We start from the raw sequence: 55600 nt of genomic DNA, 5'->3' as shown, positions 1-55600 counted from the left end.
GTTGGGGTCGGCGTTCAGCTGGTCCGCCGGCTCCGACGGCAGGGCGTCGATCACGTCCTGGATGGCGCGCACCCAGGCCGGGTTGTTGATCCGCGGCTTCATGGTGTCGACGTCGAACAGCCAGGCCTTGTCGTCCGGATGCTTGGCATAGGCCGAGGCGCGGCTGCCGAGGAAGTAGAAGCCGAAGCCGCCCCAGGCCTTGGGCGCGTCGAGATAGCCGTAGGCGTCCTGGCCGGCGACCTTCTTGCCCTTCAGGAACTTGGTCGCCGCCTGCACCTGCTGCCAGGTCTTCGGCACGCCCCAGTCGCCCTGGCCGCCGCCATCCTTCCAGGCCTTGGCCAGGTCGGCGTCGGAGAACACGTCGGTGCGGTAGTTGAAGGTATGGCAGTCGCCATCGATCGAGATGCGGTAGGTCTTGCCTTCCCAGGTGCCGACCGGCGCCTTCAGGTAGCCGACATAATCGTCCATCTCGATCTGGGCTTTGACCCAGTCCGGCATCTCCGAGGCCAGGCCCTTGCCGCAGACGTCGCCCTCGAACGGGGCACCCATCTCGACGATGTCGAAATCGACCGTACCGGTGGCGATGGCCTGCTGCAGCCGCGGGTTGTAGTCGGCCTGGGCCAGGTCGATCCAGGTGATCTCGGCGCCGGTATAGGCCTCCCACGGCTTCAGGAAGCCGCGGAACAGCAGGTTGTGCAGGTTCTGGTTGTTCAGCCCCATGAAGCTGAGCTTGATGCCCTTGAACTCGCCTTCCTTGACCGCGGCTTTGGTCGGGCCGAGACACAGCTCGCCGACCTTCTGCCAGTCGGCGTCGGTCGGCGACCCCTTGCCGACCCCCGGGATCTGCAGGATCTGGGCGCGCAGATCGCCCTGCGCCAGCGCGGTCGAGGAGAGGGGGCCGAACAGGCCGGTGGTGCCCAGGGCGGCGCCGAGCCCGGCCGCGCCCTTCAGAACCGTGCGCCGGCTGGCCTGTGCCGCGATGAGGCGGTCGTAATCCCGTAGCTTCACCGTGAGTCTCCCTGTGGTCTTTTCGTTGTTGCGGCCCTCGACCGGTCCGGAACCGCAACGGCCGCATCGCCCGATCGTTCCGACCCCAGGGTCGTGAAACGTTTCATGGCAACGTTGCCAACATTGCGATTTCGGCGGGTGCCGAAGACGATCCTGAGTATGATGCGGCGACGAAAAGGGTGCAAGGGAGCGGCCGGGAGCCGCACCGGCCCCGAAGCAGGGCCAAAGCAGGGAAGGACGCGGATGGTGGGCGTGGGCAATTTCCAGCGGGTGTTCGGCGACACCAAGCCGGTGATCGCGATGGTGCATTTCGGGGCCCTGCCGGGCGCGCCGCTCTACGACTCGGCGGCCGGGCTGGACGGGCTGCTCGACGGCGCGCGGCGGGACCTGCAGGCGCTGCAGGCGGCCGGCTTCGACGCCGTGATGTTCGGCAACGAGAACGACCGGCCCTATGAGTTCAAGGTCGACACGGCCTCGACCGCGACCATGGCCTATCTGATCGGCCGGCTGTGGTCGGAGATCACGGTGCCGTTCGGCGTCAATGTGCTGTGGGATCCGACCAGTTCGGTCGCGCTCGCCGCCGCCACCGGCGCCGCCTTCATCCGTGAGATCATGACCGGCACCTATGCCTCGGATATGGGGCCGTGGAATCCCGATGCGGGAGAGGCGATGCGCTATCGCAACCGGCTCGGCCGCGGCGACCTGGCGATGCTGTACAACATCTCGGCCGAATTCGCCTGGTCGCTGGACCGGCGCGACCTGGCCGACCGGGCGCGCAGCGCGGTGTTCTCCAGCATCCCCGACGCCATCCTGGTCTCCGGCACCATCACCGGCGAGGCGGCGGCGATGTCGGATCTCGAGGCGGTCAAGCGGGTGCTGCCGCACACTCCGGTCCTGGCCAACACCGGGGTCAAGCACGACACGGTCGCCGACGTGCTGCGGGTCGCGGACGGCTGCATCGTCGGTTCGTCGCTGAAGGTCGACGGCCACACCTGGAACGCGGTCGATCCCGACCGAGCGGCGGAGTTCATGCGCCTGGCCCGGGCGGCGCGGAAGGGTTGACGGCGATGGCGACGGACGACCTGCCGGGCACCGACCCGGTCAAGCAGCGCCTGCGCGGGCTGGTGGCGGAGCTGATGCTGATCCCCGGCCTCAGTGGCCATGAGGGACGGGTGCGGCGGCATCTCGCCGGGCTCCTGTCCGGCCTCGGCATCCCCTCGCGCTCCGACCGGCTCGGGAATCTGATCGCGACGATCGACGGCACGGTCGCGGGGCCCAGCGTGATGCTGTTCGCGCATATGGACCAGCTCGGTCTGATCGTCCGCAAGATCGAGCCGGGCGGGCTGGTGCGGGTGGAGCGGCTGGGCGGAGTGCCGGAGAAGGCGCTGGCCTCGCAGGCGGTGGTGTTCTGCGTCGGCGCCGGCCGCGACGTGCCGGGGGTGATCGCCAACAAGAGCCACCACGCCACCTCGCAGGAAGAGAAGTACCGGGTCCTGCCCTATCCGGAGATCTACATCGACGCCGGCTTCGACAGCGTCGCCGCCGTGCTGGCCGCCGGCATCGACATCGGCACGCCGGTGGTCTATGCGCCGAAGGTGGTCGAACTGGCCGGCGACTGCATCGCCGGCACCGCGGTGGACGACCGGGCCGGCTGCGCCGTGATCATCGAGGTCGCCCGGGCGCTGCTGGCGGCACCGCGCCGGCCAACGGTGCATCTGGTGTTCTCGGTGCAGGAGGAGTTCAACCTGCGCGGCGCGGTGACGGCGGCGCAGGTGCTGGCGCCGGACATCGCCATCCAGCTCGACATCATCCTGGCCACCGACACACCGGACATGGCGCAGCGCGGCGACGTCCGGCTCGGCGGCGGACCGGCGATGAGCCTGTACAGCTTCCACGGCCGCGGCACCCTGAACGGCACCATCCCGCATCCGGCGCTGGTCGCCCTGTTCGGCGAGACGGCGCGCGGCGAGGGCATCCCGCTGCAGAAGAGCGCCCATGTCGGGCTGCTGACCGACTCGTCCTACGTGCAGCTGGTCAATGCCGGCGTGGCCTCGATCGATCTCGGCTACCCGGCCCGCGGCACCCATTCCTCGCTCGAGATCTGCGACCTGTCCGACCTGGCCGGGCTGGCGCGCCTGCTGGCCGCCGGCCTCGGCCGCATCGACGAAAGCTTCAGCCTGGACCGCGACCGGTACGAGACATGACCCATTACCTCGGCATCGACATCGGGACCTTTGAATCCAAGGGCGTGCTGGTGGCGGCGGACGGCCGGATCGCCGCCATGGCCGCCAAGCCGCACAAGCTGATCGTGCCGCAGCCCGGCTGGGCCGAGCACCGGCCGAAAGAGGATTGGTGGGACGACGTCACCTTCCTCTGCCGCAAGCTCTTGGCCGACAGCGGCGTGCCGGCCGCGTCGATCCGGGCGGTCGGCCTCAGCGCCATCGGGCCGTGCATGCTGCCGGTCGATGCGGCGGGCGAGCCGCTGATGAACGCCGTGCTGTACGGCGTCGACACCCGCGCCCATCAGGAGATCGCGGACCTGACGGCGCAGATCGGCGAGGATGTGCTGCTGGAGCGCTGCGGCAACGCCCTGACCTCGCAGTCGGTCGGCCCCAAGATCCTCTGGCTGAAGCGAAACCGGCCGGAGATCTTCGCCCGCACCGCCAGGATCCTGACTTCGACCTCGTACCTGGTGCACAAGCTGACCAGGCGCTTCGTCATCGACCACTACACGGCGGCGAACTCCAGCCCGTTCTACCTGGCCGATGAGCTGGCCTGGAGCGATGCGCTGGCGCCCGGCATCGTCGATCTCGGGCAGATGCCGGACCTGGCCTGGAGCACCGACATCGTCGGCACCGTCACTCGGCAGGCTGCGGCGGAAACCGGGCTGGCCGAGGGCACGCCGGTGATCGCCGGCACCATCGACGCGGCGGCGGAGGCGGTCAGTGTCGGCGTGCTCGACGACGGCGACATGATGGTGATGTACGGCTCCACCATCTTCACCATCCTGCTCGGTGACACCCGCGTCCGCGACCCGCGGCTATGGTGGGCGCCCTGGCTGGTGCCGGGCCAGCATGCGGCGCTGGCGGGCCTCGCCACCAGCGGCACGCTCAGCCACTGGTTCCGCGACCAGTTCGCGCGCGAGCTCGATCCCGCCACGGCGATCCCGGCGCTGGTGGCGGAGGCGGAGCAGTCGCCGCCCGGCGCGCGCGGGCTGGTGCTGCTGCCGTATTTCTCAGGCGAACGCACGCCGATCCACGACCCGCAGGCCAAGGGCGTGCTGTTCGGCCTGAACCTGACCCACACCCGCGGCGACATCTGCCGGGCGGTGTTCGAAGGCATCGCCTGCGGCACCGCGCATATCGTCGAGACCTATCGCGAGGCGGGGCAGGTGCCGCGCGCCGTGTATTCGGTCGGCGGCGGCACCAAGAACCGGGTGTGGTCGCAGGCGACCTCGGACATCTCCGGCCATCCGCAGATCCTGCGGCAGAAGACCTTCGGCGCCAGCTACGGCGACGCCTTCCTGGCTGCGCTGGCGGTCGGCGACGTCCAGCCGGGCGATATCCGGACGTGGAACCCGACCGCGTCGGAGATCACGCCCGACCCGTTCCACGCCGAGGTGTACCGGCGGCAATTCGGCGTCTTCAAAGACCTGTATCCGGCGACACGGGAGTTGATGCGGCGGCTGGACGGGTGAGGGGAGTCGGGCTCGCGGAGGTTGGGTTCCGTTACCGACCCACCAATCCTGTCATCCTCGGGCTTGACCCGAGGATCCAGGGGCTTTCAGAGCAGCTCTCGGTGGCCCCTGGATTGCCGGGTCAAGCCCGGCAATGACAAAGAGGGATATCGGAAATGCTGGGTTCGCCCCTCGGCGAACCCAGCCTACATCCGGAGATTACGACCCGGCCTTGGCCTGCTGCTGCTGTTCCGGCAGCGGCTGCACCGGCATGCCGGGGTAGAAGATCTTCTGGGTGTTGCCGGTGATGACGCGGTCGCCTTCGGTCAGCCCCTTCTCGATGGCGACCAGCGGGCCGTCCGTCGGGCCCAGGGTCACCAGGCGCTGCTCCGCTTTGTTGTCTTTGCTGACGACATAGACGTAGCGCCCGAACTGGCTGGCGGCGACCGCCACCTGCGGCACCATCAGGGCGTCCGGCTGCGGCTTCAGATGGACGCGCACGCGGACATATTGGCCGGGCAGCAGGCCGAAATCACCGTTGCCGACGGTGGCGCGCGCCAGGATCGTCCCGGTCTGGTTGTCGACGGCGTTGTCCAGGAAGGTCAGCTCGCCGCGGTGCTTCGCTTCGGTCTCGCCCGGCAGCAGCACGTCGATCATGACCTTCCCCGCGGCCTGCGCGGCTCGGATCTTGCCCAGCTCGGTCTCGCTGGGGTTGAAGGTGACGTAGATCGGGTCGAGCTGCACCAGGGTGTTGAGGGCACCGCCGCCGACGCTGATCAGAGTTCCCACCGGCGCCTGGTTGCGGCCGAGCCGCCCTGCGAAGGGCGCCCGGATCTCGGTGTAGCCCAGGTTCAGCTCGGCCTGGCGCTGCGCCGCCTGGTCGCTGGCCAGGGTGGCCTGGGCCTGCTTCAGATTGCTCTCGCGCTGGTCGAAGGTGTCCTTGTTCAGCCAGCCGTTCTTGCTCAGCTCGCTGCCGCGGTCGTAGTTCGAGCGCAGATAGTCGATATTGGCCTGATCGCGCTGCAGCTGGGCGTTGGCCTGGTCCAGCGCGGCCTGGAAGTCGCGCTGGTCGATCTTGTACAGCAGGTCGCCCGGCTTGACGTCGGTGCCGTCGGTCGCCGGCTGCGCCTGGATATAGCCGGACACCTTGGCCTGCAGGCTGATGGCGGCGATCGATTCGGTGCGCGCCGAATAGTCGAGATAGATCGGCAGCGACCGCTTCAGCACCGCGGCCACCGGCACCGGCATGGCGGGGGGAGGCCCGGCGGCGGGCGCGGCTTCGGCATGCGCCGTGTCGCCGCCCAGCGCCAGCAGGGCCGGGGGCAGGCGGCCGGTCTGGTACAGGCCGGCGACGACGGCGGCGGCCACGACGATCGATCCCAGGACGACGGTACGGACGCGCATGGCGCGATTCTCCACTCTATTCGGCCGGGCCGGCCTTCGGCTCGAGCCGATGGCCGTCGGTGGCGTGGGGGCTGTCCGTGCCGCCGCGGCGCTCACGGAAGGACTCGATCACGGCATAGAACACGGGCACGAAGATCAGGGTCAGGATGGTGGCGGCCAGCATGCCGCCGAACACGGTGGTGCCGATCGACTGGCGGCTGGAGGCACCGGCGCCGGTGGCGATCATCAGCGGCACCACGCCCAGGATGAAGGCGAAGGCCGTCATCAGGATGGGCCGGAGACGCAGCCGCCCGGCTTCCGCCGCCGCCTCGACGATGCTGTGGCCCTCCTCGCGCAGGCGCTTGGCGAACTCCACGATCAGGATGGCGTTCTTGGCCGCCAGGCCGATCAGCATGACCAGGCCGATCTGCGAATAGACGTCGATCTGCATCTGCCGGGCCCACAGCGCCGCGAACGCCCCGAACAGGGCCAGCGGCACCGCCAGCAGCACCATGAACGGCATCGACCAGCTTTCGTACTGCGCCGCCAGGATCAGGAACACGAAGACGATGGCGAGGCCGAACACCAGGGCCGCCACCGATCCCGCCTGCAGTTCCTGGAAGGTGATGCCGGTCCATTCATAGGTGAAGTCGCGGGGCAGCGCCGTCGCGGCCGCCCGCTCCATCGCCGCGATCGCCTGGCCAGAGCTGAAGCCGGCAGCGGGGGCGCCGTTGATCTTGGCCGAGGTGTAGTTGTTGTAGTGCGGCACCGTGTCCGGGCCGGCGATCGGCTTCAGGTCGCCCAGCGTGCTCAACGGCACCATGCCGCCCGCCGAGTTTCGGACATACAGCCGGGAGATGTCAGTCGCCGATCCGCGGGCGTCCTTGTCCGCCTGGATGGTGACGCGGAAGGTGCGGCCGTACAGGTTGAAGTCGTTGACGTAGAGCGACCCCAGATAGATCTGCAGCGTGTTGAACACGTCGGGCAAGGTCAGCCCCAGCATCTTCGCCTTGTTGCGGTCCAGGTCGTAATTGTATTGCGGGGTCGTGGTGCTGAAGCTGCTGAACAGCTGGTGCGGATCAAGCTCCGGCTGCTTCCGCGCCTCGGCCAGAACCGCCTGGGTCGCCGCGTTCAAGGCCCCGGCGCCCTGGCCCGACAGATCCTCGATCTGGAATTCGAAGCCGCCGGTGGTGCTGATGCCCGGGATCGACGGCGGGTCGAAGGCCAGGGCGAAGGCTTCGGGGATCTGCATCAGCTCCGCGCCCACCTTCTGGGCCAGGGCCGACGCGCTCTGGTCCGGGCCGCGCTCGGACCAGGGCTTCAGGATGGCGAACTGGGCTGCGGAGTTCGACTGGGCGGCGCTGGTCAGGAAGTTCAGGCCGACGATCTCGCCGACCGTCTCGATCCCCGGCGTCGCTTCCAGGATGGCGCGGGTCTTCTTCGCCACCGCCTCGGTGCGCTCCAGCGATGCGCCGTCGGGCAGCTGGATGACGACGAAGAAATAGCCCTGGTCCTCGACCGGCAGGAAGGTCGATGGCAGGCGCGACGACACCCAATAGGTCAGGCCCAGCCCGGCCACGAACAGGATCATGACCAGCCAGCGGATCCGGATCAGGAAGCGCACCAGGGCGGCATAGCCGTGCGACAGCGCATTGAAGCCGGAGTTGAACCAGCGGAACAGGATGAAGGGGGTGTTGGCCCGGTGCCGCAGGAACGCGGCGCTCAGGGCCGGGCTCAGCGTCAGCGAGTTGAAGGCCGACAGGCCGACCGAGATGGCGACGGTCAGCGCGAACTGGTTGTACAGGCGGCCGGACACGCCGGGGATGAAGGCGACCGGGATGAACACCGCCATCAGCACCGCGGTGGTGGCGATGATCGGCCCGGTCACCTCGGTCATCGCCTTGCGCGTCGCCGCAAGGGGCGGCAGCCCGGCCTCCAGCTGCCGCTCGACGTTCTCGACCACGACGATGGCGTCATCGACCACCAGGCCGATCGCGAGCACCATGCCGAGCAGACTCAGCATATTTAGTGAAAAGCCCATCCCCTCCATGACCACCAGCGTCGCGATCAACGACACCGGGATGGCGATGACGGGAATCAGGGTGGTGCGCCAGTTCTGCAGGAAGATGAAGACCACCAGCACGACCAGCGCCAGCGCTTCGAGCAGCGTCTTCAGCACGTCTTCCATCGCCGCCGAGACGAAGCGCGTGGTGTCGTAGCGGATGCCGTATTCGATGCCCTTGGGGAAGCGCTGCTTCAGCTCCTCCATCTTGTTCTGGACGGCCTCCTGCAGCGCCAGCGCGTTCGATCCCGGCTGCTGGAACACGGCCACGACCACGGCCGGCCGGCCGCCGAAATAGCCCGAGGACGAGTATTGCAGGGCGCCCAGCTCGATCCGGGCGACATCGCGCAGCCGCACCACCGACCCGGTCGCCGGGTCGGCGCGAACCACGATCTCGCCGAACTGGGCCGGGTCGCTGAGGCGGCCGGCAGCGTTGACCTGCAGCTCGAAGGCGGTGCCCTCGGGGGCGGGCGACTGGCCGATCTTGCCGGCCGCGACCTGCACGTTCTGCTCGGCGACCGCGTTCTGCACGTCGACCGCGGTGACGCCCAGATTGGCCAGCTTGTCCGGGTCCAGCCAGATGCGCATGGAATAGCGCCGCTCGCCGAAGATCTGGACATTGCCGACGCCGGGCAGCCGCTTGATCGGGTCGACGATCTGCAGATAGGCGTAGTTGCTCAGCTCCACCGGGTCGACCGACCCGTCCGGCGACGTCAGGTCGACGATCAGGACGAAGTTCGGGTTCTGCTTCTGGATCGTGATGCCGCCCTGGTTCACGATCGCCGGCAGCGACGAGGCCGCTTGCGACACCCGGTTCTGCACGTCGACCGCGGCGATGCTCAGCGGATAGCCGACCTGGAAGGTGACGGTGATGTTCGAGGTGCCGTCGTTCGACGAGGTCGACGACATGTACATCATGCCCTCGACGCCGTTGATCTGCTGCTCCAGCGGCGTGGTCACGGTGTCGGCCACGACCTGGGCGCTGGCGCCCGGATAGGCGGCGCTGACCACGACCTGCGGCGGCGTGATGTCGGGGAACTGCGAGACCGGCAGCAGGAAGTACGAGATGCCGCCGGCCAGCACCATGATCACCGCGATCGCCGAGGCGAAGATCGGGCGCTGGATGAAGAAGCCGATCATGACCGGGTCGTGCCCCCGAATAGGCGGCCCTGCGCCGCGCCGCAATCGCGCGCACCGCAGGAATATGCCGAGGCCAACCCACAGGCCATGGTAAACCTCTTGGTTAAGTTATCTTGTGGTTGATTATCGTTCCGGCGGGCCGTCGTCAAGTGGAGCTTCGGCCCGGGCACCCGCCGGCTGAGTCGGACCTTGACCCGACCTGACTGGGGTGTTACCGGTAAGTAACAGAATACTTGATGCAGCGCAACAATACCGTCAAGGGCAATTCAGGTGCTATGACGACCATCACACCCCCGAGGCCGGAGGGGCTGCCAGCGCCCGCCGCCGAACTCCGGCCGCGCGACCGGATTCTCGGCACCGCCCGGGACCTGTTCCACAAGCACGGCTACCGCGGCGTCGGCGTCGACGCCATCGCCGAGGCGGCCGGCACCAACAAGATGACGTTGTACCGGCATTTCGGGTCGAAGGACGACCTGATCGTCGAATGCCTGCACGGCCTTGCCGAGGAAGCCGACGCCATCTGGGCGGGCATCGAGGAGAAATACCTCGGCGACCCGGTGGCGCAGCTGCATGCCTGGGTCCAGGTCGGGGCAGACTGCGCGATCGCGGATGCGCGCGGCTGCGACATGGTCAATGCCGCGGTCGAACTGACCGAGCCCGGCCATCCGGCCCGACGCGTGATCGAGGATTTCAAGACAGCCCAGCGCGACCGCCTGGTGCGGCTGTGCCGGGCGGCCGGCGCCACCCAGGCAGAGCTTCTGGCCGACACGCTGTGGCTGCTGCTGGAAGGCGCCCGGGTCAGCCGGCAGAGCGTCGGCGCCGAAGGGCCCAGCGCCCGCTTCATCCGCATGGCCGAGGCGATCATCGCCGCCTTCCTGCCGCGCGAGACCGCCGGCGCGTCCGGCCCTGTTTCGGCCTAGCCGGCAGCGATCGGCCCGTCCGGCGCCGCGGCCTGGCCGTTCAGCGCGCTCATCGCTGCCGCGACCCCGCCGGCGCGGTGCGGCACACCGGCCGCCGCCAGCCCCATCTCGACGCCGGCCAGGGCGCCCATCAGCACCAGCTCGTTGCAGGCGCCGAGATGGCCGATGCGGAATACCTTGCCCGCCAGCCGGCCGAGGCCGGAGCCGAGCGACATGTTGAAGCCCTCCAGCACCACCTTGCGGAAGCGGTCGGCGTCATGGCCCGGCGGCAGCAGCACCGCGGTCAGCACGGGCGAGTATTCGGCCGGCTCCAGGCACAGCACCTCCAGCCCCCAGGCGCGCACGGCCGCACGGGTCGCCGCCGCCAGGCGCCTGTGCCGCGCGAACACGGCATCCAGCCCTTCCTCCCGCAGCATGGCCAGCGCCTCGCGCAGCCCGTACAGCAGGTTGGTGGCCGGGGTGTAGGGGAAGAAGCCGCCGGCATTGGGCTTCAGCATCTCGCCCCAGTCCCAGTAGGAGCGGGGCATCCGGCTGGCCTTCGACGCGGCGATCGCCTTGTCGGAGATCGCGGTGAAGCCGAGGCCCGGCGGCAGCATCAAGCCCTTCTGCGAGCCGCTGACGGTGACGTCGACCTGCCATTCGTCATGGCGGTGGTCGACCGAGGCCAGCGACGAAATGGTGTCGACCAGGAACAGCGCGGGGTGGCCGGCGGCGTTGATGGCGCGGCGGATCTCGGCGATCCGGCTGGTGGCGCCGGTCGAGGTCTCGTTGTGCACCACCATCACCGCCTTGATGGCGTGCCCGCGATCCTCCGCCAGCTTCGCCTCGATCGCGCTGGGGTCGACGCCGCGGCGCCAGTCGCCCGGGATGAAGTCGACCTCGATGCCCCAGCGCGCCGCCATCTGCCGCCACAGCGTGGCGAAATGGCCGGTCTCGGCCATCAGCACGCGGTCGCCGGGCGACAGGGTGTTGACGATCGCCGCCTCCCAGGCGCCGGTGCCGGAGGATGGATAGATGATCACCGGGCCGGAGGACTTGAACACCGCCTTGCAGCCCTCCAGCACCTCCTGGCCGAGCCGGGCGAACTCCGCGCTGCGATGGTCGATGACCTGCCGGCCGATCGCCCGCAGGATGCGCTCCGGCACCGGGCTCGGACCCGGGATCTGCAGGAAATGCGGCCCGCTGCTGGTCATGACCCCTCCTGGAGGCTGTTGCCGCGCTGATGGGATAGGGTTTGGATACCACAATCGTGCGGAGTCGCGGCAAAGTCGGGCGGAAAGGGAGTCCGATGGCGGGTCTGGATCAGAAGCTGCGGGCCGAGATCGACGGCGACATCCTGTTCGACGCGTTCAGCCGCGGCCGCTACGCCACCGACGCCTCGCACTACCAGATCATGCCGGCCGGGGTGGTGGTGCCGCGCAGCATGGATGCGGCGGTGCGGGCCCTGGCCCTGGCGCGCGAGGCGGGGGTGCCGGTCACCGCCCGCGGCGGCGGCACCTCGCAATGCGGCCAGACCGTCAATCGCGGCCTGGTGGTCGACGGCTCGAAGCATCTCAACCGGATCCTGTCGCTCGATGTCGAGGCCCGGCGCTGCAGGGTCGAGCCCGGCATCGTGCTGGACGAGCTCAACCGCCGGCTCAGGCCGCACGGGCTGTGGTTCCCGGTCGACGTATCGACCGCCTCGCGCGCCACCATCGGCGGCATGGTCGGCAACAACTCCTGCGGCGGCCGCTCGCTGCGCTACGGCACCACCCGCGACAATGTCTTGTCGATCGACGCCGTCCTGGCCGACGGCAGCGCCATGCGGTTTGGCGAGGTCGCGGCCGACGGAATCGACGGCATCAACGACCCGCGGGCGCGGGCCCTGGCGCAGCGGCTGCTGGCGATCGGCGCGCGCGAGTCGGCCGAGGTCGCCGCCCGCTTCCCCAAGGTGCAGCGCCGCGTCGGCGGCTACAATCTCGACGCCCTCGACCCCGCCCGCGGCCGGGTCAACCTGGCCCATATCCTGGTCGGGTCGGAGGGCACGCTGGCCTATTCCACTGCGGTCGAGCTGACGCTGTGGCCGCTCTTGGGCCGCCGGGCCCTGGGCGTCTGCCATTTCGGCTCCTTCCACGCGGCGATGGACGCGGCCCAGCACCTGGTCAGGCTGAAGCCGATCGCGATCGAGCTGGTCGACGCCACCATGATCGCCCTGGCCGGCGAGATCGCGATGTTCCGGCCGACCCTCGACGCCATGCTGCGCGGCGAGCCGGAGGCGCTGCTGCTGGTCGAGTTCGCCGAGGACGAGGCGGAGAACGAGCGGCGGTTGCGGCAGCTCGGCGAGATGATGGGCGATCTCGGCTTCGCCTTCGACCACGACCGGGCGCGCTGGGGCGGGGTGGTCGAGGTGCTGGACCCGGCGCTGCAGGCGGCGATCGCCGACCTCCGCACCTCCGGCCTCAACATCATGATGTCGATGAAGGACCAGGCGAAGCCGATCTCCTTCGTCGAGGACTGCGCCGTGCCGCTGGAGCATCTGGCAGTGTACACCGCCAGGCTGACCGAGGTGTTCGAGAAGCACGGCACGCGCGGCACCTGGTATGCCCACGCCTCGGAGGGCTGCCTGCATGTCCGGCCGGTGCTGAACCTGCGGCTGGAGCAGGACCTCAAGGCGATGCGCGCCATCGCCGAGGAGGCCTTCGCCCTGGTCCGCGCTTATAAGGGCTCGCATTCCGGCGAGCATGGCGACGGCATCGTCCGCAGCGAGTTCCACGAGGCGATGTTCGGGTCGCGGCTGGTGCGCGCGTTCGAGAAGGTGAAGCAGGCCTTCGATCCGGAGGGCGCGCTGAACCCCGGCAAGATCGTGCAGCCGCCGCGCTTCGACGACCGTTCGCTGCTGCGTTATCCACCCGGATACGGTGCACAGGATTTCGCGCCGCGGCTCGACTGGTCGGCCTATCCCGGTGCCGCGGGCGGGCTGCTGGGCGCGGTCGAGATGTGCAACAACAACGGCGCCTGCCGGAAGCTGGAGGGCGGCGCGATGTGCCCGTCCTACCGCGTCACCCGCGACGAGCGGCACGTCACCCGCGGCCGCGCCAACAGCCTGCGCCTTGCGCTGACCGGCCAGATCGGCCGCGACGCCTTCGCCTCGGACGAGATGGCCGAGACGATGCGGCTCTGCGTGTCCTGCAAGGCCTGCAAACGGGAATGCCCGACCGGCGTCGACATGGCGCGGATGAAGATCGAGGTGCTGGCGGCACGCGCCGCCCGAAACGGCTTCTCGCTGCACGACCGGCTGGTCGCAAACCTGCCGCGCTACGCCCGCTTCGCGGCGATGGCCGCGCCCCTGCTCAACCTGCGCGACCGAATCCCGGTGCTGGCCCGGCTGTCGGAACGGCTGGCCGGATTCAGCGCCCGCCGCCGGCTGCCGGCGTGGCGGCGCGACCGCTTCAAGGCGCCGGCCGCCTTGGGCACTGAGGGCGGGAAAGAGGTCGTGCTCTGGGCCGACAGCTTCAACGCCGCCTTTGAGCGCGAGATTCTGGACGATGCGATCGCCGTGCTCACCGGCGCCGGCTACCGCATCCATCACCCCCGGCCGGCCGACGGCTCACGCCGACCGCTGTGCTGCGGCCGGACCTTCCTGTCGGTCGGCGATGTCGAAGCCGCCCGGGCCGAGATGAGCCGCAGCCTGGCGGCGCTGCGGCCGTTCCTGGAGCGCGGCGTGCCGGTGGTCGGGCTGGAGCCGAGCTGCCTGTTCACCTTTCGCGACGAGGCCGTGGCGCTGCTGCCGGGTGACGAATCGCGCCGCGCCGCCGCCCATGCCCTGCTGTTCGAGGAGTTCGTCGCCCGCGAGGCCGAGGCCGGCCGCTTCGCGCCGGCCCTGGCGCCGGTCGCCGCCAAAGCCTTGCTGCACGGCCATTGCCATCAGAAGGCCTTCGGCGCCATGGGCGCGGTCCAGGCGGCGCTCGGGCTGATCCCCGGCCTGGCGGTCGAGACCGTCGAATCGAGCTGCTGCGGCATGGCCGGCGCCTTCGGCTACCAGGCGGAGACGATCGACATCTCGCTGGCGATGGCCGAGCTGTCGCTGCTGCCGGCGGTGCGCCAGGCCGCCCCCGATACGGTCGTGGTGGCGGACGGCACCTCCTGCCGCCACCAGATCCGCGACGGCGCCGGGCGCGAGGCGTTGCATGTCGCCCGGCTCCTCGCCGCCAGCATGGCCGCGGCCGCCGGGCAGTCCTGAAAGCAGGCCCTGAAGCGGAGTGAGTTTGGATCGGATCGGGTTATCTCGATCGCGCCAAGGCGACAAGAAGACGCTCGACATCCTGTCAGACCCTGACCGGACCTCATTCATCCCGCTGTTAACACACTGTTTTCTTGTTTTAATTTTCGATCCTGTTCATGCTGTGTTCTATGGGCAAGGCGCAGACCGATTCGAACTTGGAAACCCCGGCCGCTCCGGCGGCAGAGGGGGATCTGCGCGTGCTGGCGGAGCTGGTCGAGCTCCAGATGTCGATCGCCCGGGCGACGCAGCAGGAGGCGCTGCACGTGCCACAGCCCGGCGCCGACTATTGCCAGCGGATCGCCACGGTCGCGCGCTCGGTGCGGCTGACCCTGCTGCTCAAGGACAAGCTGTCGCGGCAGGTCGACGAGCGTCGCAAGGCCGCGGCGAAGCGCGAGGCGGCGCAGGAGGACTTCCACGATCTGCGGGTGAAGCTGGCGATGCTGGCGGCGGCCTACGAGGTGTCGAAGGACAATGAGGAGATCGCTCGCCGCGTCGCCGAGATGCGCGAGCAGCTGGAGCGGCCGGAGGTGGTGGAGCTGATCGAAGCCAGCCGGACCCCGGTCGCGGTGGCGGCCTTGTGCCGGCGCTGGGGCTTGCCGGTGCGGGTGGAGCGCTGGCTGGAGATGGCCGACGAGGCCATGGAGCAGCTGGGCTTCATCCCGTCGAAGGATGGCGAGGACGATCCGCCTGCGGACCCGCCCAAGCCTCGCCCGACCTCCGGCCGCAAGCCCAGGCCGCCGGACACCGGGTAGGCTCCTGCGAACTCACCCACTTCACCAACTTTCAGCATCCGCAAGCGCAGCCTTCCACACTCCCCCTCCCCTTGCGGGAGGGGGTTGGGGGAAGGGTCTGCGCGCGTCCGCGCGCGAATGCGCAGAGGCCAGGCCGTCATGGCCGAAGCGTCAGGGTTCAGGCCGGCCTCGGCGGCGAAAACCCCCTCCCCCTAGCCCCCTCCCGCAAGGGGAGAGGGAGTGTGGAAAGGATGGATTGGCTCGAACGGCCGTATTCTGAAAAGGTCTCGCCAGCGCCAAAGAGGCTCGACATCCCGTCAGCCCATGTTCGAAAGCACCGACGCGACCCGACCTCACTTCATTCCGCTTCAGGCGGGCCGGTCCGGGTCGGTGTTCGGCTCCAGCGGGCCTTCGGCCTCCTCCTCTTCCGGCAGCATGTCGCCATGCACCGGCAGCGGCGTTCCGATCCAGACCGGGTCGACCAGATGGTCCCGGCGCGGGTTGCTGGTGTTGGGGTGGACCAGGATGCTCAGGCCCCCATGGTTCAGCATCAGCCAGGGCACCAGCGTCGCGAACAGCTCGGTGGCGAAGGAGACCTGGAACATCGCCTGGTCATGCGGCCCGACCCTGACCTCGTGCCAGCGGCCGAGGCGGACGCGGAAGCGTTCGCCGATCCAGCCGCGCAGCCGCTCGGCCCGGTCGCGGGTCGCCGCCGGGTCGAAATAGACATGGGCGTGGTAGCTGGCGATCTCCGCCACCGGCCGCGGCGCTTGCTTCGAGTCCATCGCTCGTCTCCCGCTCTTGTCGCCCGACCATAGCGCAGGACGAGAGGCGGCGGGGGCCTCACACCGCGCCGAGCCGCAGCAGGATCCGGGCCAGGGCGTCGAAATGCTCGTTCGGGACGGCCTCGCCGATCTTGCCCTCGGCATGCAGCTGCCTTGCTAACAGGGGGGCTGTCTCGACCGGCACATCGGCCATGCCGCCCTTGAACGACTTGCCGACCAGCATCGGCACCGAGGTCTCGCCAGGGACGAAGCGGATGCCGACGGTGATCTCGCCATCGGTGACGAACAGCGTCGGCGCGGAGGACCCGCCCTCGCCGCGGGCCAGGCCGCGATGCAGCTGCCGCCGGGTGCTGCGGATGAACGGGTCGCCCTCCTGCTCCTTGCGCTCGCGCTTCATCTCGCTGCGGGTCATCCGCTGGTCGCGCTGGAACAGCCAGCGCTGCAGCAGCATGTCGATCAGGGCGAAGACCAGCAGCACCGCGATGATGCCGATCAGCACCGGCTTCAGCGTCGCCACCAGCACCAGGCCGATGCAGTCGCGGCCGCATTGCGGCGTCACCAGCACCGCGCGCAGCGCCCCGAGGGCGAGCAGCCCGATCACCCCCAGCAGGGTGCAGGCCTTCACCACCGCTTTCACGAATTCCAGCAGGTTGCGCAGGCTGAACAGGCGCTGGAAGCCGCTGACGGGGTTGATCTTGTCGCCGCGCGGCACCAGCGGGTCGAAGGAGAAGGGGATGCCGCGCAGGAAGCCGACATTGGCGAGGATGCTGGCGACGACGATCACCAGCACCAGCGGGGCGACGATCTTGGCCGCCAGCGACAGCAGGGTCGGGATGATGGTGTAGCTCTGGTCGAACGGCTTGGCCGTCAGGGCGATCGGCTCGGTCAGGATGGCGCGGAACGCCTCCATGATCGCCGGCCCCTCGACTCCAAGATAGAGGAAGCCGGCAACGAGGGCGACCACCGTGACCAGGTCGCGGCTGTGCGCCACCTGGCCCTTGCCCCGGGCGTCCGCCAGCTTCTTGGCGCTGGCGGGAAGACTCTTGTCTTCGCTGGTCTGCTGGCTCACGGCAGCACCGTCCGGGCGAGGTCGAGCACGCCGCGCATCGAGCCCAGGCTGTCGTTGAAATAGGGCACCAGGAAGATGGCGTAGATCGGCAGCACCAGCACCAGCGCCGCCGACTTCACCGACAGCGACAGGTCGAAGACGTTGAGCTGCGGCGCCATCCGGCCGATCACGGCCAGCGCGATATCGGCCAGCAGCATCACGATCACCAGCGGCACGGCGAGCAGCAGGCCGAGCCGGACGACATGGTCGAGCAGGCCCAGCAGCAGCGTCGGCGTCTCACCGGTGAAGGGCGGCAGCAGCTCGGTCACCGGCCACAGGGCGTAGCTGGCGTAGAGCGCCTCGGCCAGCACGCCGAGGCCGTTGCCGGCGAAGAACAGGGCCAGCAGCACCAGCACGAACAGGGTGCCGACCGGCGAGGCCTGGCCCGAGGCGTTGGGGTCGAGCAGATAGGCGCCGTTGACGCCGCGCTGCATGTCGATCAGCTCGCCCGCCGTCTCCACCGCCCAGAAGGGCAGACCGAACAGCAGGCCGACCAGGAGGCCGATCACCGCTTCCTTGGCCACCAGCATCAGCATCTGGCCGGGCTGCAGCGGCGTCAGCACCCCCAGCTCCGACGTCACCTGCGACACCACCGGCAGGGCGATGGCGATGATCACCCCGTTGCGCAGGATGCCGGTGAGGCCCAGCCAGGAGAACATCGGCAGCACGGTGGCGAGGGCGACCGGGCGGGCGATGGCGATCGAGATCGCGGTCACGTAGGGCCCGATCAGCTCGGCCAGCAGCCGGAAGGATTCGATCATCGGGGCGGCCCGGCATCCGCCGGGATCGCGCCGCGTGTGATCGCCGGGAAGTCGGTGAAGATCCGGTCGGTGTAGCGCACCAGCGGGCTGGCCAGCATCGGGCCCAGCAGCACCAGGGCCAGCACCACCGCGATGACCTTGATCGCCATCGGCAGGGTCTGGTCCTGGATCTGGGTCACCGCCTGGAACAGGCCGACCAGCAGGCCGACCGCGGCGGCGATGCCGAGCGCCGGCAGCGACAGCAGCAGCGTCAGGGTCAGCGCCTCCTGCAGCAGATGCGAGATCACCGCCTGGTTCATGGGCGCGCCCTGTCCGGCAAGAGGGCCACCAGCTTCACGCTTCGCCGGGGTGGCTCCTTTCCAGTCCCCCCTCCCCTTGCGGGAGGGGGGTAGGGGGAGGGGTCTGCGCGCGTCCGCGCGCGAATGGGCAGAGAACGGAACTCGCTGTCCAAGCCGGTTTGCACCAATGCAGGCCGCATCGAGCGGAAAGAACCCCCTCCCCCTAGCCCCCTCCCGCGAGGGGAGGGGGGACTCAGAAAAAAGCGATGTGTGGATATGACCAGACCCATCGCCGCCTCAACTGCTGTAGCTCAGGATCAGGCCGTGCAGCAGGCGCGACCAGCCGTCGACCATGACGAACAGGAACAGCTTGAACGGCACCGAGATCGCCAGCGGCGACACCATCATCATGCCCATCGCCATCAGGATCGCCGAGACGATCAGGTCGATGACGATGAAGGGCAGGTACAGCAGGAAGCCGATCTCGAAGGCCCGGGTCAGCTCGGAGATGACGAAGGACGGGATCAGGATGACCATGTCGTTCGGCGTCGCCGCGGCGCTGGCCTCCTGCGGCCACACCCGGGCGGTGGCGGAGAGCAGGAAATCGCGCTCCGCCGGGTCGGTGAAGCGCAGTAGATAGGCGCGCACCGGCTCGATCGCCGACTGGATCACCGCCTGCCAGTCCTGGATGCTGCGCAGCCGCAGCGCCGGGTCGCTGACCCGGGCATAGATCTCGGCGATCACCGGACCGGTGATGTAGACCGTCAGCATCAGGGCGATGCCGTACAGCACCATGTTCGGCGGCGTCTGCTGGATGCCGAGCGCATTGCGCAGCAGCAGCATGACCACCGAGATCTTCAGGAAGGCGGTGAGTGTGACGACCAGGAACGGCACCAGGCTGACCAGCGTGACGATGCCGAGAAGGGGCAGGACATCCGGCGGCGCCTCATTCATCGCCGAACAGCCGCACCACGCGTATGCCCAGCTCGTTCTCGATCCGCACGATCTCGCCGCGGCCGATGCGCCGCCCGTTGGCGACGATGTCGACCGCCTCGCCCGGGTCGCGGCCGAGCGGGATGACCGCGCCCGGGGCCAGGCCCTGCACCGCGGCCAGCGGCAGCTCGCTGCGCCCCAGCTCGAACACCAGCGTCACCGGGAGCTGGTCCAGCCGTTCCGCCGGCGCCGCGGGATCGCTATCCGCCATCCATCCTCCTCCATCCTGCAGGGCCAGGGGCCGCCGCGGCCCCGCGACCGTGACCGTTTCGCGGTCGTGCTTCGCCGCATGCGACCAGCCCTCGCCATAGACCACCAGCGCTTCGCCGGCCCGGCAGGCGACATCGGGAAAGACGACGTCGCCAGGCTCGATGCCCTTGAGCTCGGCCAGGCTCAGCCGCACCGCGCCGATGCGGATGGCCAGCGGCACCGGCAGGCCGGCGCAGGGTGCGGGCAGGGCCGGCGCAGCGTCGATCAGGCGGCCCAAGGCCGGGCGGGCAGCTGCGTCGGCGGCGAGGTGCAGCGCCGTCTCGGCAAAGGCGTGACGGATGGCGACGGCGCAGCGGAAGGCGGGCACGAAGGCCGGCGCCGGGCCGATGCTCTCGATCACGATCGATACACCGGCCGCCGCTTCCAGCACCGGCAGCAACTCCGACAGCACGGCCTCCAGCAGCAGCGCCGCCAGCTCCGGCTCCAGCTCGGCGACCGGCAGCCCGGCGGCCTCCGCCAGTGCCTGCTCGACCAGCAGCGGCGGCACCAGCAGCGCCAGACGCCCGGGGCCGAGGCGCAGGGTGATCGCGGTGCCGTCGGCGTCGGGCGGAGATAGGGTCGGGGTGATGGCGAGCGGCGCCTCGATCTCCAACCCGCCGATCCGCACCGGGACAGGCACGCAGCGCCGGGCGACGGCATTGGCGTCGCCGGCCTGCTCGCGGGTCAGTCGCGGCGGATCGTAGGGAAGATCGGCGGGATCGGAGGGATCCGCCGCGTGGATCCGGGGCGCGGCGGCGGTCATGGCCGGCCGCCGGCTGGCGCAGGCGGAGTCAGGCTGGCCTCGTCCTCGGCGGCGACGTCGTCGCGGATCTCGGCCGCCTTGCGCCGGGCGAGGCCGCGGCGCTCGCCCAGCCGGTCCAGGCGGTCGGCATCCCGCCGCCGCTGCCGCCAGGCCTCGCGGGCCGCATCGGTGTCGGCCTCGGCCCGGCTGGTCTCGGCCCGGCGGTCCCGCACCGCGGCGTCCTGCCGCCGCGATCCGGCGGCGAGCTCCGACACCCGGTCGCCCAGCCGCTCCAGCGAATCGACCAGGACTGGCTTCTCCAGCGCCGCGGCATAGAGCCGGCTCTCCTGCGCGGTGCGGTGATCCTCATAGGCGGCACGGTCGACCTCGGCCTGCTGCTCCCGCGCCTCGGCGGCGGTCAGCGCGGCGCGCTCGCGGCCCAGGCCCTCGGCTGCCAGCTTTTCGCGGTCGCGCCGCAGCCTGCGGAGCTTGTCGAGGGCGTCGGGCTTGCTCATCGGCTCAGCCGCTCCAGCTGCTCGCGGGTCTGGGCGAAGGGCGTGGCCTCCTCGAAATCCTGCTGCAGGAAGCGCCGGATGTCACCGATCTTGGCCACCGCCTCGTCGGCCAGCGCATCGGCGCCGGCCCGGTACTCTCCGACCTGCAGCAGCAGCTCGATATCGGCGTGCTTGGCCATCAGCCGGCGCATCTGCACCGCGGCGCGGCGGTGGCCGGTGTCGATCACCGCATCCATCACCCGGCTGCGGCTGGCCAGCACGTCGATCGCCGGGAAATGCCCGGCGCTGGCCAAGGCCTGCGACAGCACGACGTGGCCGTCCAGCAGGCCGCGGGTCTCGTCGGCGATCGGGTCGGTCTCGGCGTCGCCCTCGACCAGCACGGTGTAGAAGCCGGTGATCGACCCCGTCGCCGCCGGCCCGGCCCGCTCCAGCAGGCGTGGCAGCATGGCGAAGAAGGAGGGCGGGAAGCCGCGCCGGGTCGGCGGCTCGCCGGCGGCCAGGCCGATCTCGCGCACGGCGCGGGCGAAGCGGGTGATGCTGTCCATCAGCAGGGCGACGCGCATGCCCTGGTCGCGGAAATACTCGGCGATGGCGGTGGCGACGAAGGCGGCTTTCACGCGCTCGATCGCCGGCCGGTCGGAGGTGGCGGTGACGATCACCGCCCGGCGCAGCGCCTGCGGTCCGAGATGGCGGTCGATGAACTCGCGCACCTCGCGGCCGCGCTCGCCGATCAGGCCGATGACGATGGCGTCGGCCTCGGCGCCCTTGACGATCTGCGCCAGCAGCGAGGATTTGCCGGTGCCGGGCGACCCGTAGATGCCGATCCGCTGGCCCTCGCCGCAGGTCAGCAGACCGTCGATCGCCCGGATGCCCAGCGGCATCGGCCGGCTGATCAGCGGGCGCAGCAGCGCTGGCGGCGCCTCGGCATGCAAAGGATAGGTGCTGTCGGTGTCGAGCGGCCCGCGCTCGGTGGTGTCCAGTGGCCGGCCCAGGCTGTCCAGCACCCGGCCCAGCAAGGCGGGGCCGACGCCCAGCCGCAGGGCGCGGCCGGTCGGGATCGCCTCGGTCCGGGTCGACAGGCCCTGCAGGCTGCCGATCGGCGTCAGCACCGCGGCGCCGTCGACCAGCCCGACCACCTCGGCCAGGATGCTGTGGCCGGTCTGCGGGTCGCGCAGCTCGCAGATCTCGCCCAGGCGGGCGTCGTTGATCTCGGCATGGACGGTGACGCCGATCGCCTTCACCACACGGCCCTTGACCGGGCGCGGATCGGCCTCCTCCAGCCGCCGGCGCAGCGCCTGCAGCGGGTCGGCCCGCAGCTGCAGGCCGGGGATCGGCCGGGGCAAGGCGTCCGGGCTCATGGCGCCGTCTCGCCCGGGCGGGTCCGCCGCAGCGCGTCGCGCAGGGCGCGCAGCTGGGCGTCGATGCCCAACTCGACATGGCCGTATCTGGTCACCATCACGCAGGTGTCGGCGGCCAGGCCGGGATCGGATTCGACCGTCACCCGGCGGCCGATATCGGCCAGCGCCGGGTCGGCCAGACGGCCGCGCAGCGCCTCGACCATGTCCGGAGCCACCCGCAGCGTCGCCGCATGGTCCAGCCGGGACTGGCGCAGCGCATGGTCGACCGCCTGCAGCAGCAGCTCGCGCCGGTCGAAGCGGCCGAGGATGCGCTCGATCGTGTCCTGCACCAGGTCGGCCAGGGTCTGGTCCAGCCCGGCGAGGTAACGGTCGATCTGCAGCCCGGTCGCGGCCACCAGCGCCGCGGCCTCCTCGCGGGCGGCGGTCAGCCCCTCGGCATGGCCGCGCTCGCGTTCGGCGGCGAAGGCGGCGTCGGCCTCGGCCCGCAGTCGCCCGGCATGGGCTTCGGCCTCGGCCAGGTATCGCCGCGCATCCCGCCACTGGCCGAGCGCCTCGGCCTTCATGACCGGGCCGCCGCGACGGAAGGCCGGGGCCTCAGCCATGGGGCACGACCGCCTGCGCCGCGGCCGCGAACAGGGCGGCGGCGTGAGGCCGCTCGGCCGGTGGCAGCCCGCCCTCCGGCCAGCGCTCCGGCGCCAGCCGCAGCCGCAACCTGTCGCCGACCGCCGGGCCGGCCTCGCCGCACCAAGCCGCGAGGCACAGCAGGCCGGCGCGGTTGATCGCCGCCTCGACCGGCAGCGCGTCCAGCCCGGTCAGCACCGGGGCCGGTCCCTTGTGGCCGAGGCCAAAGGCATAGGCGTCGGTGCCGATCAGGCCGGTGACGCGGCGGATCTCGGCGCCGAGGACGATGGTGCGCAGCCGCGCCGCCAGCGCCGCGGCGCCGGCATGGCGGATCGCGCGGTCGAGATCGGCCGGCGTCAGGCCGGCGATGCGGGCGGTATCGCCCCGCCATGCCGTGGCGTCGCAGGGTGCGAGGTCGAGGCGCCGGCGCAGCAGCTCCGACAGGCGCGGCCGCAGCCGCGTGGTATCGAGCAGCAGCCTGGCCGCCGCCTCCGGCAGGCCCGGGAAGGCCCGGCCGAGCTGCGCCGGGTGGGCATGCAGCGTCACCGCCCGGTCGAAGCGCCGGAGGGCCAGCCGGTCCGCGATCGCGTTGCTCATTCAGCTGCCGCCGGAGTGGTGCCGTCGCGGCGGCGCCAGATCCTCCAGCCGACGGTGCCGGCGGTGGCGACCACGGCCAGGGCGACCAGCGCCAGCAACCCCTGCAGCCAGGGCGCGCTGGAACGGTGCACCCAGAAGCCGGCGACATTGGTCAGCGGGTCGGTGATCGGCGGCATTGCCGACTCCGGATCGGTCGGCAGGAACACGACCGAGACGTTCTCGTACAGCAGGCCCTTGATGCCGTTCGCCACCAGCATCTTGATCTCGGGCGTCAGCTTCGACAGGTCGACATCGGCGCGGTGGCGGATGACCACCGAGGCGGAAGAGGGGCTGGAGGCCGCCTTCAGCCCCTCATTGTCCGGCAGCACGACATGGACGCGGGCGGAATAGACGCCGTCGATCTCCGAGATCGTGCTCGAAAGCTCCTGGCTCAGCGCATAGATCAGCCGCGCCTGCTCCTCCACCGGCGACGAGACCAGCCCCTCGCCCTTGAACAGGTCCGGGATCTTGGCGTAGCGCTCGCGCGGATAGCCGTTGCGGCGCAGCACGTCGACGGCGTCGGCGAAGCGGTCCTCCTCGACCGAAACGACAAGGCCGCGGTCCTTGCTGATCTCGCGCTCGGCCGGGATGCCCTGGTGCAGCAGGATCGCGACCATCTCATTGGCCTCGCGCTCCTGCAGGCCGCTGTACAGTTCGACCTTGCAGGCGGCGAGCAGCAGCAGCGCGGCGAACGCGAGGGGCTTAACCCAGGGGTTGCGCAATTCCGGTCGACCTTTCTGAGATCCTGTCGGACACCCGACGGGACGGGAGCGGCAAATCAGCCGCGCAGCAGGGTTTCCGGAACGTTGCCCAACTGCTTGGAGGCGGTGGTGACCAGCGTGGTCCGCAGCACGCCGTTGTTGAACTCCCGCGTCGCCAGCCGCATCTCGCGCATCTCCGCCCGGAAGTCGACCTCCGCACCCTGCTGCGCTGGCCGCGCCGCGGCGGGACCCGGCTGCAGGCCCTGCTTGGTCGTGGCGCCCGGGGCGGTCGCCGAGGCCTGCAGCGTCGTGGCGGGCTGCGGCTCGGTGAGCTTGCTGCCGAGGGACAATGTGTCCTTGTGGAACTGCTGCAGCGAGTTGAGCAGCTGGTCGCCCATCGCCGCCGGGTTCGCCAGCAGCCTGGCCTTCAAGCTCGGCGCATAGTCGGCGACCGATTTGTGCGCCGGCTGCAGCGGCAGGGCGTAGTCGAAGACATTGGCCGCCTTCTGATCCAGCGGCAGGGCGACGGGCGTGACCGCTGCCTTGGGTTCGATCAGCGCCGGCGCCTGGAGAACGGAGGGCGAGATGACAACCATGGGATCAGCCTCGGCTCATGAAACGGGTCTGGGCTACTGGGCAGAACCGCGGCCGGGTCATGATCCGGGCTTCCCGGTGCGGCCGCGCACGATCGTGGTCTGGAACTGGAAGGCCTGCTGCAGCGCCTGCATGGTCTCCTTGACCAGGGCGACGTAGCGGGGCGGCCCCGACACCAGCGCGACATTGGCGCTGGCCAAAGGCCGCGGCGGGAAGCGGGGGTCGTCGAGCTGCAGGCTGGCCAGCGACGCCTGCAGCTCCTCGAATCGGATCGCGCCGAGGGGCAGCATCTCCGACACCGCCTCCTCGACCGTGGTCACGTACAGCACCTGGCCGTCATAGTACCATTGCAGGCCGAAGCTGGCGGCGAGCTGGTCCAGCAGCTTCTGCGGCGTCAGCTCCGGCAGCCGGCCGCGCACCCGGCCGGAGACCTTGTCGCTGACCTTGACCGGGATATCGAGGTTGCTGCCGAAGGCGCCCAGCACGTCGCGCACGTCCTGGTCCAGGACGACATAGGGGTAGGGCTTGTCCGGCCAGGGCAAGGCGCGGCGGGCCTGGCCCGCGGCGAGATCGGCCGGGGCCGGCGTCACGACGACGGTCGGCACAGGGGGGGCTGGTGCGGTCACGACGGCCGGGGGGGCGGGCTGCTGCGCCGTCACCGGTCCGGTCAAAAGGGGGAGGAGGGCGGCGACCGCGAGCACGACGGAGCGCCGCCGACACTTGTCGGACAATACTCCTGTCAGCTCTCTGGTCCTGATCGCCATCCCCACCTGCATCAAGACGTCCCGCCGATATGGCCAGCATCGCCGACCCGGCTAGTTCTTATAACGCCGCATGGCCGGAGGTGCAAAAGCCAATCCAAACACCCGTCCTGCTGAAACGGCCGGCGCATCGCCCTGACGTTGGGCAGACCTAAACGCTTAGACCGGCAGCGGGGTTCCCGGTCTTTTGTTAAAGTTTTGTTGAACAGTCTTGGAGTTGAGATCCGAATGCACTGAGACATTGAAGTGCTTGACCTGACGGCAGTTTGCCGCATAGTCGAGTAGTAGTTTGAGGGGTGGGCGGGCTTTGGTGTCGAACCGACATTCTGGTCGTGTTGGCCAAGGCAGCGGGACTAGGATTGTTGGCCCGGAAGCCGGCGTGGGGTCGGCGACTCGGTGTGCCAGATCAGGCCGTTGGGCCCGCACTTCATCCGTGTTTCGGCTGTATCAATCTTGAGCGTTGCACAAGGAGGAGCGTGTTATGGCGTCGACTTCCGGAAGCGATCCGATCGCTGACATGAAGGCCCAGATGGCCGAGATCCGTAAGCAGAACACCCAGGACTCGATCGATACCGCCTGGGAAACCCAGAAGAACCAGAAGCAGGACAAATGGGCCCAGGCGCTCGCGGATGCGGCCCGCAAGGGCTGAGTCCGGTCGCTCCGGTTCCTGAGCTTCATCGCTGTCAGTCTGGCGAGCGCGGCCGGTCCCGGTCGCGCTCGCTTTCGCCACTGATCGAGGCGCCTCGTGGGGTGGGCCATGCTCTCGAAATTCAAGGCGTTCCTGTCTGACAGCCCCCTCCAGGGGCCGATCCAGCGACTTTTTCCGCAATCCCCCACGGTCACACTGTTCGTGCTCGAGGGGCCGAATGCCGGCACCGTCCAGAAGCTGGCGCCCGCCGCCTACCGGGTCGGCAGCGGGCTCGATTCCGACATCGTCCTGGCCGACGAGACCCTTGCCCCGGTCCATGCCCTGATCGACATCGGCTGCCATCGGGTGCGAATCGAACCCCTGGCCGGCGCCGTCGCCATGCCGGGCCGGGCCGGGATGACGGAGCCCGGTGGGGTTCTGACCCTGCCGCTGCCGGCTGAATTGACGCTGGGATCCTCGCGCATCGTGCTGCGCAGCCCGGTCGAGGCAACCATCGGCGGGTCGCGCCTCCGCGCCGTCACCGTGACCATCGCTCTGCTGGTGATCCTCGGCGGCCTGTCCGGGATCGCGCTGTCGTCCGGCGGGTCGGGCTCCGACGCTCCGGCGGCCGGCCAGTCCGGGGTGCCCGAGGCCGTCAAGCCGGTGGTGCAGACCGCCGCGCTGGCGCCGGTCGTGCCGCGGCAGCAGACGCCGCAGGAGGCGCTGCAGGACCGCATCGACGCAGCCCGTCTCGAAGGTGTGACCCTTTCGGCCAAGGGCAGCCGCATCGTCGCCTCGGGCCGGCTGTCGGCGGCCGACATGGCGGAGTGGCGCGAGATCCAGGCCTGGTTCGACCGCACCTTCGCCGCCTCGGCCCTGCTGTCGTCGGAGGTGGCGACCGGGGCGGGCAGCGGCGCGCCGGAGATCGTGATCCAGGCGGTCTGGACAGGCGACAACCCCTATCTGATCACCCACACCGGCTCGAAATATTTCGAGGGAGCGGATCTCGGCGGCGGCTGGTCGGTCGACAAGATCCGGGCCGATGCCGTCACCCTGCGCAGCCGGGCTGGGCAGACCTTCGTGATGGCTCTGACCGACCCCGCCAAGCCTTAGGGTCGCCGGGAAGGGGGAATCGAGATGACGACGATCCAGTCCCGCACCGAGCCGCTCGAGGGCGTCCGTGCCGGCCAGCAGCCCGACGGCATCGCCGGGCGCCCGGTCAACCCCGCCGGGGCGCCGGTGCCGCGCCGGGCCGGGTCCGTGCGCGGCCGGCGCGACCGGGCCTCGCGGCTGCGCGAGGAGCTGCTCGACTATATCCGCCCGGCCACGGCCGGAGCGATCCATGCCACCCCCGGCGGCCAGGCCGAGACCCTGGCCGACATTCTCGATCTGCTGCAGGCGGAGGCGGCGGACGACCGGCTGGCCCGCTGGGGCAGCGCCGTGCTGCTGCAGGAGCTGCGCAAGCACGACATGCTGCGCGCCCGGCTGAACGACCTGATTGGCGGGTAATGCGGATGACGCAAGCCCAGCGCGACACCCTGCATCGTCTCGTCTTCGACTATCTGCGGCACGGTCAGAACCGGCGGGCGCTGGCGCTGGCGATGCTGCTGGCCTCACGCGACGACGAGGCCGATCCGGCGGCGCTGCGCGCGCTCGCGGTCGCCCTGCTCGCGGTCGGCCGCCCGGCCCAGGCGATCGAAGTCCTCGACCGGCTTGACCGCGAGGAGCCGCCGGCCGCGGCGCGGCATCTGCTGCGCGGCCGGGCGCTGCACCAGCTCGGCGAGATCGAGGCGGCACGGCGCGCCTTCCGCGACTATCTCGACGCCCCCGACCGGCAGCAGGTGGCGGCATGACGGGCATGACGAGTCCACGGACGAACCGCTGGCAATCGGCCCTGACCGCCGCCGCGGGGCGGCAGGACCTGATGATCGTGGCCCTGCTGGTCGCGACCATCCTGCTGATGATCCTGCCGCTGCCGACCCTGCTGGTCGATGCGCTGATCGCCTGCAACATCACCTTCGCGGTCCTGCTGCTGATGGTGGCGGTCTATCTGCGCAGCCCGCTCGAGCTGTCGGTGCTGCCTTCGGTGATCCTGATCGCCACGGTGTTCCGCCTGGCGCTGTCGATCGGCGTGACCCGCTTGATCCTGATGGATGCCGACGCCGGGGCGATCATCCAGACCTTCGGCGAGTTCGTCATCGGCGGCAGCCTGGCGATCGGCCTGGTGATCTTCCTGATCATCACCGTGGTCCAGTTCGTGGTGGTTGTGAAGGGCGCCGAGCGCGTCGCCGAGGTCGCGGCCCGCTTCACCCTCGACGCCCTGCCCGGCAAGCAGATGAGCATCGACGGCGAGCTGCGCTCGGGCGACATCGACCTGGCCGAGGCGACGCGCCGGCGGCAGACGCTGGAGAAGGAGAGCCAGCTGTTCGGCGCCATGGACGGCGCCATGAAGTTCGTGAAGGGCGATGCCATCGCCGGCCTGCTGATCGTCGCGGTCAACCTGATCGGCGGCCTCGCCGTCGGTATGCTGCAGCACGGCATGTCGCTGGGGCAGGCGATGCATGTCTATTCGCTGCTGACCATCGGCGACGGCCTGGTGTCGCAGATCCCGGCGCTGTTCGTCGCTATCACCTCCGGCACCATCGTCACCCGCGTCACCACGGCGGACAGCAGCAATCTGGGCGCCGACATCGCCCGCCAGATCGGCTCCAACAACACGGCGCTGCTGATGGCGGCGGGCGTGGTCGCGCTGCTCGGCTTCATCCCGGGCTTCCCGACCCTGATCTTCCTCGCCATCGCCTCGACCATGGCCGGCGTCGTGCTGCTGCGCCGGCGCCGCACGCTGCGCGCAGCCGGGACCGCGGCGCAGGAGGAGGCTACCGCCTCCGAAGCCGCGGCGGCGGATGAGACCGTGACGCTGCATTTCGGCGCCGATCTGGCGGCCGGGCTGGGCCGCGCCAATGCCGAGCGGCTGGCGCGGGACGTGGCGGAGGAGCTGGCGCAGGCGCTGGGCGTGCCGTTCCCGGCCGGCCGCGTCGGGCCCGGCGGGGCGCTGCCGGCGGACGGCTTCCGCATCGACATCGACGGGGTTCCGGTCGAGGCCGGGACGGCCCGCTGGGGCCGGATCCTGCTGCGCGACGACCCGATGCATCTCGACCTGCTCGGCCTCACCGCCGAGACCGGCGAAGGCCCCGGCGGCACGGTCCATCACTGGATCGACGCCAAGCACGAGGCCGTGCTGGCCGAGGCCGGCATCGGCCATGCCACGGCGGAGGAGATCGTGGCCGAGACGCTGACCCGGGCGCTGCGCCGCTACGCTCCGCACTTCCTCGGCATCCAGGAGACCCAGGCCTTCCTAAAGGGCATCGAGGCGACGCGCGGCGACCTGGTGCGCGAGGCGCAGCGCCACCTCTCGGTCAACCAGGTCGCGGATGTGTTCCGCCGGCTGCTGGAGGAAGGCATCTCGCTGCGCAACCACCGGCTGGTGCTGGAGACGCTGACCGAGTGGGGGCCGAAGGAGCAGGACGTGATCCTGCTGGCCGAATATGTCCGCGGCGGGCTGAAGCGTCAGATCTGCCACGCCCATGCTGACGAGCGGAAGGTCATCCACGCGCTGATCCTCGACCGCAGCGCCGAGGAGGCGCTGCGCCAGTCGATCCGGCAGACCACGGTCGGCGCCTATCTCGCTTTGTCCGAGGGCCAGGCCGAGGAGCTGGTCGACACCGTTCGCGGCCATCTTGGCCGGGTCGTCGCCGGCGGCCGGCCGCCGGTGATCCTGACCGCGCTCGACACCCGCCGCTTCCTGCGCCAGGCCCTGGCCCGCAACCATGTCGAGGCGTCGGTGCTGTCCTATGCCGAGATCGCGCCGGACTACACGGTGCAGCCGGTGGCGGTGGTCCGGCTGACCGGCCGCCGGGTCCGCCAGGATCCCGAGGCCGGGCTCGACCGGGCCGCCGCGGAGTGAGGGGGAAGATGGACCAGTCAAGATCCCTGGCCCGGTTGCGTCACGCACTCGCCGCCACGGCTGTCCTGGCCGCAGCCCTTGCCGCCGGCGTTCCGCTCGCGCAGGCCCAGGCCGAGCCGCCGGGCATGACGGTGCAGCCGCTGCCGCCGCAGGAGCCGTTGCCGCCGACGCCCGGCGCGACGGTGACCCCGACGGAGGACGTCACCGCCATGCGCGCCCCGGCCACGGCGCCGAAGATCGTCACCCTGCCGCCGGGCGCGCCGGCCGACCCGCCGCCGCAGGCGACGCCGGCGATGCAGCCGCCGCCTTCGCTCCAGCCGGGCCAGCCGACCATGCAGGTCTCGCCGGCGCCGCCGCGGCAGCAGCCGGCCCAGCCGGCGCTGACGCCCAGCCGCTCGCTGATCGACATGAAGGTCGGGCAGGGCAACCTGCTGACCTTCGCCCTGCCGGTGCAGACCGTGCTGGTGGCCAATCCGAACGTGCTCGACGTCGAGATGGTGTCCGCCCGCTCGGCCTATATCTACGGCGTGTCCTCCGGCACCACCAACCTGTTCGCGCTCAGCAGCTCCGACCAGGTGGTGGCGGCCGCCAATGTCCGGGTCAGCCAGGACGAGACCGCGGCCCAGCGCGAGATGATGCGGGTGGCCCCGGCCGCCGGCGGCCAGATGGGCTATATCCAGGACCGGCCGGTGACCACCGGCACGGTGGCCGATCTCGGCAGCGCGATGAAGCTCGACGCCCTGGCCCAGCAGCTCGGCAACAATTCCGGCGGGGCGATGAACCTGAACACGGTGCGGGGCTCGCAGCAGGTCGGCATCCGCGTCCGCTTCGCCGAGGTCCAGCGCAACGCGGTGGAGAATCTGGGCGTCAACTGGCAGGCGATGTTCGACATCGGCAAGTTCAACATCGGCCTGGTCAGCGGCGGCTTTGCCGGGGTCGGGCTGCCCGGCACCGCCAATGCCGGCTACCACAGCGGCGGCAACAATGTCGACGCGGTGATCGACGCGCTGCAGCGGGAAGGGCTGGTCAGCATCCTGGCCGAGCCGACCCTGACCGCGGTCAGCGGCGAGACCGCGAACTTCTTGGCCGGCGGCGAGTTCCCGATCCCGGTGCCGCAGGGCAACGACACGGTGACGATCGAATACAAGCAGTTCGGCGTGTCGCTGTCCTTCGTCCCGACCGTATTGCCGGGAGACCGCATCGCCATGCGGGTGAAGCCGGAGGTCAGCGAGCTTAGCGACGACGCCCGGGTCGAGAGCGATGGGGTCTCGGTGCCGTCGCTGATCATCCGCCGGGCCGAGACCACGATCGAGCTGGCCTCGGGCCAGACCTTCGCGCTGGCCGGCATGTTCCAGCGCAACATGTCGAATTCCGCCGACAAGATCCCGGTGCTCGGCGACGTGCCGATTCTCGGCAAGCTGTTCCAGTCGAGCCGGTACAAGCGCAACGAGACCGAGCTGGTGATCCTGATCACCCCGTACCTGATGAAGCCGGCGGACACGCCGAAGGCGGTGGCGGTGCCGGCGCAGCGCACCGCGCCGACCGTGCGGCAGGTGCGCCAATCCCCCTCCATGACCGGCGGCAGCGCCGGCTTCGTGCTCGAATAGGACGTGCCATGAGGTTCCCGATCCAGCATCTCGCGGCCATCGCCCTGGCCGGTGTCCTGGCCGCCTGCGAACACAAGATCCCGGACTGGCCCGACGACGGCTACACCACCCTGTCGACCCCGATGGCCCATCCGGTGCTGTTCGCACCGCAGGCGTCGAGCCTGAGCGCGACCGAGCGTGCCCGGCTGGTCGAGTTCGTCCGCGGCGCCGGGCTGACGCCGGGGTCGTCGGTCACTGTCGCCGCCGGCGGTCCGCAGGCGGCGGCGCGGCAGCAGGCTGTCGCGGCGGTGGTGCGCAGCGCCGGGCCCTACAGCGTCTCGCTGGTCAATGATCCGTCCGCCGCCGACACGGTGCAGGTGGCAGCGGCCGGGCAGGCGGTGCTGTGGCCGAAGCGCTGCATGAATCCCGACGGCTCGCTGCCGGAGGACCTGCCGCTGGGCTGCGCCAGCGACCTCAACCTGGCGCAGCAGGTCGAGCGCAAGAGCGACCTGTTCCAGGGCCGCCAGATGGGGCCGGCCTTTGCCAACCCTTCGGTCCGCGCGGCTGAGCGCTATCTGCAGCTCGGCGGCGACGACCAGACGGATTCCGGGACGGACTCCCGCGCCGACCACGGCCAGGCCGGCGTGGTCCTGCCGCCGGCGGCCGCCGGGTCCGGCACCACCGACATCTCCGGCGTCGCCCAGTAGGTGGGGGCGGTGCCATCGGTGCTGCGGCTCAGCCGATCGTGCCGATCGCCTGGGCCCGCCGCACCGGGTCCTTCATGCCGCTGATCCGGCGCGCCGCAGTGACGAGATTGCGCGCCTCCTTCGCCGGCAGGACCGCATCGGCGACCTTGCGCGCCTCTTGCGTCTTGCCGTCCATCGCCAGGACCAGCGCCAGATTGCGCTGCTGCACCGCGGTGGCGTCCGGCGCCGCAGCCGCCTCGCGCATCACCCGCACCGCCTCGCCGGTGTTGCCGGCCAGGGCATAGGACAAAGCGAGGTTGGTCTTCAGGCTGACATTGGCGGGCTCCTTGACCAGCGCTTTCTGATACAGCCCCTGCGCCTCCTGCGGCCGGCCCAGCAGGGCCAGGGCTGTGCCCTTGGCCAGCACGGTCGAGGCGTCGTCCGGCTTGCGGGCCAGCGCCTGGTCCAGCACGGCGATCGCCTCCTGCGGCTTGCCCTGGGCCAGCTGCACCTTGCCCAGGCCGCGCAGGGCGTCGGCATTGGTCGGCTCGACCGCAAGGGCGGCGTGATAGTAGCTGGCGGCCCGCACCGGGTCGCCGCCCTGCAGCGTCGCATCGCCCAGCTTGATCATCGGCTGCGGATTGTCGGGGTCCTCGGTCGCGGCCCGCTGGTAGAAGGTGATCGCGGTGTCCGGGTCGCCGGCGGCGCGGATGCTGTCGCCCATCCGCAGCAGCGAGGTCGTCTGCGATTCGCCGCAACCCGCGACGATTAGGGCGAGGCCGAAGACAGCGGCGGCTCGGGTGAACGGGAACGGCATGGCGGCGGGCTCTCCCCTTGAAACAGCGAGTCCGGGGCGCCTCTGGCGGGCGCGCCTGCGCGGTCACGCGTGGCTGGAACATGGATAGAACGATCGCGCGGTCGCGTCGACCCCGCGATTGGGACTCTTGTCCCTGATCGCGACGGGGTCAGCCCTGCCAGGTGCGCAGGTTGCCGGAATCGATATGGGTGAAGCCGGGGTACTGGCCGACGCCGCCGATCTGCAGCGCCAGGGCGCAGCCGACGAGCTGGCTCGGCGGCACCTTCTCGAAGGTCAGGTCGATGGCCCGGCCGGCCATGTGCAGCGAGTTGCGAGCCGTGCCTTCGAGTGAGGAGTTGGTCTTCAGCGTGCGATAGCCGGAATTGACCGTAGCCTTGCCACTGAAGCCGGCGCGCTGGGTCACGGCGCGGATCACCGCCAGCGCCCAGAACAGCCGCGGGTCGATCTGCACGCTTGCGCGCTGCCGCCAGTCGCGCAGGAACCAGTCGAGCTTCTGCAGCTCCGCCACGTCATAGCCGGCAGCGCCGTAGAACCGGCCGACATAGCTCTCACCGGTGTGGGCGTGGCCGAGCTCGAGATAGGGCTCGACCCGGTTGTGCACCTCGTCCAGCAGCGAGCCGGGCCGCGCCGCGGGCGGCAAGGCAAAGGCGGCCGGCCCGGCCAGGGCAATGCCGCCGACCACGCCGAGCGCGGCGCGGCGGGTCAGAGTCGGCCCCAAGGGCCGGGAGGGTATGGACGCACTCATGCAAAAAAGAGCCTCGGCAGGCAGCGAAACCCAGCGCGACGTCTATATCATTTCGCAGGACCGGCGACGGATTGCAATCGCGTCGGCGTGTGGAGACGCATCGCCGGGGCGACGCCGCGGCATGGCCAGACCGTTGCCATGCTTTCGGCTTGATGGTTTAGAAGCCTTGAGAGGGGCGCCTTCGGGACAGGCGCGAAGACGGCAGATTCTGGATGAGCCACGATACCCTGATCCATCGCATCGTCCGGCCCGTCGTCCGGCGGATCGCGCCGACCGGCGTCACCCCGAACCAGCTCACCATCGTGCGGCTGGCCACCGGTGTGGCGGCGGCGGTGGGCTTCGCCTGCGGCGGGGTCTGGGCCGATCTCGGTGGTGTCGTGTTCCTGCTGTCGATGCTGTTCGACCGGGCCGATGGCGAACTGGCCCGCCAGACCGGGCAGATGAGCCCGGAGGGTCACCGCTACGATCTCTGCGTCGACTGCCTGTGCGACGCCATCGCCTTCGTCGGCATCGGCACCGGGCTGGCCCTGGCCGGCGGTCTCGGCTTCGCGCCGGTCCTGCTCGGCGCCGCCGCCGGCATCGGCATCGGCGTGCTGTTCTGGCAGCTGAACGTGACCAAGGTGGTCGAGCTGTCGTGCTATGCCTTGCGCCATCGCGGCGTGGTCGTCGACCCCGACGACGCGCTCGCCCTGGTGCCGGTCTTCGTCTGGCTCGGCCTGGCTTGGCCGATGCTGATCGCGGCGGCGGTGATCACGCCGGCGGGCGCGCTCTGGCTCGGGGTGCTGGCGCGGCGGCCGAAGCCGGCGACGGCTCAGAAGTAGCGCAGGTGGAGGGTGATCAGCGCCTCGCGCGGGCCGACCGTGAAGGCGGCATCCTTGAAGTCCGGCGGGGCGAAGAAGTAGGACGGGTCGCGCGAGAAGGCGACGCCTTCCTCCGGCACGCCCAGCAAGGTGCGGTCGATCTTGCGGTTGTCGTTGACGTCCTGGTAGCCCTGCGCAGCGTAGACGCCCGGGGCGACGTTCTGGATCACCACGGTCGCCTGCGGAACCTTGGCCGGTGCGGTACCGCTGTAAGGGCAGTCATCCCCCAGGAACTTGTCCTGTGGGCACAGCGACATCCGGATCGTGCCCTTGGCTTCCTTGATGTTGGCGACGACGATCTCGACCGTGGCCGCCGAGGCGGTGGCGGCAGCGAGGCCGAACCAGGCGAAGGCGAGGAGGGCGGGGGTCTTCATCGGCGCATCTCCGACAATGCTTCCTCGATGGCAACGAGCAGAGCCTGGAAATCGTTGCGGTCGAGGGCGCCGATGCAGCCGATACGGAAGCTGTCGGCCCGGGTCAGCTTTCCCGGATAGATCAGGAAGCCGCGCGTGGCCAGCGCCTCGTAGAATCGGTCGAAGGCGAAGCGCGGGTCGTCCAGCGGGTGGAATGTGGCGATGATCGGGGCCTGCACCGCCGGATCGAGGAACAGCCGGAATCCCAGCCGGGCCATGCCCGCCGCGAGCGTGTCGAAATTGTCCTGGTAGCGGCGCAGCCGGGCGGCGGGGCCGCCTTCGATCTCCAAGAGGCGCAGCGCCTCGACCAGGGCCGCCACGACCTGCACCGGCGGGGTGAAGCGCCACTGGCCGTTGCCTTCGAAGCCGCGCCACTGGTCGTGCAGGTCGAGGCTGATCGACGGGCTGTTGCCCTTCGCCGCCGCGATCGCCTGCCGCTCCACCAGGGCGAAGCCGAGGCCCGGAACGCCTTCCAGCCCCTTGTTGCTGGAGGCCAGCACCGCCGCGGCCGGCGTGGCCGAGAGATCGACCGGCAGCGCGCCGAAGCTGCTCATCGCGTCCAGGATCAGCGCCCGGCCGTGCCTGGCGACGACGGCGGCCACCGCCTCGAACGGGTTCAGGATGCCTGAGGTGGTCTCGCAATGGACCAGCGCGACATGGGTGATCGCCGGGTCCGCCGCCAGGGCCTGCTCGACCTGCTCCGGCTCCACCGGCCGGTCTTCGGGCCAGCGCAGGGGCTCGACTTGCCGACCCAGGCGGTTGGCGATCGCGATCATGCGCTCGCCATAGGACCCGTTGGCCAGCACCAGCAGCTTGCCCGTGGGCGGCAGCAGCGTGGCGATCGCGGCCTCGACGATGAAGGTCCCGCTGCCCTGCAGCGGGATCGCGACATGGCTGGCTTCGCCGCGGGCGACGCCCAGCAGCCGCTGCAGCAGCTCCGCGGTCAGGGCGATGAAGGCGCGGTCGCGCGAGCCCCAGTCGCGCAGCATGGCCCGGCGGGTCTCGATCCGTGTGGTCAGGGGTCCCGGAGTGAGCAGGGCCGGTTCGTCCGCGGACCAGGTCATGACGACGCCTCGGAGGCGCGGGCGCGGCGGCGCCGGGCCAGGTGGCGGCCTTCCATCGCCTGCCAGGCCATCAGCCCCGGCACGCCCAGCGCGATCTCGCGGATCCGGCGGATCAGCGCCATGGCGACGGCGCTGTGCGGCGGGATACCGAGCAGGCCGCAGATGACGATGAATCCGCCTTCCTGCACGCCCAGCGCCCCGGGCACCAGCACGCCAGCAATGCGGACAGCCTGGGCCAGGCTCTCGATGATCACCGCGTCGCGCAGGCTGGGCTCGAGGCCGAGCGCCCACAGCGTCACCCAGATCTCGAGGCAGCCGAGCAGCCAGGAGACCAGGTGGTGGCCGCCGGAGGTCCAGACCCGGCGGGCGTGGTCGCCATATAGCGACACGATCGAATCATGCAGGCCGGAGACCTCGCCCAGCGAGTCCCAGCCGAACTTGTCGGCCAGGCGGATCAGGGCGCGCTCCAGCACCTTGAACATGCCGAAGCGCTGGGCGCCGATGAACAGCACCACCAGCACCAGCCCGACGCTGGCGCCGGCGATGATCCAGGGCGTCATGGCGCCGTCATGGGCGCCGAGCAGCAGCAGCCCCAGGCCGAAGACGGTGAACACCACCTGGCTGGCCATCTGCGTCGTCAGGTCGACGACGATGGCGGCGCCGGACCGGTTCAGCGGCACGCCGCGCATCGCCAGCAGCCGGGCGGTGATCAGCTCGCCGCCGATCTGCGCCACCGGCAGCAGCGAGTTGATGGCCTCGCGGATCCAGCGCAGCCGGATGAAGAAGCTCAGTGGCGGCACCGGCCGCTCCGGCACCAGCACGCGCCAGCCGAGCGACGAGAACAGGAACTGCGGGAAGTGCAGGGCGATGACGGCCAGGATGCCCCAGCCGGCGCCGGCCAGCGCCGCCCAGATCTCGGCCGCGCCGGTCAGCCAGACCAGCACGACCGCGACCGCCAGGCCGACGGCGATTCCGATGCAGGCGGGCCATTTCATGATGTGGAACCGGCACCCGTTGCCGCCGGGCGCAGGCCGGCGAGGAAGGCTTTGAAGCGGCGGGCGACATCGGCCGGGCCGACCGTCGGTCGCCCCAGCTTGTCCATCGACCCCGGCGCGATGCGGACGTGGATCAGCGCCGGCCGTGGCGCCTCGGAGGCGGCGCGGAACGCGGCCTCGAAACCGTCCAGGCTGGCGCAGGAGGCGGCGAACTGATAGCCGCAGGCCAGCGCCACCGCGGCGAAGTCGACCGAGGCGGAGACCGTGGCCTGGCCGCCGGTCGAATCATGCACGCCGTTGTCGAGCAGGATGTGGATCAGGTTGCCCGGCGCCCGGGCGCCGATGGTGGCGAAGGTGCCCAGCTTCATCAGCGCGGCGCCGTCGCCGTCCAGCACCACGACCGGCGCCGGGGTGTTCAGCGCCACGCCCAGCGCCATGCCGGAGGCGCCGCCCATCGACCCGACCTGGTAGATGTGCTGCATCCGGTCGGCCAGGGTGAACAGCTCGCGCCCGGCCTTGCCGGTGGTGGCGACCACGGCGGTGCGGTCGTCGGTCAGGGCCAGGAAGCGCTCCAGCACCGCCGCCCGGGTCGGGCGCGGCCCGGCCTCCGGCCAGTCGGCGCGACGGCCGGGGCGGGGCATGGGAAAGGGGGCGGCCTGCAGGTCCTCGTCGCGGACATCGCCCTTCTTCATTACGAAGGCATAGGGCAGGCCGGTCTCGTCCATGCGGGCTGATGCCTGGTCCAGCGCCGGGCCCAACGCCTCGGGCTTGGCCGGGAACTCCGCCTGCGGCACCTCGATCAGCTCGAGCAGGTCCTGGGTGATGCGGCCCATCACCTCGTGCTGCGGCTCGTCCGGCTGGCCGGGCTGGCCGCGCCAGGTGGTGACGAACAGGGTCGGGATGCGGAATGGTGCGTTCAGCGAGGTCAGCGGGTTGACCGCATTGCCCAGGCCGGAGTTCTGGCACATGACGACAGTCTTGCGCCCGGCCAACCAGGCGCCGGCGGCGATCGCCACCGCCTCGCCCTCGCTGGTGGCGCCGACATAGGTCAGGGCCCGGCCCCGCAGGGCTTCCGTCGGAAGCCCTGCGTGATCTTGAGTATGCAGGGAGCCCGAGGCTCCCTGCCGGGACAGCACGCCGTTGATCAGCGGGGTCAGGAAGCTGCACGGGACCCCGGTGTAGAAGTCGTGGCCGCGCGCCTTCGCCGCTGCGATGAACTCGTCTGCGGTGATCATGCGGGACGTTCTAGAGCGCGATCGGCCTGGAGGGAAGCGGCGCACGGACGCATGGCTGGGTCGCGCGCCGCGGTTCCTCAGGTGAAATTGCGCGCGTCGGCCAGATCGCTCAGCGTGTCGACATCCAGCCAATGGGCGGTGAAGTACTGCACCACCACCGGGTGGCGCGCCGCCAGGCGGGTCAGCAGCAGCGGCAGGTCCGCCGTTTCCAGAAGCCCTTCGCCCTCGATCCGGTCGATCTCTTCGCGCAGCCACACCGAGCCCTGGGCGCTGAACCGGGCCAAGCCGATCCATTCGCCGCTGACCTGGCCGGCCGGAATCGACTCGGACATCGCCTTCAGATGCACCGGCGTGTCGTCCAGGTAGCTGCCGGAATAGGGCCGGTCGGCGGCGACCAGGTCGCGCAACGTCTTCTTCGCCTGCTTGACCGATAGGCTCATGGCGTCGACCGCCAGGACGATATCGCCCTCGCTCGACATCAGCCCGTCCAGGATGTAGCGGCGGAACAGCACGTCGCCATAGGCCACCACCGTCTCGCCCTCCAGCGCCTTGCGCGCCTGGGCCAGGGAGTAGACCTCGCCGGTCTCGTCATAGCGGTCGTTGTCGACCGTCTTTATGCCCGGCACCACCACCGCTTCCTTGCGGTAGCCGCGGACCACGGTGACATCCTTCAGGCCGCTGCCGCCCAGGGTCGAGACCAGGCGCTGCAGCAGCGACTGGCCGCGGACATCGATCATGCATTTCGGCTGGTCGCGGGTAAGCTCGTCGCCCAAGTCGCCGCGCGACGCCGCCAGCACCACGGCCTTCGATGCCGCCTTGCCCGGCAGGTAGCGCCGCTCCGCCGCCTCCAGCTCGGCATTGCCGACCAGGGCGAAGATGTCGCGGACGCTGGCGACGCGGCCCTCGACCTCGCGCAGCGACTGGTCCTCGAAGATCTGCTTGGCCGTCTCGCGCATCGCCGTGATCGAGGACCGCAGCAGATGGTTGGCCCAGATCACGGTGGAGATGCCGGCCTGGCGGAACAGGTCGGTCGAGGTGGCGTAGTACATGGTCGGAACGATCACCACCGGGGACCGGTTGGCCCAGCGCTCGGTGAATTCGAAGATCTCGTTCGCGGTCGACTTCTTGGAATGGATCAGCACCGCGTCGGCGCCGGCGGCGTGATACGCCTCGGCCCGGCGCAGCGCCTCCTCCATGCCGCGGCCGGAGATCAGCGCCTCGATCCGGGCCACCAGCACGAAATCGTCGTCGGTCTGGCTGTCCTTGCCGGCCTTGATGCGGCCGCAGAACTCATCGATATCGGCCAGCGGCTGGGCTTCGCCGATGAAGGAGTTGGTCTTCGGGAACAGCTTGTCCTCGATGCAGACCCCGGCGATCCGCCGCTCGCCCAGCTTGCGCACCAGGCGGCGGACATTGTTGAAGTTGCCGTAGCCGGTGTCGCCGTCGACCAGGATCGGCAGCGTGGTCGCGTCGGCCATGTACTCCAGCACGTCCAGCACCTGGGTCCAGGACGCCTCGTTGCTGTCGCGCAGGCCCAGGCTGGCCGAATTGGTCAGGCCCGACGCCCAGATGCCGCGGAAGCCGGCTTCCTCGACGATCTTGGCGGACAGGCCGTTATGCGCTTCCATCAGGAAGGAGAGGGTGGGAGAGAATATCTCCTCGCGCAGCGCCGCGAACACGGTCTTCGGGCGGTCGGCCTTGGCCGACGAACCGCTGCCGGACTGGCCCGCCGCGGCGGTATCTTCCAAGGCCTTCATCGCTTCTTCACTCATGAAACCGGATATCCGGGTTGCGGAATCTCGGCCGCCCGACGCCTTGCCGGGCCGGCAATTCGGCCTGTATCTTCGTTCGACTTCAGAAAAATGCAACCGGAGCATCACGGTCTTGTCATTCTCCGATAGGCGGGCGGCCATCGCGATCATCCTCGCGGCCGGCGTCGGCCGGCGCCTGGGAACGGCCGCCGGCGGCCCTAAGATCCTGCTCCGGTTCGGCGAGAAGTCGCTGCTGGAACGGCATATTGCCGCGCTGCACGCGAACGGTGTCGACGACATCTGGATCACCATCGGCCATGAAGGCGACTCGATCCGGCGTGAGGTCGACCGGCTCGGCCTCGGCGGCCGCATCGGCTTCGTCGAGAACCCGCGCTACCGCGAGGGCAGCCTGGTCTCGCTCTGGGTCCAGCGGGACCAGCTGTCGGCCGGCGCCCCGGTGCTGCTGATGGACGGCGACGTGCTGTATCCCGACCCGATGATCGGCCGCCTGCTGGATGCGACGCCGGAGAACGTGCTGCTGGTCGACCGCGAGATCGAGCCGGGCGACGAGCCGGTGAAGATCTGCTTCCGCGGCGACACCATCGTCGATTTCCGCAAGAAGCCCGAGCACGCGCATGACTGGCACGGCGAGTCGGTCGGCTTCTTCCGCTTCTCGCCGGACATGGCGCGTGCGCTCGGCGACCGCACCGACTGGTATGTCCGCGAGGGCATCACCACTGTTGAGTACGAGGAAGCGATCCGCGACCTGATCCTGGCGCAGCCGCGCCGGTTCGGCGTGGCGGATATCAGCGACCTGCCCTGGACCGAGATCGATTTCGACGTGGATGTGGCCCGCGCGCAGCGGGAGATCCTGCCGCAGCTGGAGCGTTGAGAATGCCCGATTCCGTGAACCCCGCCGATGCCAAGGCCGGCCCGCTGTCCGACGACGACCTCGCGGCCTATGCGCACACCGGCTGGGTCGCCGCCCGCGGCTTCTTCGACGCCGCCGAGACCGCGGCGATCACGCGCTGGACCGAGGAGCTCAGCGCCATGCCCGAGGAGCCGGGCAAGCACATGGTCTATTACGAGCCCAGCCTGCTCGACCCCAGCAAGCGGGTGATGCAGCGGATCGAGAACTTCTGCCCCTACCACTCCGAGTTCGACGGGCTGGTCCGGCACGGCCGCCTGTTCCAGGCGGTGGAGCAACTGCTCGAAGGCCCTTCCTGCCTGTACAAGGAGAAGATCAACTTCAAGATGGCGGGCGGTGCCGGCTTCGAGCCGCACCAGGACCAGCAGGCCGGCTGGTCGCGCTACGCCCCGATTTTCCTGACCGTGATGGTCTCGGTCGACCGCGCCACGGTCGAGAATGGCTGCCTCGAGATGGCCGACATGCCGCGCCTGACCGGGCTGATCGGCGAGGAGTGGAAGCCGCTGACCGACGAGCAGATGGCCAGCTTCAAGCTGGTGCCGGTGCCGACCGAGCCGGGCGACGTGCTGTTCTTCGACAGCTACGCCCCGCATGCGTCGAAGCCGAACCTGACCGGAACGGCGCGGCGGATCCTGTACCTGACCTACAACCGCCTGGCCGATGGCGACCACCGCGAGCGCTACTTCGCCGAGAAGCGCGCCAACTTCCCGCCCGACATCGAGCGCGAGCCGGGCAAGGAGTACAAGTTCCGGGTGTGACGCCGGTCGCCGCTTTCCCTTTCTGTCATTGCCGGGCCTGACCCGGCGATCCAGGGGCCACCCGGAGCGGCAGCGACATCTCTGGATGCCCGGGTCAAGCCCGGGCATGACGATGAGGGGGCCATGCTCGACCGCCTGGAAGACCAGTTCGAGGACGCGTCCCGCCTTTATGCCGAGGCCAACGGGCTGCGGCGTGATCCCGATTGGTTTCTGCTGAAGCTGCAGGAGGAACTGGGCGAGCTGACCCAGGTCTCGAACAAGCTGACCGGCCGCGGCCGGACGCATGGCCGGTCGGAGGCGGAGCTACGGCAGGCCCTGGCCGACGAGACCGCGGACATGCTCGGCCACGTCCTGCTGTTCGCCCGGGCGCACGGGATCGACCTGGTCGCGGCGGTGGAGCGGAAATGGCGCTTCCGGCCGGAGTGAGCGGGCGAGAAGTGCGACGCATGGGACAGTCTGTTTCCCATCAGGGACGTTGATCGGCCGTCCCCGGTGGCCATCTCTGCGGTGACCTCACTGCGTGACCCAGAGACCATCATGGCCCAGCCTCTCGAATTCGGACTCGACACCTTCGGCGACGTGACCACGGGGCCGGACGGCGCCCCGCTGCCGCATGGCCAGGTGCTGCGGAACGTGATCGAGGAAGCGGTGCTGGCCGACCAGCTCGGCATCGGCTTCTTCGGCGTCGGCGAGCATCACCGCGCCGATTTCGCCGTTTCCGCGCCGGAGGTGCTGCTGGCGGCGATCGCCGGGCGCACGACGCAGATCCATCTCGGCTCGGCCGTCACCGTGCTCAGCTCCGACGACCCGATCCGCGTGTTCCAGCGCTTCTCGACCCTGGACGCGGCGTCGAACGGCCGGGCGGAGGTGATCCTCGGCCGCGGCTCCTTCACCGAATCCTTCCCGCTGTTCGGCTACGAGCTCAGCGACTACGAGACGCTGTTCGAGGAGAAGCTGGACCTGTTCGCGGCGCTGCTGAAGCAGGAGCCGGTGAGCTGGCAGGGCAGCATCCGGCCGCCGCTGCGCGACCAGCGCGTCTTCCCTCCGATCGAGGGCACGCGCCGGCTGAAGACCTGGATCGGCGTCGGCGGCAGCCCGGAATCGGTGGTCCGCGCCGCTCGCTACGACCTGCCGCTGGCGCTGGCCATCATCGGCGGCGATCCTAAGCGCTTCCGCCCCTATGTCGACCTGTACCACCGCGCCTTCGAGCAGCTGGGCCGGCCGGTGCAGCCGATCAGCGTCCACTCGCCGGGCTATGTCGCCGATACCGATGTCCAGGCGCGCGAGGAGCTGTTCACCGACTACAAGCGGATGCGCGACAAGATCGGGGCGGAGCGCGGCTGGCCGCCGATGGGGCAGGGCGAGTTCGAGCGTGAGGCCGAGCACGGCTCGCTTTATGTCGGGTCGCCCGAGACCGTGGCCCGCAAGATCGCTGCGACCGTCACCGCGCTCGGCGCTGTGCGCTTCCAGCTGAAGTACAGCGCTGGTCCGCTGCCGCACGACAAGCTGATGCGCAGCATTGAGCTCTTCGGCAGCAAGGTCATGCCGCTCGTCCGCGAGATGCTGGCTTGACCTTGCCCTTCCGCGCCGCTCCTGGGGACGCCCCGGCGGCGCGGACATGGTCGGCAGCGCGGAAGCCGGACAGCAGGCTGCCCTCGATCGTCGCCGGCAGGCCGGTCGCGGTCCAGTCGCCGGCCAGCCAGAGATTGGGGTAGGGCGTCGGGCAACCCGGCCGCCGGGCCTCGTCGGCCGGGGTCTGGCGGATGGTCGCCCGCTTCTCCTTGATGATGCGATAGGCGGGCAGGGGGCCGGCCAGGTCCGGGAAGGCCCGGACCACATCGACCCACAGCAGCGACGCCAGCTCCTCCGCCGGCGCGTCGACCAGGCCGCGGGCGGCGCTGACCGTGGTGCTGGCGATGCCCGGGCGGCGGAACACCCAATGGGCGGTGCCGCCGACGATGCCGGCGATGTCGTGCGGCTCTTCCTTGAACGGGATGGCGAAGTGGCCGTTGACGATCGGCTCGTCGGTGTCCGGCGGCGTCAGCCCCGGCACCAGCCGGGCCGCGATCGCCGGCGGCACCGCCAGGATGACCTGGTCGTCCGGCGCCAAAGGCAGGGTGCCCTGGTCCAGCTCCAGCGCGATGATGCGGCCGTCCTCGAACTCCAGCGCCTTGACCCGCATGCCGGTCCGCACCGTCACCCGGTGCCGGTGCAGGAAGTCCAGCGCCGGGTTGATGAAGGTGTCGGCCAGGTCGGTGCGGGCGATCAGCGGGATGGTCTGGGCGCCGCCCTTGGCCAGGGTCTGCTCCACCACCGCCCAGAGGCCGCGGGCCGAGGCCTCAACGGCCGGGGTGTTGAGGGCGGAGACGGCGAGCGGCTCGATCAGGCAGCGATACAGCTCGCCCGGCGGCACCACGCCGGCCACGGTGTCCTCCGGCCCGGCCTTGGACAGCCGGCGCAGCGCCAGGTAGTCGCGCGGCCGGGTCCCGGGCACGCGACGGCCTGCGAGCAGCACCCACCAGGGCAGCCGGCCGCGGTTCGGGCGCACGGTGAACTCTCGGCCGCGTTCCAGGTCGACGAAGCGGAAGCCGGGCCGGGCCGGCGCCGCCAGCCGGTCGCGGGCGCCGATCAGGTCGAGATAGCGCCGGACGTTGCGGTTGCCGGACAGCACCAGATGGTTGCCGTTGTCGATCACCCGGTCCAGCGCCGGCTCGTGGAAGGCGCGGCAGCGGCCGCCGGGCCGGGGCGTGGCCTCGTACACCACCGCCGGGACGCCGCTGCGGGCGAGCTCGACCGCGGCGGCGAGGCCGGCCAGCCCGCCGCCGATCACATGCACGGTCATTTCAGCAGCACCGACAGCAGGATGCCGATCTTCTCGCGCTTCGACAGGCGCGGCCGCACCGACCGGTCGGCATAGCCGCGGGCCTGCAGCATCTCGAAAATCCGGCGATAGCTGCGCTGCATGATCTGCGCGGCTTTCATCCGCTTCTCCGTCCCCGGCGGCATCAGCCCGGGCAGGGCGGCATAGAGCGGCTGGATCTCGGCCGCCAGCCGGGCGCAGACCGTGGCGATGCGCGGATCGGCGACGATGGTCGGGATCGGCGCGTCGGTCGGGATGCCGGCCTCGCGCAGCCAGCTTTCCGGCAGGTACAGGCGGCCCAGCCCGGCATCCTCGTCGACGTCGCGCAGGATGTTGGTCAGCTGCAGCGCCTCGCCCTGGGCCACGGCGAAGGCCGCGCTGGCCTGGTCCGGGCAGCCGAAGATCTTGACCGCCATGACGCCGACGGTGCCGGCGACGCAGCGGGCATAATGCGCCAGCCCGGCGCGGTCGGCGATCCGCACCTCGGCGGCGGCATCGATGGTCATGCCGTCCAGCATGCCGTCGAACTCGGCGCGCGGCAGGTCGAAGCGGCGGATCGCCCAGATCAGCTCGCGGTCCAGCGGGTCCTCGCCTCCGTTGGCGCCCCGGGGCCCGACGAAGATCCGGTCCAGCCGTTCCCGCCACGCCTGCAGGTCGGCGGTCTTCTCCGCCACTGTCGCGCTGGAATCGGCGATGTCGTCGACCTGCCGGCAGAAGCCGTAGACGGCGTAGATGGCGCGGCGCCCGTCGGCCGGCAGGATGCGCATGCCGGAGGCGAAGGAGGATTTGGCGCGGACCACCGCCATCCGCACCAGGGCGGCGTCGTCCAACGTCCTGGCGCCGAAGGCCATCACCGACAGGCCGGGGCGCAGCGCCTTGGCGAAATCGGCCTTGCTCAGCGCCACCCGGGCCAGGATCGGGTCGCCCTGGCGCAGCCGCGCCGCCAGCTTGCGGGCCAGCCACAGCATGACGCTGACCTCCGCCGCCAGCGGCCGCGAGGTCAGCTGCCCCGGCAGCGTCGACGCCGTGTCGAGCATGGCGTCGACCAGGTCGAGGCAGCGGTCGATGACCGGTCGGCGCAGCCGGGCCGAGACTTCGTCCGGCGTGAAGAAGCGGTCGATGCCGCCGGCCGCGTCGATCCAGTCGATCGGCACATAGATCCGGCGCAGCTTGCGCCAGTCGTCGCCGCAATCCTGCAGGTGGTTCAGGATCTGCAGCACGGTGCACAGCGCGTCGCCGGCCGGGAAGGTCGAGTCGGCTTGGCCGTGCAGCCGCAGCAGGTAGCGCCCGACCGGGTTGGCCGAATAGCGGCAATAATCGATCAGGTCGCCCCAGGTCCGGCAGCTGCGATTCTCGGAATCGCGGCGGAAGGCGACCAGCAGGTCGCTGCAGTCGACCAGCCCGACGCCGGTGGCGGCGATCGAGGCGCGGATTCCGGTGGCGGCCTCCGGTCCGGGTCCGGTCAGGCCGGCACCCATCGCGTCCAGCCGGGCCAGCTTCTCGGCCGGCGGCAGGTCCGGGTCGTCGCCGATGTCGTCGGCGGCCCGGGCGAAGCGGTAGAAATTCGCGACATGCGGGCGCAGATGCTTCGGCAGCAGCCACGACCCGACCGGGAAGTTCTCCTGGCCGGAGGTCTTGCTGGCCGCCAGCTCCACCGCGCCCCGGCCGGTGGATGTGCTGCCGGCAGGCGGGGGAGAGTCGACGATGGCTCGGTCGGCCGGCACGGTCATGATCGCCTGTCTTGCCTCGGCCGGGGCCGTTCGGAAACGGTGATGCGGCGGCTGATCCGCCGCGCGGCCCCGGACCGGGCCACCAGATCGCAGACCCCGCTGAATTGTCAAGGCAAACGGCCCCGGACCAACGGCCGCAGCAGGGGAGAGTTACGGCTTTTTCGGTTGCGGTCGCCGGTCCGGTTCGACAGTGTCGCCGCCATGATGACAATGCCGCGACAGGCCTTACTCCCGGCAGATCCCCGCGGGGACGAATGAGCGAGATCGCCCTCGTCACCGGGGCCACCGGATTCGTCGGCTCGGCCGTGGCCCGCGCGCTGCTGGCCGAGGGCCATCGGGTCAAGGCGCTGGTGCGCCCGAACAGCGACCGCCGCAACCTTGTTGGGCTCGATGTCGAGCCGGTGACCGGCGACCTCGACGATACGGCTTCGCTGGCGCCGGCGCTGAAGGGCTGCACCGCGCTGTTCCATGTCGCGGCCGACTATCGGCTGTGGGTCCGGGACCCGCAGGCGATGCTGCGCACCAATGTCGCGGGCACCGCCGCGATCCTGCGCGCCGCCGCCGCGGCCGGGGTGGCCCGCGCCGTCTACACCTCGAGCGTGGCGACGCTCGGCCACCACGCGGACGGGCGGCCGGCGGACGAGACCACGGTGGCGACCGAAGGCCAGATGATCGGCCTCTACAAGCGCTCGAAGTTCCTGGCCGAGGACGGCGCCCGTCAGGCGGCAGCCGAGACCGGGCTGCCGGTGGTGATCGTCAACCCGTCGACCCCGATCGGGCCGCGCGACGTCAAGCCGACCCCGACCGGGCGGATCATCGTCGAGGCGGCGACGGGCCGCATCCCGGCCTTCGTCGATACCGGGCTCAACCTGGTGCATGTCGACGACGTCGCCCAGGGCCATCTCGCCGCCTTCGCCCGCGGCGTGCCGGGCGAGCGCTACATCCTGGGTGGGGAGGATTTCGCGCTGTCCGCCATCCTGGCCGAGATCGCCGGCCTGGTCGGCCGCAAGGCGCCGAAGATCCGGCTGCCGCTGGGGCCGATCTGGCCGGTGGCGCTGGTGGCCGAGACGGTGTCGCGCTTTACCGGCAAGGAGCCGATGGTGACGCGCGATGCGCTGCGCATGGCGCGCAAGACCATGTACTTCGCCTCGGACAAGGCCTGCGCGACGCTGGACTATCGGCCGCGTCCGGCGCGTCAGGCGCTGGTCGATGCTCTCGACTGGTTCCGGGCCAATGGCTACCTGAAATGATCGGCCTGGTCCTTGCCCTCGCCAGCCTCGCGGCGTGGCTCAAGCTATGGCTGTTCCAGGGCCGGTTCTGGGAGGCCGCGACTGCGCCCCTTGCGCCGACGCCGGCCGAACGGCCCGGAGTGGTGGTAGTGATCCCGGCACGCAATGAGGCCGAGGGCATCTGCGCCGCGGTCGGCTCGCATCTGCGGCAGGCCTATCCCGGGCGGCTGCAGGTGGTGGTGGTCGACGACCAGTCGACCGACGGCACCGCCGACCTCGCACGCGCCGCCGCGACTGAAGTGGGTGCTGCCGACCGGCTGACCGTGATCTCTGGCGCACCGCTGCCGCCCGGCTGGGTCGGCAAGATGTGGGCTGTGTCGCAGGGCGTCGCGGCGGCGGAGCGGGCCGACCCTGAAGCTCGCTGGATCCTGCTGACCGACGGCGACATCGTCCACCGGCCAAACAATGTGGCGCAGCTGGTGGCGCGCGGCGAGGCTGACCGGCTGGACCTGGTGTCGCTGATGGTGCGGCTGCGCTGCCTCGACTTCGCCGAGCGCTGGCTGGTGCCGCCCTTCGTCTTCTTCTTCAAGATGCTGTACCCCTTCGCCTGGGTGAACCGGGCGGACAGGGCCACGGCGGGCGCGGCCGGTGGCTGCATGCTGGTGCGGCGCGAGGCCCTGGCCCGGATCGGCGGCATCGCCGCCATCCGCGACGCGCTGATCGACGACTGCACCCTGGCGGCGGCCTTGAAGCGCAACGGGCGCATCCGGCTCGACCTCACCGATGAGGCGGAGAGCCTGCGCGTCTATGGCGATGTCGGCGAGATCTGGCGCATGGTCGCCCGCACCGCCTACACCCAGCTGCGCTACTCGCCCTGGCTGCTGCTCGGCACCGTCGCCGGGCTGATCGTCACCTATATCGCGCCGCCGGCCCTGACCCTGCTGGGGGAGGGGGCGGCCCGGTATGTCGCCCTGGCCGCCTGGGCGATCATGAGCGCCACCTACCTGCCGATGCTGCGCTTCTACCGGCGCTCGCCGCTGTGGGCGCCCTTCCTGCCGCTCGCCGCGGTGGTGTATCTCGGCGCCACCATCGATTCGGCGCGGCGCCACTGGGCCGGTGTCGGCGGGGCCTGGAAGGGCCGCGTCTACGACCAGCCCGGCGCCTCCCTGTCCCGTCAGCCGTCAGATCCGTCCCGATGACCATCTCCAGCCCCTCCTTCCAGACCGAAGACCTCGCCGGGCCTACCCGCGCCAGCCTCGACGACGCGATCGGCCGCGGCGTCGGCGGGTTGCTCGACCTGCAGCGCGAGGACGGCCACTGGGCCTTCATCCTGGAGGCCGACGCCACCATCCCGGCCGAATACATCCTGCTGAAGCACTTCCTCGGCGTGGTCGACCGGGAGAAGGAGGCCAAGCTCGCCGACTACATCCGCAGCATCCAGTCCGACAGGCACCACGGCTGGCCGCTGTGGCATGACGGGCCGTTCAACATCAGCGCCAGCGTGAAGGCCTATTTCGCGCTGAAGGCGGCGGGCGACGATCCGGACGCGCCGCACATGGCCCGCGCCCGCGCCGCCATCCTGGCCGCCGGCGGCGCCGCCCGGTCCAACGTCTTCACCCGCATCCTGCTGGCGCTGTTCGAGCAGGTGCCGTGGCGTGCCGTGCCGGTGATGCCGGTGCAGATCATGGTGCTGCCCTCCTGGTTCCCGTTCCACCTGAACAAGGTGTCGTATTGGAGCCGGACGGTGATCGTGCCGCTCCTGGTGATCTTGGCGAAGAAGCCACGGCCGGTGAGCCCGGGGGCGCTGTCGATCCAGGAGCTGATGGTCGAGCCGCCGGAGCAGGTGAAGAACTGGCATGTTCATGTCGACGGCAGCTTCTGGGGCCGGTTCTTCCGTCGGCTGGACGGGGTGCTGCGGCCGGTCGAGCCATTCTTCCCGCGCCGACAGAAGTCGATCGACAAGGCGGTGGCCTTCGTCACCGAGCGGCTGAACGGCGAGGACGGGCTGGGGGCGATCTACCCGGCCATGGCCAACTCCGTGATGATGTTCAAATGCCTGGGCTATCCGGACAACCATCCGGACTTGCAGATCGCCTGGGCCTCGGTGGAGAAGCTGGTCGACACGGTCGACGGCGTCACCTACGCCCAGCCCTGCCTGTCGCCGGTCTGGGACACGGCCCTGACGGCGCATGCCCTGCTGGAGTCGAATGATCCCGAGGCGGTGGCGCAGGCGAAGCGGGGCCTCGACTGGCTGGTGCCGCGCCAGGTGCTGGACGTCAAGGGCGACTGGGCCGAGCGCCGGCCCGACGTGCGGCCGGGCGGCTGGGCCTTCCAGTACAGCAACGCGCATTACCCGGACCTCGACGACACCGCGGTGGTGGTCATGGCGATGCACCGGGCCGACCCGGAGCGGTACCGCGAGGCGATCGACCGCGGCGTCGAATGGCTGCTCGGGCTGCAGAGCAGGAACGGCGGCTGGGCGGCCTTCGAGGTCGACAACACCTACCACTACCTGAACCACATCCCCTTCGCCGACCACGGCGCGCTGCTGGACCCGCCAACCTCCGACGTGACGGCGCGCTGCCTCAGCATGCTGGGCCAGCTCGGCCGCCGCATCGACGATCCGGCGGTGGCCCGCGGAGTCGAATTCCTGCGCCAGGAGCAGGAGCGCGACGGCTCCTGGTTCGGGCGCTGGGGCACCAACTACATCTACGGCACCTGGTCGGTGCTGTGCGCCCTCAACGCCATCGGCATGGATCCGCAGGACCCGATGATCCGCCGCGCCGTCGACTGGCTGATCGCGCAGCAGCGCGAGGACGGCGGCTGGGGCGAATCCGGCGACAGCTACTATGACGGCAAGCCGGAGATGACGCCGGCCACCTCGACGGCGTCGCAGACCGCCTGGGCCGCGCTGGCGCTGATGGCGGTGGGCGAGACCGGCCATCCGGCGGTCGAGCGCGGTGTCGCCTGGCTGTCGGCGCATCAGCGCGCGGACGGGCTGTGGGACGAGCCCAGCTTCACCGCGGTCGGCTTCCCGCGGGTGTTCTATCTGCGCTACCACGGCTACCCGGCCTTCTTCCCGACCTGGGCCCTGTCCCGCTATCGCCGCCTGCGCGACAGCAACAGCGGCCGCGTCGAGGTCGGGATGTGAACTGCCCAGGCAAAGACCGGCAGCTTCCCCTTATCCTCCCCCTCCCCCTGCGGGAGGGGGAAGGGGGAGGGGGCTCTCGCCGAAACAGGCCGACGCTTCGGGTTTGGTTCGGGTGCAGTTGGGTTCTCGACCGGCTGCAGGGGCATCCCTCGATCGACACCCCCCTCCCCCTACCCCCTCCCGCGAGGGGAGGGGGAGAGTACTCAAGTCAGCGCTTCGCATGCTCGGCATCCTGACCGGATTGGCGAAGGAGGCGGAGATCGCGCGGCGGATCTCGCCGCTCATCGCCTGCTCGGCCAGCGATCCGGCTCGGGCGGAACGGCTGGCGCGTGACCTGATCAGCCAAGGCGCTACGGCGGTGCTCAGCTTCGGCATTGCCGGCGGGCTGGCGCCGGAGCTGGCGACCGGGGACTTGGTGATCGGGACGGCTGTGTCGACGGGCGCGACAGCCTACGCCTGTGACCCGGACCTGGCGGCGCGGCTCGCCGCGGTCCTGCCCGGCGCCGTTCACGGGGATGTCTGGGGCGGCGACGTCATCGTCGACACCGCCGCGGCCAAGGCCCGGCTGCATCGCGACAGCGGCGCCGTCATCGTCGATCTGGAAAGCGCCGCTGTGGCTTCAGCCGCGGCTGAAGCGGGGCTGCCCTTCGGCGTGCTGCGCGCCGTGGCCGACCCGGCGGCACACGGCCTGCCGCCGGCGGCGCTGGTCGGTCTCGACAGCGAGGGACGTCCGGCGATCGGGCCGGTGCTGCGGGCCCTGGCCCGCAGCCCTGGTCAGTTGCCGGCGCTGATCCGGCTGGGGCGGCAGAGCAGCGCGGCGATGGCAGCGTTACTTGCCGCCGCCAGCGCCCTTGGCCGCGACCTTCGGGGTGTGGCGTAGCTTTTCCAGCGCCTTCTGGACGTGGGAGGAGAACACGAACTCGGCCGGCCGCTGGCGATCGAGCGAGATCTCCGGCGCCATCGGCCCCTGGGTGCGGATGCCGCGCATGCTGACCAGGAAGGCCTTCAGCGGGTTGCGGAACATGTCCTTCACCGCGCTGGCCTCATAGCCCGAATGCACCATGCAGTTGGCGCATTTCTCGTAGTTGCCGGTGCCGTACTTGTCCCAGTCCGTCTCCTCCATCAGCTCCTTGTAGGTCTGGGCGTAGCCTTCGCCGAGGAGGTAGCAGGGCCGCTGCCAGCCGAAATAGGTGCGCGTCGGGTTGCCCCAGGGCGTGCAGTGGTACGTCTGGTTGCCGGCCAGGAAGTCGAGGAACATCGTGGACTGGCTGAACGACCAGCGCTTACCGTTGTCGCCGCGCTTGAAGATGTCGCGGAACAGCTGCTTGGTGGTCTGGCGGCTCAGGAAGTGCTGCTGGTCCGGCGCCCGCTCATAGGCATAGCCGGGCGACACGGTGATGGCGTCGACGCCCATCGCCTTGACGTCGTCGAAGAAGTTGGCGACGCGCTCCGGCACCGCGTTGTTGAACAGGGTGCAGTTGATGTTGACGCGGAAGCCGCGGGCCTTGGCCGCCTTGATCGCCTTCACCGCGCGGTCATAGACGCCGTCCTGGCACACCGACCGGTCGTGATCCTCCTGGTCGCCGTCCAGATGCACCGACCAGATCAGGAACGGGCTCGGCTTGTACTGATCGAGCTTCTTCTCCATCAGCAGCGCGTTGGTGCACAGATAGACGTACTTCTTGCGGTCGATGATGCCCTGCACCACCTCCGCCATCTCCTTGTGCAGCAGCGGCTCGCCGCCGGCGATCGAGACCACGGGCACGCCCGAATCATCCACCGCCTGCAGGCAGTCGGCCACCGACAGGCGCTGGTTCAGGATCTCGTCCGGGTAGTCGATCTTGCCGCAGCCGGCGCAGGCCAGGTTGCAGCGGAACAGCGGCTCCAGCATCAGAACCATCGGGTACCGCTTGGTGCCCATCAGGTGGTTCTTCAGGAGGTAAGCGCCGATACGGATCTGCTGTTGAAGCGGAATACCCATGGGACCTTCGCAAAACTGTCGGCCGAAATCGGGGCCAAGCGACTATGCCTACTCGGCGGGGACCGGTGCGGTCAATTGGGAGGGCAGGCGGAAGCGGATATTCTCATCGACGCCCTGCAACGTCGAGACCTCGACCTCGCCATAACGTCGCAGGGTCTCGACCAGCTCCTGCACCAGGCTGTCGGGGGCGGAGGCGCCGGCGGTGATGCCCACCGCCTTCTTGCCCGCCAGCCAGGCCGGATCCAACGCCGAGGCGTCGTCGATCAGATAGCTCGGCACGCCGAGCTCGGCCCCGATCTCGCGCAGGCGGTTGGAGTTCGAGCTGTTGCGGGCGCCGACCACCAGCAGCACGTCCGCCACCTGCGCCAACTCCCGCACCGCGCGCTGGCGGTTCTGGGTGGCGTAGCAGATGTCCTTGGTGTCCGGGCCGACGATCGCCGGGAACCTGGCCGTCAGAGCGTCGATCACCGCCTTGGTGTCGTCGACGCTGAGCGTGGTCTGGGTGATGTAGGACACGCGTTCCGGGTCCGGCACCTCAAGCGTCGCGACCTCCTCGACCGTCGAGATCAGGGTGACGCCGCCCGGGATCTGGCCGGTGGTGCCCTCGACCTCGGCATGGCCGGCATGGCCGATCAGGATCACGGTGCGGTCCTGGGAGGCGTAGCGCCGGCCTTCGATATGCACCTTCGACACCAGCGGGCAGGTCGCGTCGATCACCTGCAGCCCGCGCTGCTCCGCATCGGCTTCGACCGACCGGGAGACGCCATGCGCGCTGAAGATCGTGATGGCGCCGGCCGGGACCTCGTCGAGCTCGTCGACGAATTTGGCGCCCTTCGCGCGCAGGCTCTCGACCACGTGCCGGTTGTGCACGATCTCGTGCCGGACGTAGACGGGAGCCCCGAAGATCTCCAACGCCCGCTCGACGATTTCGATCGCCCGCTCGACGCCGGCGCAAAAGCCTCGCGGCTGGGCCAAGATGATCCGCATTCCGCACCTTGATGTTCTGGCTGGGTTCGGGATTCGCCAGAGTGAATCGCTCTCAATTCGACCATACTACGCGCCAACTTTGCGTGTCACTAACGTGACCACCAGCAGGACGTGCAATGGGCTACGATTGATACTTATCAAACTGGCCGCCTCGGCCGATGTGCTGGCCGTCACAGCGGAGTCCGACGCAGCGGCGTTCGGAACTTCTCGGCAAAGGGGCGGGTTGAGGCCATCATGGATCGATTGCGCCGCATCGCGAGCCCGGATGACGGCGGACCAACATTCCGAATCGGAAGACAAAACCATGCGCTCGCCTGCCTTCTCCAGACGCCTTGCCCTGGCCTTGGCACTCCTGCTGCCGTTGCCCTTCGCGGTGCTGCCGGCACAGGCCGCCGAGCCGCGCCAGGTCGTCGACACGCTCGACAACGCCCTGCTCGACGTCATGAAGAACGCCGACTCGCTGGGCTTCCGCGGGCGTTACCAGAAGCTTGGGCCGGTGCTCGACCAGACCTTCAACCTGCCGCTGATGGCGCGAATCGCCGTCGGCCCGGACTGGTCGACCCTGAGCCCGACCCAGCAGCAGAAGGTGACGGATGCCTTCCGCCGCTTCAGCATCACCACCTATGCCGCCCGCTTCAACGGCTACAGCGGCGAGAGCTTCCAGGCCGAGGATGCCAAGCCGGTCAGCGGCGGCGACCAGGTGGTCAACACCAGGCTGGTGCGGCCGAACGCGGATCCGGTGCCGTTGAACTACCGGCTGCGGGGGCCGAACTGGCAGATCATCGACATCTATCTGAACGGCACGATCAGCCAGCTCGCCAACTACCGGTCCGAATTCGGCGCAACCCTGCGCAGCGGCGGCGGTGATGCGCTGATCAAGCTGATCGAAGGCAAGATCGTCGAGCTGACGCCGAAGAAATAGGCCTCGGTCCGGGCGGGAGCGTCGCTCCCGCCCGGCTGTCGGTCAGGGAATGTCCGGCAGCTGCGAGGCCGGGACGTCGCTGGCAGCGCCGGCCGCGGCCGGACCGGCTGCACCACCGGCAGCAGCTGCTCCGGCGGGATCGGTGTAGAGGTCGCCGCCCGACGGGGCCTGGCCGCCGTCGAGTTCGGCCTGCCGGTACTGTCGGAACACGCTGCGCAGCGTGGCGTAGTAGTCGACCGAGTTGCGCTCCAGCTCATCCGTGGCGTCGACCGTGCGTGACCGCACGTCGACACCCTTGAACACGAATTGGCCGACGCTCGCCTCGGTCGGGATATTGACGATGTAGCCCCAGGGGCTGCTGACCGTGTCGACCGCGAAGCCGACCGTGTCGCGCGGATTCGACGGGCCGAGCAGGGGTAGCATCAGATACGGGCCGTCGCCGATCCCCCATGTGTACAGCGTGGCGCCGAAATCGCCGGCCTGCTGCCGGACCACGCCCCGGGGCGTGGCGACGTCGATGAAGCCACCGAGGCCGAAGGTCGAGTTCGCCAGGAAGCGCAGCAGCGTCTTGATGGCGGCGATCGGCTCGCCCTGCAGCACCTTGTTCACGAAGATGACGGGTTCGCCAAAATTCTGCAGCGCGTTGTGCAGGCCGTCGCGAGCGAATTCCGGCACCGTGTCGCGATAGGCGATCGCCACCGGCCGGATGGCGTTCTTGTCGAGCGCCATGTTGAAGTCGAAGATCGCCCGATTCATCGGCTCGAGCGGATCGTTGATCCGGTCGAACTCGGCCCGCTGCGCCGGATCGGTCGGCGGCGTGGCGCAGCCGCTCAACGCGGATGTGGCGAGGAGCACGGCCAAGCCGAGGGCGAGGGGGCGAGAGGATGAGCGCAACGGCATGTCCGGTCCGATCCCGTAAGCAACCGAAAGTCGGTGATCTTGGCTTGGCACATTTCCGTTCGCGGCTCGGAGCGACCCAAGCCGACGACGGATTAGAAAGTTAGAATGCGAACAATATCCTGTGGCC

At 70.1% G+C, this 55600-nt stretch carries 52 protein-coding genes (1 of these 52 cut by a window edge); 23 read left to right on the top strand and 29 right to left on the bottom strand.

Annotation, left to right across the window (positions count from 1 at the left end):
- On the bottom strand, window positions 1-1008 hold the 5' portion of the coding sequence (locus QFZ27_RS32505) for a type 2 periplasmic-binding domain-containing protein (protein ID WP_429230600.1). It extends 654 nt beyond the left edge of the window; only the first 1008 of its 1662 coding nucleotides appear in the window; it begins with the start codon at window positions 1006-1008; the stop codon falls past the left edge of the window.
- A 252-nt stretch (window positions 1009-1260) separates the two neighbouring features.
- On the opposite strand from QFZ27_RS32505, the gene QFZ27_RS32500 reads away from it, so the two are divergent.
- Genes QFZ27_RS32500 through QFZ27_RS32490 form a run of 3 tightly spaced genes read left to right on the top strand, consistent with a single transcriptional unit; the run spans window position 1261 to window position 4705 of the window.
- The gene (locus tag QFZ27_RS32500) at window positions 1261-2070 is read left to right on the top strand and encodes a BtpA/SgcQ family protein (RefSeq protein ID WP_429230599.1); all 810 of its coding nucleotides are present in this window, start codon (window positions 1261-1263) and stop codon (window positions 2068-2070) included.
- 5 nt (window positions 2071-2075) lie between these two features.
- Entirely contained in the window at window positions 2076-3212 is a 1137-nt protein-coding gene (locus tag QFZ27_RS32495) for a M42 family metallopeptidase (protein ID WP_429230598.1), read from the top strand.
- Window positions 3209-4705, top strand: coding sequence for an FGGY-family carbohydrate kinase (locus tag QFZ27_RS32490; RefSeq protein ID WP_429230597.1), 1497 nt, complete (start codon window positions 3209-3211; stop codon window positions 4703-4705). The genes QFZ27_RS32495 and QFZ27_RS32490 overlap by 4 nt, the downstream gene beginning before the upstream one ends.
- Window positions 4706-4903: 198 nt before the next feature.
- Here the strand turns inward: QFZ27_RS32490 and QFZ27_RS32485 are convergent, their stop codons facing one another.
- The gene (locus QFZ27_RS32485; protein WP_429230596.1) at window positions 4904-6088 is read right to left on the bottom strand and encodes an efflux RND transporter periplasmic adaptor subunit; all 1185 of its coding nucleotides are present in this window, start codon (window positions 6086-6088) and stop codon (window positions 4904-4906) included.
- 16 nt (window positions 6089-6104) lie between these two features.
- A complete protein-coding gene (locus tag QFZ27_RS32480) occupies window positions 6105-9269 on the bottom strand; it encodes an efflux RND transporter permease subunit (protein WP_429230595.1) in 3165 nt (1054 codons plus the stop codon).
- A 236-nt stretch (window positions 9270-9505) separates the two neighbouring features.
- Here QFZ27_RS32480 and QFZ27_RS32475 point away from each other — a divergent pair, with 236 nt between their 5' ends.
- Complete coding sequence (locus tag QFZ27_RS32475) at window positions 9506-10189, top strand: TetR/AcrR family transcriptional regulator (RefSeq protein ID WP_429230594.1); 684 nt, start codon at window positions 9506-9508, stop codon at window positions 10187-10189.
- On the opposite strand, the gene QFZ27_RS32470 is transcribed toward QFZ27_RS32475, so the two are convergent.
- Entirely contained in the window at window positions 10186-11382 is a 1197-nt protein-coding gene (locus tag QFZ27_RS32470; RefSeq protein ID WP_429230593.1) for a pyridoxal-phosphate-dependent aminotransferase family protein, read from the bottom strand. The genes QFZ27_RS32475 and QFZ27_RS32470 overlap by 4 nt on opposite strands.
- 95 nt (window positions 11383-11477) lie before the next feature.
- Between QFZ27_RS32470 and QFZ27_RS32465 the strand changes: the two genes are divergently transcribed.
- Both QFZ27_RS32465 and QFZ27_RS32460 read left to right on the top strand, forming a co-directional pair.
- Window positions 11478-14408, top strand: a complete 2931-nt coding sequence (locus QFZ27_RS32465) for an FAD-binding and (Fe-S)-binding domain-containing protein (protein WP_429230592.1) — start codon at window positions 11478-11480, stop codon at window positions 14406-14408.
- A 158-nt stretch (window positions 14409-14566) separates the two neighbouring features.
- Entirely contained in the window at window positions 14567-15202 is a 636-nt protein-coding gene (locus QFZ27_RS32460) for a hypothetical protein (RefSeq protein WP_429230591.1), read from the top strand.
- 347 nt (window positions 15203-15549) lie between these two features.
- On the opposite strand, the gene QFZ27_RS32455 is transcribed toward QFZ27_RS32460, so the two are convergent.
- The 13 genes from QFZ27_RS32455 to QFZ27_RS32395 form a co-directional block, all read right to left on the bottom strand.
- Window positions 15550-15966, bottom strand: a complete 417-nt coding sequence (locus tag QFZ27_RS32455) for a DOPA 4,5-dioxygenase family protein (protein WP_429230590.1) — start codon at window positions 15964-15966, stop codon at window positions 15550-15552.
- Window positions 15967-16024: 58 nt separating this feature from the next.
- Entirely contained in the window at window positions 16025-17035 is a 1011-nt protein-coding gene (locus tag QFZ27_RS32450) for an EscU/YscU/HrcU family type III secretion system export apparatus switch protein (protein WP_429230589.1), read from the bottom strand.
- Window positions 17032-17835: a type III secretion system export apparatus subunit SctT gene (sctT, locus tag QFZ27_RS32445; protein ID WP_429230588.1), complete on the bottom strand. Its 804-nt coding sequence runs from the start codon at window positions 17833-17835 to the stop codon at window positions 17032-17034. Before sctT ends, QFZ27_RS32450 begins: the two co-directional genes overlap by 4 nt.
- Window positions 17832-18134, bottom strand: a complete 303-nt coding sequence (sctS, locus tag QFZ27_RS32440; RefSeq protein ID WP_429230587.1) for a type III secretion system export apparatus subunit SctS — start codon at window positions 18132-18134, stop codon at window positions 17832-17834. Before sctS ends, sctT begins: the two co-directional genes overlap by 4 nt.
- 276 nt (window positions 18135-18410) lie before the next feature.
- On the bottom strand, window positions 18411-19067 hold the full coding sequence (gene sctR, locus QFZ27_RS32435) for a type III secretion system export apparatus subunit SctR (protein WP_429230586.1): 657 nt from the start codon (window positions 19065-19067) through the stop codon (window positions 18411-18413).
- Entirely contained in the window at window positions 19060-20118 is a 1059-nt protein-coding gene (gene sctQ / locus QFZ27_RS32430; RefSeq protein WP_429230585.1) for a type III secretion system cytoplasmic ring protein SctQ, read from the bottom strand. Before sctQ ends, sctR begins: the two co-directional genes overlap by 8 nt.
- The gene (gene sctO / locus QFZ27_RS32425) at window positions 20115-20612 is read right to left on the bottom strand and encodes a type III secretion system stalk subunit SctO (protein WP_429230584.1); all 498 of its coding nucleotides are present in this window, start codon (window positions 20610-20612) and stop codon (window positions 20115-20117) included. Before sctO ends, sctQ begins: the two co-directional genes overlap by 4 nt.
- Window positions 20609-21970: a FliI/YscN family ATPase gene (locus tag QFZ27_RS32420; protein ID WP_429230583.1), complete on the bottom strand. Its 1362-nt coding sequence runs from the start codon at window positions 21968-21970 to the stop codon at window positions 20609-20611. The genes sctO and QFZ27_RS32420 overlap by 4 nt, the downstream gene beginning before the upstream one ends.
- Window positions 21967-22572: a type III secretion system stator protein SctL gene (gene sctL, locus QFZ27_RS32415; protein ID WP_429230582.1), complete on the bottom strand. Its 606-nt coding sequence runs from the start codon at window positions 22570-22572 to the stop codon at window positions 21967-21969. The genes QFZ27_RS32420 and sctL overlap by 4 nt, the downstream gene beginning before the upstream one ends.
- Window positions 22565-23188, bottom strand: a complete 624-nt coding sequence (locus QFZ27_RS32410) for a SctK family type III secretion system sorting platform protein (RefSeq protein ID WP_429230581.1) — start codon at window positions 23186-23188, stop codon at window positions 22565-22567. The genes sctL and QFZ27_RS32410 overlap by 8 nt, the downstream gene beginning before the upstream one ends.
- Window positions 23185-23949 carry a type III secretion system inner membrane ring lipoprotein SctJ gene (gene sctJ, locus QFZ27_RS32405; protein WP_429230580.1) on the bottom strand — a complete coding sequence of 255 codons (765 nt, stop codon included), beginning with the start codon at window positions 23947-23949 and terminating at the stop codon, window positions 23185-23187. Before sctJ ends, QFZ27_RS32410 begins: the two co-directional genes overlap by 4 nt.
- Before the next feature lie 56 nt (window positions 23950-24005).
- A complete protein-coding gene (locus QFZ27_RS32400) occupies window positions 24006-24524 on the bottom strand; it encodes a hypothetical protein (protein WP_429230579.1) in 519 nt (172 codons plus the stop codon).
- A gap of 57 nt (window positions 24525-24581) precedes the next feature.
- Complete coding sequence (locus tag QFZ27_RS32395) at window positions 24582-25127, bottom strand: secretin N-terminal domain-containing protein (RefSeq protein WP_429230578.1); 546 nt, start codon at window positions 25125-25127, stop codon at window positions 24582-24584.
- Window positions 25128-25764: 637 nt separating this feature from the next.
- Here QFZ27_RS32395 and QFZ27_RS32390 point away from each other — a divergent pair.
- From QFZ27_RS32390 to QFZ27_RS32360, 7 genes are all read left to right on the top strand, one after another.
- Complete coding sequence (locus QFZ27_RS32390) at window positions 25765-25932, top strand: hypothetical protein (RefSeq protein WP_429230577.1); 168 nt, start codon at window positions 25765-25767, stop codon at window positions 25930-25932.
- Window positions 25933-26040: 108 nt separating this feature from the next.
- Complete coding sequence (locus QFZ27_RS32385) at window positions 26041-27024, top strand: SctD/MshK family protein (RefSeq protein WP_429230576.1); 984 nt, start codon at window positions 26041-26043, stop codon at window positions 27022-27024.
- Between the two features lie 24 nt (window positions 27025-27048).
- Window positions 27049-27420, top strand: coding sequence for a hypothetical protein (locus QFZ27_RS32380; RefSeq protein ID WP_429230575.1), 372 nt, complete (start codon window positions 27049-27051; stop codon window positions 27418-27420).
- Window positions 27421-27425: 5 nt separating this feature from the next.
- On the top strand, window positions 27426-27764 hold the full coding sequence (locus QFZ27_RS32375; protein WP_429230574.1) for a hypothetical protein: 339 nt from the start codon (window positions 27426-27428) through the stop codon (window positions 27762-27764).
- Between the two features lie 5 nt (window positions 27765-27769).
- Window positions 27770-29875 (top strand): type III secretion system export apparatus subunit SctV, encoded by a 2106-nt coding sequence (gene sctV, locus QFZ27_RS32370; protein ID WP_429230573.1) that lies wholly within the window; start codon window positions 27770-27772, stop codon window positions 29873-29875.
- A gap of 8 nt (window positions 29876-29883) precedes the next feature.
- A complete protein-coding gene (locus QFZ27_RS32365; RefSeq protein ID WP_429230572.1) occupies window positions 29884-31482 on the top strand; it encodes a type II and III secretion system protein family protein in 1599 nt (532 codons plus the stop codon).
- A gap of 8 nt (window positions 31483-31490) precedes the next feature.
- Window positions 31491-32168 (top strand): CpaD family pilus assembly lipoprotein, encoded by a 678-nt coding sequence (locus QFZ27_RS32360; RefSeq protein ID WP_429230571.1) that lies wholly within the window; start codon window positions 31491-31493, stop codon window positions 32166-32168.
- A 28-nt stretch (window positions 32169-32196) separates the two neighbouring features.
- On the opposite strand, the gene QFZ27_RS32355 is transcribed toward QFZ27_RS32360, so the two are convergent.
- Both QFZ27_RS32355 and QFZ27_RS32350 read right to left on the bottom strand, forming a co-directional pair.
- On the bottom strand, window positions 32197-32964 hold the full coding sequence (locus tag QFZ27_RS32355) for a tetratricopeptide repeat protein (RefSeq protein WP_429230570.1): 768 nt from the start codon (window positions 32962-32964) through the stop codon (window positions 32197-32199).
- Between the two features lie 148 nt (window positions 32965-33112).
- Window positions 33113-33709: a YcbK family protein gene (locus QFZ27_RS32350; RefSeq protein WP_429230569.1), complete on the bottom strand. Its 597-nt coding sequence runs from the start codon at window positions 33707-33709 to the stop codon at window positions 33113-33115.
- Between the two features lie 212 nt (window positions 33710-33921).
- Here QFZ27_RS32350 and QFZ27_RS32345 point away from each other — a divergent pair, with 212 nt between their 5' ends.
- Window positions 33922-34530, top strand: coding sequence for a CDP-alcohol phosphatidyltransferase family protein (locus QFZ27_RS32345; protein WP_429230568.1), 609 nt, complete (start codon window positions 33922-33924; stop codon window positions 34528-34530).
- On the opposite strand, the gene QFZ27_RS32340 is transcribed toward QFZ27_RS32345, so the two are convergent.
- The 5 genes from QFZ27_RS32340 to aepX all read right to left on the bottom strand — a co-directional run bounded on the left by QFZ27_RS32340 (window position 34521) and on the right by aepX (window position 40048).
- Window positions 34521-34943 (bottom strand): DUF2141 domain-containing protein, encoded by a 423-nt coding sequence (locus QFZ27_RS32340; RefSeq protein WP_429230567.1) that lies wholly within the window; start codon window positions 34941-34943, stop codon window positions 34521-34523. The genes QFZ27_RS32345 and QFZ27_RS32340 overlap by 10 nt on opposite strands.
- The gene (locus QFZ27_RS32335; protein WP_429230566.1) at window positions 34940-36046 is read right to left on the bottom strand and encodes a 2-aminoethylphosphonate--pyruvate transaminase; all 1107 of its coding nucleotides are present in this window, start codon (window positions 36044-36046) and stop codon (window positions 34940-34942) included. The genes QFZ27_RS32340 and QFZ27_RS32335 overlap by 4 nt, the downstream gene beginning before the upstream one ends.
- Window positions 36043-37041: a lysylphosphatidylglycerol synthase domain-containing protein gene (locus QFZ27_RS32330; protein WP_429230565.1), complete on the bottom strand. Its 999-nt coding sequence runs from the start codon at window positions 37039-37041 to the stop codon at window positions 36043-36045. Before QFZ27_RS32330 ends, QFZ27_RS32335 begins: the two co-directional genes overlap by 4 nt.
- The gene (aepY, locus tag QFZ27_RS32325) at window positions 37038-38276 is read right to left on the bottom strand and encodes a phosphonopyruvate decarboxylase (protein ID WP_429230564.1); all 1239 of its coding nucleotides are present in this window, start codon (window positions 38274-38276) and stop codon (window positions 37038-37040) included. The genes QFZ27_RS32330 and aepY overlap by 4 nt, the downstream gene beginning before the upstream one ends.
- Window positions 38277-38353: 77 nt before the next feature.
- Window positions 38354-40048, bottom strand: a complete 1695-nt coding sequence (gene aepX, locus QFZ27_RS32320) for a phosphoenolpyruvate mutase (RefSeq protein WP_429230563.1) — start codon at window positions 40046-40048, stop codon at window positions 38354-38356.
- 112 nt (window positions 40049-40160) lie between these two features.
- Between aepX and QFZ27_RS32315 the strand changes: the two genes are divergently transcribed.
- From QFZ27_RS32315 to QFZ27_RS32300, 4 genes are all read left to right on the top strand, one after another.
- Window positions 40161-40919, top strand: a complete 759-nt coding sequence (locus QFZ27_RS32315; RefSeq protein WP_429230562.1) for a phosphocholine cytidylyltransferase family protein — start codon at window positions 40161-40163, stop codon at window positions 40917-40919.
- 2 nt (window positions 40920-40921) lie between these two features.
- Window positions 40922-41713: a phytanoyl-CoA dioxygenase family protein gene (locus QFZ27_RS32310; RefSeq protein WP_429230561.1), complete on the top strand. Its 792-nt coding sequence runs from the start codon at window positions 40922-40924 to the stop codon at window positions 41711-41713.
- A 123-nt stretch (window positions 41714-41836) separates the two neighbouring features.
- A complete protein-coding gene (locus QFZ27_RS32305; protein WP_429230560.1) occupies window positions 41837-42139 on the top strand; it encodes a nucleoside triphosphate pyrophosphohydrolase family protein in 303 nt (100 codons plus the stop codon).
- A gap of 111 nt (window positions 42140-42250) precedes the next feature.
- Window positions 42251-43285 carry an LLM class flavin-dependent oxidoreductase gene (locus tag QFZ27_RS32300; RefSeq protein WP_429230559.1) on the top strand — a complete coding sequence of 345 codons (1035 nt, stop codon included), beginning with the start codon at window positions 42251-42253 and terminating at the stop codon, window positions 43283-43285.
- Here QFZ27_RS32300 and hpnE read toward each other — a convergent pair.
- Both hpnE and QFZ27_RS32290 read right to left on the bottom strand, forming a co-directional pair.
- The gene (hpnE, locus tag QFZ27_RS32295; protein ID WP_429230558.1) at window positions 43254-44555 is read right to left on the bottom strand and encodes a hydroxysqualene dehydroxylase HpnE; all 1302 of its coding nucleotides are present in this window, start codon (window positions 44553-44555) and stop codon (window positions 43254-43256) included. The genes QFZ27_RS32300 and hpnE overlap by 32 nt on opposite strands.
- Complete coding sequence (locus QFZ27_RS32290; protein WP_429230557.1) at window positions 44552-46303, bottom strand: squalene/phytoene synthase family protein; 1752 nt, start codon at window positions 46301-46303, stop codon at window positions 44552-44554. The genes hpnE and QFZ27_RS32290 overlap by 4 nt, the downstream gene beginning before the upstream one ends.
- Window positions 46304-46557: 254 nt before the next feature.
- Here QFZ27_RS32290 and hpnA point away from each other — a divergent pair, with 254 nt between their 5' ends.
- The 4 genes from hpnA to QFZ27_RS32270 all read left to right on the top strand — a co-directional run bounded on the left by hpnA (window position 46558) and on the right by QFZ27_RS32270 (window position 51563).
- The gene (hpnA, locus tag QFZ27_RS32285) at window positions 46558-47553 is read left to right on the top strand and encodes a hopanoid-associated sugar epimerase (RefSeq protein ID WP_429230556.1); all 996 of its coding nucleotides are present in this window, start codon (window positions 46558-46560) and stop codon (window positions 47551-47553) included.
- On the top strand, window positions 47550-48731 hold the full coding sequence (locus tag QFZ27_RS32280) for a glycosyltransferase (RefSeq protein ID WP_429230555.1): 1182 nt from the start codon (window positions 47550-47552) through the stop codon (window positions 48729-48731). The genes hpnA and QFZ27_RS32280 overlap by 4 nt, the downstream gene beginning before the upstream one ends.
- Window positions 48728-50683, top strand: a complete 1956-nt coding sequence (gene shc / locus QFZ27_RS32275; RefSeq protein WP_429230554.1) for a squalene--hopene cyclase — start codon at window positions 48728-48730, stop codon at window positions 50681-50683. The genes QFZ27_RS32280 and shc overlap by 4 nt, the downstream gene beginning before the upstream one ends.
- Window positions 50684-50903: 220 nt before the next feature.
- A complete protein-coding gene (locus QFZ27_RS32270) occupies window positions 50904-51563 on the top strand; it encodes a phosphorylase family protein (protein ID WP_429230553.1) in 660 nt (219 codons plus the stop codon).
- On the opposite strand, the gene hpnH is transcribed toward QFZ27_RS32270, so the two are convergent.
- Both hpnH and ispH read right to left on the bottom strand, forming a co-directional pair.
- Window positions 51513-52664 carry an adenosyl-hopene transferase HpnH gene (gene hpnH, locus QFZ27_RS32265; protein WP_429230552.1) on the bottom strand — a complete coding sequence of 384 codons (1152 nt, stop codon included), beginning with the start codon at window positions 52662-52664 and terminating at the stop codon, window positions 51513-51515. The genes QFZ27_RS32270 and hpnH overlap by 51 nt on opposite strands.
- A 48-nt stretch (window positions 52665-52712) precedes the next feature.
- A complete protein-coding gene (ispH, locus tag QFZ27_RS32260) occupies window positions 52713-53651 on the bottom strand; it encodes a 4-hydroxy-3-methylbut-2-enyl diphosphate reductase (RefSeq protein ID WP_429230551.1) in 939 nt (312 codons plus the stop codon).
- A gap of 304 nt (window positions 53652-53955) precedes the next feature.
- Between ispH and QFZ27_RS32255 the strand changes: the two genes are divergently transcribed.
- The gene (locus tag QFZ27_RS32255) at window positions 53956-54573 is read left to right on the top strand and encodes an ABC transporter substrate-binding protein (RefSeq protein WP_429230550.1); all 618 of its coding nucleotides are present in this window, start codon (window positions 53956-53958) and stop codon (window positions 54571-54573) included.
- Window positions 54574-54615: 42 nt separating this feature from the next.
- Here QFZ27_RS32255 and QFZ27_RS32250 read toward each other — a convergent pair whose 3' ends face one another.
- Entirely contained in the window at window positions 54616-55467 is an 852-nt protein-coding gene (locus tag QFZ27_RS32250; protein ID WP_429230549.1) for an MlaA family lipoprotein, read from the bottom strand.
- Window positions 55468-55600: the final 133 nt, after the last annotated feature.

This window comes from Inquilinus ginsengisoli, from assembly GCF_050434925.1.
In the GTDB taxonomy this organism is placed as follows: Bacteria; Pseudomonadota; Alphaproteobacteria; order DSM-16000; family Inquilinaceae; genus Inquilinus; species Inquilinus ginsengisoli_B.
This window is presented reverse-complemented; position numbering and strand designations above follow the sequence as displayed.

Bases quoted from the DNA above. Each gene is read 5' to 3' on its own strand.
- QFZ27_RS32495 (WP_429230598.1), top strand. From the start codon at position 2,076: ATGGCGACGGACGACCTGCCGGGCACCGACCCGGTCAAGCAGCGCCTG.
- QFZ27_RS32490 (WP_429230597.1), top strand. From the start codon at position 3,209: ATGACCCATTACCTCGGCATCGACATCGGGACCTTTGAATCCAAGGGC.
- QFZ27_RS32485 (WP_429230596.1), bottom strand. From the start codon at position 6,088: ATGCGCGTCCGTACCGTCGTCCTGGGATCGATCGTCGTGGCCGCCGCC.
- QFZ27_RS32480 (WP_429230595.1), bottom strand. From the start codon at position 9,269: ATGATCGGCTTCTTCATCCAGCGCCCGATCTTCGCCTCGGCGATCGCG.
- QFZ27_RS32475 (WP_429230594.1), top strand. From the start codon at position 9,506: ATGCAGCGCAACAATACCGTCAAGGGCAATTCAGGTGCTATGACGACC.
- QFZ27_RS32470 (WP_429230593.1), bottom strand. From the start codon at position 11,382: ATGACCAGCAGCGGGCCGCATTTCCTGCAGATCCCGGGTCCGAGCCCG.
- QFZ27_RS32465 (WP_429230592.1), top strand. From the start codon at position 11,478: ATGGCGGGTCTGGATCAGAAGCTGCGGGCCGAGATCGACGGCGACATC.
- QFZ27_RS32460 (WP_429230591.1), top strand. From the start codon at position 14,567: ATGCTGTGTTCTATGGGCAAGGCGCAGACCGATTCGAACTTGGAAACC.
- QFZ27_RS32455 (WP_429230590.1), bottom strand. From the start codon at position 15,966: ATGGACTCGAAGCAAGCGCCGCGGCCGGTGGCGGAGATCGCCAGCTAC.
- sctT (WP_429230588.1), bottom strand. From the start codon at position 17,835: ATGATCGAATCCTTCCGGCTGCTGGCCGAGCTGATCGGGCCCTACGTG.
- sctS (WP_429230587.1), bottom strand. From the start codon at position 18,134: ATGAACCAGGCGGTGATCTCGCATCTGCTGCAGGAGGCGCTGACCCTG.
- sctR (WP_429230586.1), bottom strand. From the start codon at position 19,067: ATGAATGAGGCGCCGCCGGATGTCCTGCCCCTTCTCGGCATCGTCACG.
- sctQ (WP_429230585.1), bottom strand. From the start codon at position 20,118: ATGACCGCCGCCGCGCCCCGGATCCACGCGGCGGATCCCTCCGATCCC.
- sctO (WP_429230584.1), bottom strand. From the start codon at position 20,612: ATGAGCAAGCCCGACGCCCTCGACAAGCTCCGCAGGCTGCGGCGCGAC.
- QFZ27_RS32420 (WP_429230583.1), bottom strand. From the start codon at position 21,970: ATGAGCCCGGACGCCTTGCCCCGGCCGATCCCCGGCCTGCAGCTGCGG.
- sctL (WP_429230582.1), bottom strand. From the start codon at position 22,572: ATGGCTGAGGCCCCGGCCTTCCGTCGCGGCGGCCCGGTCATGAAGGCC.
- QFZ27_RS32410 (WP_429230581.1), bottom strand. From the start codon at position 23,188: ATGAGCAACGCGATCGCGGACCGGCTGGCCCTCCGGCGCTTCGACCGG.
- QFZ27_RS32400 (WP_429230579.1), bottom strand. From the start codon at position 24,524: ATGGTTGTCATCTCGCCCTCCGTTCTCCAGGCGCCGGCGCTGATCGAA.
- QFZ27_RS32390 (WP_429230577.1), top strand. From the start codon at position 25,765: ATGGCGTCGACTTCCGGAAGCGATCCGATCGCTGACATGAAGGCCCAG.
- QFZ27_RS32385 (WP_429230576.1), top strand. From the start codon at position 26,041: ATGCTCTCGAAATTCAAGGCGTTCCTGTCTGACAGCCCCCTCCAGGGG.
- QFZ27_RS32380 (WP_429230575.1), top strand. From the start codon at position 27,049: ATGACGACGATCCAGTCCCGCACCGAGCCGCTCGAGGGCGTCCGTGCC.
- QFZ27_RS32375 (WP_429230574.1), top strand. From the start codon at position 27,426: ATGACGCAAGCCCAGCGCGACACCCTGCATCGTCTCGTCTTCGACTAT.
- sctV (WP_429230573.1), top strand. From the start codon at position 27,770: ATGACGAGTCCACGGACGAACCGCTGGCAATCGGCCCTGACCGCCGCC.
- QFZ27_RS32365 (WP_429230572.1), top strand. From the start codon at position 29,884: ATGGACCAGTCAAGATCCCTGGCCCGGTTGCGTCACGCACTCGCCGCC.
- QFZ27_RS32360 (WP_429230571.1), top strand. From the start codon at position 31,491: ATGAGGTTCCCGATCCAGCATCTCGCGGCCATCGCCCTGGCCGGTGTC.
- QFZ27_RS32355 (WP_429230570.1), bottom strand. From the start codon at position 32,964: ATGCCGTTCCCGTTCACCCGAGCCGCCGCTGTCTTCGGCCTCGCCCTA.
- QFZ27_RS32350 (WP_429230569.1), bottom strand. From the start codon at position 33,709: ATGAGTGCGTCCATACCCTCCCGGCCCTTGGGGCCGACTCTGACCCGC.
- QFZ27_RS32345 (WP_429230568.1), top strand. From the start codon at position 33,922: ATGAGCCACGATACCCTGATCCATCGCATCGTCCGGCCCGTCGTCCGG.
- QFZ27_RS32340 (WP_429230567.1), bottom strand. From the start codon at position 34,943: ATGAAGACCCCCGCCCTCCTCGCCTTCGCCTGGTTCGGCCTCGCTGCC.
- QFZ27_RS32335 (WP_429230566.1), bottom strand. From the start codon at position 36,046: ATGACCTGGTCCGCGGACGAACCGGCCCTGCTCACTCCGGGACCCCTG.
- QFZ27_RS32330 (WP_429230565.1), bottom strand. From the start codon at position 37,041: ATGAAATGGCCCGCCTGCATCGGAATCGCCGTCGGCCTGGCGGTCGCG.
- aepY (WP_429230564.1), bottom strand. From the start codon at position 38,276: ATGATCACCGCAGACGAGTTCATCGCAGCGGCGAAGGCGCGCGGCCAC.
- aepX (WP_429230563.1), bottom strand. From the start codon at position 40,048: ATGAGTGAAGAAGCGATGAAGGCCTTGGAAGATACCGCCGCGGCGGGC.
- QFZ27_RS32310 (WP_429230561.1), top strand. From the start codon at position 40,922: ATGCCCGATTCCGTGAACCCCGCCGATGCCAAGGCCGGCCCGCTGTCC.
- QFZ27_RS32305 (WP_429230560.1), top strand. From the start codon at position 41,837: ATGCTCGACCGCCTGGAAGACCAGTTCGAGGACGCGTCCCGCCTTTAT.
- QFZ27_RS32300 (WP_429230559.1), top strand. From the start codon at position 42,251: ATGGCCCAGCCTCTCGAATTCGGACTCGACACCTTCGGCGACGTGACC.
- hpnE (WP_429230558.1), bottom strand. From the start codon at position 44,555: ATGACCGTGCATGTGATCGGCGGCGGGCTGGCCGGCCTCGCCGCCGCG.
- QFZ27_RS32290 (WP_429230557.1), bottom strand. From the start codon at position 46,303: ATGACCGTGCCGGCCGACCGAGCCATCGTCGACTCTCCCCCGCCTGCC.
- hpnA (WP_429230556.1), top strand. From the start codon at position 46,558: ATGAGCGAGATCGCCCTCGTCACCGGGGCCACCGGATTCGTCGGCTCG.
- QFZ27_RS32280 (WP_429230555.1), top strand. From the start codon at position 47,550: ATGATCGGCCTGGTCCTTGCCCTCGCCAGCCTCGCGGCGTGGCTCAAG.
- shc (WP_429230554.1), top strand. From the start codon at position 48,728: ATGACCATCTCCAGCCCCTCCTTCCAGACCGAAGACCTCGCCGGGCCT.
- QFZ27_RS32270 (WP_429230553.1), top strand. From the start codon at position 50,904: ATGCTCGGCATCCTGACCGGATTGGCGAAGGAGGCGGAGATCGCGCGG.
- hpnH (WP_429230552.1), bottom strand. From the start codon at position 52,664: ATGGGTATTCCGCTTCAACAGCAGATCCGTATCGGCGCTTACCTCCTG.
- ispH (WP_429230551.1), bottom strand. From the start codon at position 53,651: ATGCGGATCATCTTGGCCCAGCCGCGAGGCTTTTGCGCCGGCGTCGAG.
- QFZ27_RS32255 (WP_429230550.1), top strand. From the start codon at position 53,956: ATGCGCTCGCCTGCCTTCTCCAGACGCCTTGCCCTGGCCTTGGCACTC.